General features: G+C 50.8%; 48 protein-coding genes and 3 pseudogenes (2 of these 51 cut by a window edge). 38 read left to right on the top strand and 13 right to left on the bottom strand.

Features of this window, described 5'->3' with window-relative positions:
• The 20 genes and pseudogenes from AK95_RS19190 to AK95_RS19095 all read left to right on the top strand — a co-directional run.
• Positions 1-137, top strand: partial view of a hypothetical protein gene (locus tag AK95_RS19190; protein WP_071221490.1) — the 3' end only. Its footprint begins 1933 nt before the window's first position; 137 of the gene's 2070 nt are visible here — the last part of the coding sequence; the start codon falls outside the window, past its left edge; the stop codon is at positions 135-137.
• 72 nt (positions 138-209) lie between these two features.
• Entirely contained in the window at positions 210-689 is a 480-nt protein-coding gene (locus AK95_RS19185; RefSeq protein ID WP_071221489.1) for an ABC transporter permease, read from the top strand.
• A 69-nt stretch (positions 690-758) separates the two neighbouring features.
• On the top strand, positions 759-1151 hold the full coding sequence (locus AK95_RS19180) for a hypothetical protein (RefSeq protein ID WP_071221488.1): 393 nt from the start codon (positions 759-761) through the stop codon (positions 1149-1151).
• Positions 1148-1696 (top strand): hypothetical protein, encoded by a 549-nt coding sequence (locus tag AK95_RS19175; protein ID WP_071221487.1) that lies wholly within the window; start codon positions 1148-1150, stop codon positions 1694-1696. Before AK95_RS19180 ends, AK95_RS19175 begins: the two co-directional genes overlap by 4 nt.
• Complete coding sequence (locus AK95_RS19170) at positions 1683-2657, top strand: hypothetical protein (protein ID WP_071221486.1); 975 nt, start codon at positions 1683-1685, stop codon at positions 2655-2657. Before AK95_RS19175 ends, AK95_RS19170 begins: the two co-directional genes overlap by 14 nt.
• Positions 2658-2829: 172 nt before the next feature.
• A complete protein-coding gene (locus tag AK95_RS19165; protein WP_071221485.1) occupies positions 2830-3942 on the top strand; it encodes a copper amine oxidase N-terminal domain-containing protein in 1113 nt (370 codons plus the stop codon).
• Positions 3943-7767 (top strand): DUF5704 domain-containing protein, encoded by a 3825-nt coding sequence (locus tag AK95_RS19160; RefSeq protein ID WP_235613157.1) that lies wholly within the window; start codon positions 3943-3945, stop codon positions 7765-7767.
• A 24-nt stretch (positions 7768-7791) separates the two neighbouring features.
• The gene (locus tag AK95_RS19155) at positions 7792-8274 is read left to right on the top strand and encodes a hypothetical protein (RefSeq protein ID WP_071221484.1); all 483 of its coding nucleotides are present in this window, start codon (positions 7792-7794) and stop codon (positions 8272-8274) included.
• Positions 8275-8288: 14 nt separating this feature from the next.
• Positions 8289-8555 carry a helix-turn-helix domain-containing protein gene (locus tag AK95_RS19150; protein ID WP_071221483.1) on the top strand — a complete coding sequence of 89 codons (267 nt, stop codon included), beginning with the start codon at positions 8289-8291 and terminating at the stop codon, positions 8553-8555.
• 13 nt (positions 8556-8568) lie between these two features.
• Positions 8569-15798, top strand: coding sequence for a helicase-related protein (locus AK95_RS35235; RefSeq protein WP_071221482.1), 7230 nt, complete (start codon positions 8569-8571; stop codon positions 15796-15798).
• Positions 15799-15918: 120 nt separating this feature from the next.
• Positions 15919-16667, top strand: a pseudogene (locus AK95_RS19140) (Rpn family recombination-promoting nuclease/putative transposase).
• A gap of 100 nt (positions 16668-16767) precedes the next feature.
• The gene (locus AK95_RS19135; protein WP_071221481.1) at positions 16768-17715 is read left to right on the top strand and encodes a DUF3991 and TOPRIM domain-containing protein; all 948 of its coding nucleotides are present in this window, start codon (positions 16768-16770) and stop codon (positions 17713-17715) included.
• 380 nt (positions 17716-18095) lie between these two features.
• The gene (locus AK95_RS19130; protein ID WP_235613156.1) at positions 18096-18461 is read left to right on the top strand and encodes a plasmid mobilization protein; all 366 of its coding nucleotides are present in this window, start codon (positions 18096-18098) and stop codon (positions 18459-18461) included.
• Positions 18462-18477: 16 nt separating this feature from the next.
• Positions 18478-19869: a relaxase/mobilization nuclease domain-containing protein gene (locus tag AK95_RS19125; RefSeq protein ID WP_038693797.1), complete on the top strand. Its 1392-nt coding sequence runs from the start codon at positions 18478-18480 to the stop codon at positions 19867-19869.
• Entirely contained in the window at positions 19811-20770 is a 960-nt protein-coding gene (locus AK95_RS19120; protein WP_071221480.1) for a PcfB family protein, read from the top strand. Before AK95_RS19125 ends, AK95_RS19120 begins: the two co-directional genes overlap by 59 nt.
• Positions 20767-21669, top strand: a complete 903-nt coding sequence (locus AK95_RS19115) for a hypothetical protein (RefSeq protein WP_038693800.1) — start codon at positions 20767-20769, stop codon at positions 21667-21669. Before AK95_RS19120 ends, AK95_RS19115 begins: the two co-directional genes overlap by 4 nt.
• A 43-nt stretch (positions 21670-21712) precedes the next feature.
• Entirely contained in the window at positions 21713-21904 is a 192-nt protein-coding gene (locus AK95_RS19110; protein WP_038693802.1) for a hypothetical protein, read from the top strand.
• Positions 21891-23660, top strand: coding sequence for a VirD4-like conjugal transfer protein, CD1115 family (locus tag AK95_RS19105; protein ID WP_071221479.1), 1770 nt, complete (start codon positions 21891-21893; stop codon positions 23658-23660). The genes AK95_RS19110 and AK95_RS19105 overlap by 14 nt, the downstream gene beginning before the upstream one ends.
• Positions 23660-23965 carry a hypothetical protein gene (locus AK95_RS19100; RefSeq protein WP_038693806.1) on the top strand — a complete coding sequence of 102 codons (306 nt, stop codon included), beginning with the start codon at positions 23660-23662 and terminating at the stop codon, positions 23963-23965. Before AK95_RS19105 ends, AK95_RS19100 begins: the two co-directional genes overlap by 1 nt.
• Before the next feature lie 65 nt (positions 23966-24030).
• Complete coding sequence (locus tag AK95_RS19095; RefSeq protein WP_038693807.1) at positions 24031-24870, top strand: VirB6/TrbL-like conjugal transfer protein, CD1112 family; 840 nt, start codon at positions 24031-24033, stop codon at positions 24868-24870.
• A 42-nt stretch (positions 24871-24912) separates the two neighbouring features.
• On the opposite strand, the gene AK95_RS19090 is transcribed toward AK95_RS19095, so the two are convergent.
• Complete coding sequence (locus tag AK95_RS19090) at positions 24913-25164, bottom strand: helix-turn-helix domain-containing protein (protein WP_038693809.1); 252 nt, start codon at positions 25162-25164, stop codon at positions 24913-24915.
• Between the two features lie 165 nt (positions 25165-25329).
• Between AK95_RS19090 and AK95_RS19085 the strand changes: the two genes are divergently transcribed.
• Genes AK95_RS19085 through AK95_RS19070 form a run of 4 tightly spaced genes read left to right on the top strand, consistent with a single transcriptional unit; the run spans position 25330 to position 28614 of the window.
• A complete protein-coding gene (locus tag AK95_RS19085) occupies positions 25330-25509 on the top strand; it encodes a hypothetical protein (RefSeq protein WP_038693811.1) in 180 nt (59 codons plus the stop codon).
• A 32-nt stretch (positions 25510-25541) separates the two neighbouring features.
• Positions 25542-25877 carry a hypothetical protein gene (locus AK95_RS34880; RefSeq protein ID WP_038693813.1) on the top strand — a complete coding sequence of 112 codons (336 nt, stop codon included), beginning with the start codon at positions 25542-25544 and terminating at the stop codon, positions 25875-25877.
• 48 nt (positions 25878-25925) lie between these two features.
• Positions 25926-26291 (top strand): PrgI family protein, encoded by a 366-nt coding sequence (locus tag AK95_RS19075; RefSeq protein ID WP_038693815.1) that lies wholly within the window; start codon positions 25926-25928, stop codon positions 26289-26291.
• Positions 26284-28614, top strand: coding sequence for a VirB4-like conjugal transfer ATPase, CD1110 family (locus tag AK95_RS19070; RefSeq protein ID WP_038693817.1), 2331 nt, complete (start codon positions 26284-26286; stop codon positions 28612-28614). The genes AK95_RS19075 and AK95_RS19070 overlap by 8 nt, the downstream gene beginning before the upstream one ends.
• Before the next feature lie 350 nt (positions 28615-28964).
• Here the strand turns inward: AK95_RS19070 and AK95_RS19065 are convergent, their stop codons facing one another.
• Positions 28965-29555 (bottom strand): cupin domain-containing protein, encoded by a 591-nt coding sequence (locus AK95_RS19065; RefSeq protein ID WP_038700137.1) that lies wholly within the window; start codon positions 29553-29555, stop codon positions 28965-28967.
• Positions 29556-29971: 416 nt separating this feature from the next.
• Here AK95_RS19065 and AK95_RS19060 point away from each other — a divergent pair, with 416 nt between their 5' ends.
• The 3 genes from AK95_RS19060 to AK95_RS19050 are packed head-to-tail and all read left to right on the top strand — an operon-like array spanning position 29972 to position 32052.
• On the top strand, positions 29972-31171 hold the full coding sequence (locus AK95_RS19060) for a chromate transporter (protein ID WP_038693819.1): 1200 nt from the start codon (positions 29972-29974) through the stop codon (positions 31169-31171).
• A 9-nt stretch (positions 31172-31180) separates the two neighbouring features.
• Positions 31181-31606, top strand: coding sequence for a Chromate resistance protein ChrB (locus tag AK95_RS19055; protein ID WP_038693821.1), 426 nt, complete (start codon positions 31181-31183; stop codon positions 31604-31606).
• Between the two features lie 2 nt (positions 31607-31608).
• A complete protein-coding gene (locus tag AK95_RS19050) occupies positions 31609-32052 on the top strand; it encodes a chromate resistance protein ChrB domain-containing protein (protein ID WP_071221478.1) in 444 nt (147 codons plus the stop codon).
• 66 nt (positions 32053-32118) lie between these two features.
• Here AK95_RS19050 and AK95_RS19045 read toward each other — a convergent pair whose 3' ends face one another.
• The 3 genes from AK95_RS19045 to AK95_RS19035 are packed head-to-tail and all read right to left on the bottom strand — an operon-like array spanning position 32119 to position 35917.
• The gene (locus tag AK95_RS19045) at positions 32119-33285 is read right to left on the bottom strand and encodes a Ger(x)C family spore germination protein (RefSeq protein WP_071221477.1); all 1167 of its coding nucleotides are present in this window, start codon (positions 33283-33285) and stop codon (positions 32119-32121) included.
• A complete protein-coding gene (locus AK95_RS19040; protein ID WP_235613155.1) occupies positions 33282-34847 on the bottom strand; it encodes a spore germination protein in 1566 nt (521 codons plus the stop codon). The genes AK95_RS19045 and AK95_RS19040 overlap by 4 nt, the downstream gene beginning before the upstream one ends.
• Positions 34844-35917, bottom strand: coding sequence for an endospore germination permease (locus AK95_RS19035; RefSeq protein ID WP_071221475.1), 1074 nt, complete (start codon positions 35915-35917; stop codon positions 34844-34846). The genes AK95_RS19040 and AK95_RS19035 overlap by 4 nt, the downstream gene beginning before the upstream one ends.
• Positions 35918-36244: 327 nt before the next feature.
• Here AK95_RS19035 and AK95_RS19030 point away from each other — a divergent pair, with 327 nt between their 5' ends.
• The 4 genes from AK95_RS19030 to mgtE all read left to right on the top strand — a co-directional run bounded on the left by AK95_RS19030 (position 36245) and on the right by mgtE (position 40047).
• Positions 36245-36619, top strand: a complete 375-nt coding sequence (locus AK95_RS19030) for a Na-translocating system protein MpsC family protein (RefSeq protein WP_201259402.1) — start codon at positions 36245-36247, stop codon at positions 36617-36619.
• 113 nt (positions 36620-36732) lie between these two features.
• Positions 36733-37728, top strand: a complete 996-nt coding sequence (locus tag AK95_RS19025) for a sodium-dependent bicarbonate transport family permease (RefSeq protein WP_071221473.1) — start codon at positions 36733-36735, stop codon at positions 37726-37728.
• A 132-nt stretch (positions 37729-37860) separates the two neighbouring features.
• Positions 37861-38532 carry a TerC family protein gene (locus tag AK95_RS19020; RefSeq protein ID WP_071221472.1) on the top strand — a complete coding sequence of 224 codons (672 nt, stop codon included), beginning with the start codon at positions 37861-37863 and terminating at the stop codon, positions 38530-38532.
• Positions 38533-38700: 168 nt separating this feature from the next.
• Entirely contained in the window at positions 38701-40047 is a 1347-nt protein-coding gene (gene mgtE / locus AK95_RS19015) for a magnesium transporter (protein ID WP_071221614.1), read from the top strand.
• A 94-nt stretch (positions 40048-40141) separates the two neighbouring features.
• Here the strand turns inward: mgtE and AK95_RS19010 are convergent, their stop codons facing one another.
• The 3 genes from AK95_RS19010 to cls form a co-directional block, all read right to left on the bottom strand.
• A complete protein-coding gene (locus AK95_RS19010) occupies positions 40142-40348 on the bottom strand; it encodes a DUF1657 domain-containing protein (protein WP_071221470.1) in 207 nt (68 codons plus the stop codon).
• Entirely contained in the window at positions 40332-40994 is a 663-nt protein-coding gene (locus tag AK95_RS19005) for a class I SAM-dependent methyltransferase (RefSeq protein WP_083397666.1), read from the bottom strand. Before AK95_RS19005 ends, AK95_RS19010 begins: the two co-directional genes overlap by 17 nt.
• Positions 40995-41181: 187 nt before the next feature.
• Complete coding sequence (cls, locus tag AK95_RS19000) at positions 41182-42594, bottom strand: cardiolipin synthase (RefSeq protein WP_071221467.1); 1413 nt, start codon at positions 42592-42594, stop codon at positions 41182-41184.
• Between the two features lie 111 nt (positions 42595-42705).
• Here cls and AK95_RS18995 point away from each other — a divergent pair, with 111 nt between their 5' ends.
• The 4 genes from AK95_RS18995 (at position 42706) to AK95_RS34220 (ending at position 48606) form a co-directional block, all read left to right on the top strand.
• A complete protein-coding gene (locus AK95_RS18995) occupies positions 42706-46149 on the top strand; it encodes a BadF/BadG/BcrA/BcrD ATPase family protein (RefSeq protein WP_071221465.1) in 3444 nt (1147 codons plus the stop codon).
• A gap of 42 nt (positions 46150-46191) precedes the next feature.
• Entirely contained in the window at positions 46192-47805 is a 1614-nt protein-coding gene (locus AK95_RS18990; protein WP_071221463.1) for a 2-hydroxyglutaryl-CoA dehydratase, read from the top strand.
• A 355-nt stretch (positions 47806-48160) separates the two neighbouring features.
• Positions 48161-48292 (top strand): hypothetical protein, encoded by a 132-nt coding sequence (locus tag AK95_RS35160; protein WP_268801969.1) that lies wholly within the window; start codon positions 48161-48163, stop codon positions 48290-48292.
• Positions 48289-48606 (top strand): hypothetical protein, encoded by a 318-nt coding sequence (locus AK95_RS34220; RefSeq protein WP_071221459.1) that lies wholly within the window; start codon positions 48289-48291, stop codon positions 48604-48606. The genes AK95_RS35160 and AK95_RS34220 overlap by 4 nt, the downstream gene beginning before the upstream one ends.
• A gap of 181 nt (positions 48607-48787) precedes the next feature.
• Here AK95_RS34220 and AK95_RS18975 read toward each other — a convergent pair.
• A pseudogene (locus AK95_RS18975) lies at positions 48788-49992 on the bottom strand (IS110 family RNA-guided transposase).
• 358 nt (positions 49993-50350) lie between these two features.
• Between AK95_RS18975 and AK95_RS18970 the strand changes: the two are divergent.
• Both AK95_RS18970 and AK95_RS18965 read left to right on the top strand, forming a co-directional pair.
• The gene (locus AK95_RS18970) at positions 50351-51505 is read left to right on the top strand and encodes a cation:proton antiporter (protein WP_071221458.1); all 1155 of its coding nucleotides are present in this window, start codon (positions 50351-50353) and stop codon (positions 51503-51505) included.
• Between the two features lie 170 nt (positions 51506-51675).
• Positions 51676-52881, top strand: a pseudogene (locus tag AK95_RS18965) (2-hydroxyglutaryl-CoA dehydratase); the annotation flags it as partial.
• A gap of 85 nt (positions 52882-52966) precedes the next feature.
• Here AK95_RS18965 and AK95_RS18960 read toward each other — a convergent pair.
• From AK95_RS18960 to AK95_RS18945, 4 genes are read right to left on the bottom strand one after another with little or no spacing between them, the layout of a single operon-like run.
• On the bottom strand, positions 52967-54055 hold the full coding sequence (locus tag AK95_RS18960; RefSeq protein ID WP_071221456.1) for a class II aldolase/adducin family protein: 1089 nt from the start codon (positions 54053-54055) through the stop codon (positions 52967-52969).
• 21 nt (positions 54056-54076) lie between these two features.
• Complete coding sequence (locus AK95_RS18955; protein WP_071221455.1) at positions 54077-55303, bottom strand: zinc-dependent alcohol dehydrogenase; 1227 nt, start codon at positions 55301-55303, stop codon at positions 54077-54079.
• A 34-nt stretch (positions 55304-55337) separates the two neighbouring features.
• Positions 55338-56192, bottom strand: coding sequence for an alpha/beta fold hydrolase (locus AK95_RS18950; protein ID WP_162487605.1), 855 nt, complete (start codon positions 56190-56192; stop codon positions 55338-55340).
• A 32-nt stretch (positions 56193-56224) separates the two neighbouring features.
• The gene (locus tag AK95_RS18945) at positions 56225-57397 is read right to left on the bottom strand and encodes an MGDG synthase family glycosyltransferase (RefSeq protein WP_083397664.1); all 1173 of its coding nucleotides are present in this window, start codon (positions 57395-57397) and stop codon (positions 56225-56227) included.
• 169 nt (positions 57398-57566) lie between these two features.
• Here AK95_RS18945 and AK95_RS18940 point away from each other — a divergent pair, with 169 nt between their 5' ends.
• Positions 57567-57671 carry the start of a diacylglycerol/lipid kinase family protein gene (locus tag AK95_RS18940; protein WP_071221451.1) on the top strand. 828 nt of this gene lie beyond the right edge of the window, so 105 of the gene's 933 nt are visible here — the first part of the coding sequence; it begins with the start codon at positions 57567-57569; the stop codon falls past the right edge of the window.

Raw genomic sequence — 57671 nt, 5'->3', positions numbered from 1 at the left:
AAAAGGCAGGCTGGGGCCGCTGGATTGGGTTTGCCCCCTTAATGACGCTGATATTCGGGTATTTGGTCATCCCGCTGGTCGTCGTCAGCTTGCAGCAGATGACAACCTACTACGATCAGCTTCAACGCATCCAGTAGTCGGTACGAACGCTTTCCCTTACCAACGGGAAGACGTTTTTTTATTCCCCATTTCAAAGGAGAGAATCGAATATGTCCAATGCCCAAAAAGCGCTAGTCATGGCGGCAGGTATCTTCCTCGCCATTGCGCTCATTACCCTCGCAGTCGTGCTGTTTATTTCTGCTCAGGATTCGACCAAGGCGGCGCAAAGCAATTTCAGCAACATTCAGACAGAGCTTTCGCAGACTGCGTTCACGGTATACGACAATACGACGCTTTCGGGCAGTCAGGTGGTCAATGCACTGCGCAAGTTCCGCGATCAGGACCAGTTCGGCATCCAGATCGTAACCGGCAAAAATCCGACTGGCCAATGGTACGGCAAGATCATCAATACCGGAGTTCCGCTGGATAGCGTCACCTATGGTACGGTCGAAGGAGCCGCCCCCGGCCAGATTAACCAGACTGTAGACGAGGCGGACATCAACTACGTGAATCCGAGCGGTAAATTTCGCGCTCATCTGGTGCTGGACAGCAGCAACGTCATTCGCGGGATCGTATTCCAGCAGCAATAAGGCGGAATGAGGCAAACGAAAGCGTCCGGGTTAAAGCCGGACGCTTTCGTCATGAAGGAGGTGTAACGCATGGACCATGCGCCAAGAACGATGCTGGAGATGAGCGCAGCCTTGCTCGTTTTCCTCATGGCCGCAAGCAGCGGTCTGATGCTGTTTCAGAACGGCGCTTCTCTCAATAGGCTTGCCTATGTGAACGGGCAAGCGCAGGATCGCAGCCTGCACCAGACCTATACGCCGATCTCGGGCGACGGTTCGGTATCCGGTGCAGAAGTGTTGCAAGCCATCGCTCGTTTGGGTGAAGGGGATGCGGAAATGGTTGTTGACGGCATTCGATTCGCGCCGCCGCTGGAACGGGAGCAGCTCTCGTCGGCAGGAATACGTCTCACAGGGCGTTATCGTCCCGCCTATGAACGGGACGCTTCCGGTTACCTACAGCGTCTGCTACTCAGGAGCCTGCCATGAACAGTTTGGTCAAAATTTTCGCCGTACTGATCGCTGTGCTGCTGCTCTATCTCTACCCGCTCTCTGCTGCCTTTGACCAGCAGGACGATATTTCGGAACTGGTCGCCTTGCGCGCGACGACAGCCTTCGTTGATGCGGTTCGGGACAAGGGCGGCATCACGCCAACGATGTACAACGATTTCGTGACCGCGCTTGCGGCGACCGGCAATAGCTTCGACGTTCAGATGGAACATGACAGCAAGAAGTACGTGCCGGTTTACGACGATCCGACACGGCCCGAAACCTTTAAGGGCAGTTACGAAGTACAGTACGATGCGTTTTTCAATGCGCAGATCCTGCCGGTGTTGTTCCCAGACAATCAGACAGCAAAGGATGACCCGAGCCGCCGTTACAAGATGCGCGCAGGTGACAGCTTCTCGGTGATCGTGCGCAATACGAACCGGACGGCAGGCACGTTGTTCTTCGATTTTCTGAACAATACCATCAGCCCGAATGAAAAAATCGTGATTCCGTATGGCGGGGTGGTACGCAATGAAATGGATTGAATGGGCCATCGTCGGCGCGCTGTTGTTCCTTCCCTTCGCGATCGTCAACCGGAATGAGACGGACACGCTGCGGCGGACGGTGCTGACGGAGATGAAATACAACGCTGCGCTGGATGCGGCGGTAGACGATGCCGCGAGCTTGCTCGTCGTTAACGCTAGCCAGCAGCAGGAAGCGCAATATGCTTCGGCCAAACGTGTCGCGCTGAACAAGGAAGAAGCGATAGCGGCCTTCTACCGGACGCTGGACGCGGGTTTCGGTATTGCGGATGATCCGGTGACGCAAGGCGCTTTGCATCGATACATTCCGGCTATCGTAATCGTCGGGTACGACGGATTTTACGTCTATTCCGAGCAAGAATGGACGGGGATTGACGGAAAAACCGTCTTGGAACCGGCGTGGGGAACGAAGAAGCCATATGCTTATTCCGATTCGGCTGGCAACAGTCTGTCTTTTACGCTCGACCAACAGGTGCTGGCCTACGATGCGGTCAGCCGAAGCTGGCATGAAGGCTTGCGGCAGGACATCCGGCAGCAAACGACGATTCCGCTGTTGCAGGATGCTGCGCTGTTCGAGCAGGTGCGACGAAGCACGATTGTTCGGTCCATACAGGACGAGCTGGCATACCAGATCAACCGGTATAACGAAGCCGTCTCTCGAAACGGCCTGACCTACACGTTCACCTTGCCGCTGATCTCCGATGAGGACTGGAACAATACGGTGGATGATGTGGGCGTGTTGGCCTTTGTACAAGGCATTCCGATGGGCGCGAAGGTGTACAACAGCTATGCGCTTGGCGGGAGCCGCATCGTGAAACGTCCAACGATCATTGGGGCCAAGAAAGGCAGCATGAAGGTGTATTACCGCAGTTCCTGCGGTTACACCTATCCGGCTGAAGAAACGTTTGCCAGCGAGCAAGCAGCCGCGCGCAAGGGATATATGCCCCTGCCTTGTCCCGGCTAAGCTTTCTAGCCGGGACGTATACGTAAGCCTTGGTTCAGGCGGTTGAGGACGACTCCATGTTTCCTGCGGAGGGCAGACTGCCGGATAGTGGACAGGCAGCAGAATCGGCACTATGATGAAGGCAACAGCAAGTTTTTCCAGTCCTGCACATTTTCTTTAAGGAGTGAGGCAATTGAAAAGAAAGTTAGTACCCCTACTCATTGTGACACTTTTCGGAAGTATATTCAGTTTGACGGCAAGCGCGGCCAGTAAACCGCCAGCCTTTGTCAGCGTCGTCATGGACGGCAAAAAAATCTGGTTTCCCGACGCGCAAGCGTTTATTGATGAGAACGGGCGGACGCTCGTCCCGGTGCGTTTTGTCGCCGAATCGCTCGGAGCCAAGGTCGGCTGGGAATCGAAAACGCAGACCGTTCCGATTACGAGAGACGATCAATCTATCGTTCTGACGATTAACCAGAACGTTGTACAGGTAGATGGCGAAGCGGTCACTTTGGATACGAAAGCCATCCTGAGCGGCGGTCGGACATTTGTACCGCTCCGTTTCGTCAGCGAAGTGCTGGGCGCTTTGGTGGATTGGGACGATCCGACAGACACCGTGGTTATCAAGACCAGCGAAGATAGCGCAGCGCAGACCGATCAATGGGGGCGCTTGATTCGCACGACCGACTTGCCGAAGAACGCGAGTGATTATCCATACATTCTTGCTGACGTTCCGAATGAGATGTACGAGATGGATTATCCGTACTCCCGTCCATCGAACAGTAAGGTATCATCTGTCCTTTATTCAACGATACCTGAATTCAACAAGCACAATGTAGACATTTGGATGGGGCGGCTAAAAACGTTCGGCGCACTCTGGCTCAATGTCGATTACAACACGATTGATGATGCGTGGGCGCAGGCGGTGTTTGCCACTAAAGTACAAAGCTCCGAAGCCGAGTTGAAATATATACGCCGCTACGTGGATTGGGTTAAGGAAAACAGAATTCAAATCGAAGGCTATCTTGACCCTGAACCATCTATGATTTATCGAAATGGATTCGGGGACAATTTTGTGCGCTCCAAGTTCAGGATTAAGTTTGTCTCCTACAAGGAAAGCAAAGATCTGCTTTACGACGAATGGTTCCCGAAAAAACAAACGTTTGAGAAAGGTGTTTGGTACGAAGGTTATACCGATATTTCTTTGTCAACCAACGTTGGAGGGGATTGGGGCAGCACGTTGAAGGTCAGTCCGAGTGGCAGTTTGTTTTATCATCATGTCATCCGAAAGGCGGCTTCGGAATAGATGCGTAAAAACAACTTCATGAAAATTGTGTTGAGCGTGCTGCTGGCATGCTCTTTTTTATTTGGCTCCCTGCCTACTTTTGCGGCGACACCTGATGTCAGGACGGAGAATGGCGCTATCACTTTCAAAATCACTAGCACGGCAGCAACCTCGTCCATCCGCTACAGAACGGTAGGTTGGACGGTGCGTCGTGACCAACTCTGCACGAATACGTCATCTAAGCAATGTGGCGATCCGCGTAGCGGCAGTCATGCTTCATTCTTAGATCAACAAGTGCGACAAGTCGGTCAAGAGCCGAACCAACCAATTCCCGGTGAACCACTTACGACTTTTTACGAAGTGAGCGAAGCGCTGGTAACAGAAGGCATGTGGCAAGCAGGGATGGGTGACATCAAGGACAACGACGACCTGTACTTGTACGCGATCATGGTATCCATCGACGGCAACGGAAATGTGCGGAAAGGCCCATTTTACACGCTGAACGAAATTAAATACGCTGAACCTTGGGCGCACCCGGATGATCTCGATGATTACTTCGGGATTCACGTCCCCTATCGCAGCGCTAATTTTCCTGTCGATGTCGTTGCGAAAACGGTAAGTGGAGAGGTCATTCAGCAGCCGGAGGTCACGTTCCATAAGGGCGACTACAAAGTCGGCGAAACGATCAATCACGAGTTTCCTGCGACGATTGAGGATAACGGGAAAACGTATAGTATTGTTCGTTCCTACCTATCGCCGAAGCAGGACTTAACGCAGAAAAATTGGTTGCAGGAAGATCCCGATACGAACCCGAAGGTGCGAACGCGAAGCTTTACGGTGGCGCTCGGGGGAACGGATGCGATTGCCGAATACGCTGAAAATAACCCGGTGAAGGCGATCTATCAGAAGGAAGATGGTACGAAGCTCAAGGAAGTCGATAAAGGCGTCTACGAGACTGGAGATGAAGCGAACCATACGTTCGAACCGCAACTCACATCTGGAGGCCAGATATATGAAATCATCCGGTCTTATATAACAAACAACAATAAGCCGGACGAGAAGCTGTTCATACAGGAAAAAGGAGACGCGAAGCTGCGCGAACGCTCCATCCTGGTCGGCGCTGGCGGCTCCAACTTCGTCGGCATCTATAAAATCCCCTCCCCGATCACGGTGACATCCCGTATCGACGCGCCAGACAACGTCGATGCTTCGATTACGACAGTGAATGGGGATTTTATATTTGAGGCAATGTCGTCAACGCCGCTCAAGTCGTATGAGATCACCAAAATAGAGAACGCAACATTCGTTACGCCGAGCGACAAGTCTGGCTCGCTCAGCGGACTGACAGCGAGTAAAACACTACCGATCAAAATCCCGTTCAACTCCGGCTCTAGTGTGACCGTCAAAATTACCGTCGTCGTGAAAGATGCGAACGGTAACAGCGGGGATTCCACGTCGGATCATACGATACACAAAGGCGACAGTGGCGGCGGTACTTCGCAACCCGGCACGAGCCAGCAAGCCGAAGCGATGGACGCAGGCGCTTCCGCCGTCATCAAAGCGGATACGCGCGGCGCGGAAAACTTCGATGTGCTGCAAGGCATTCCGACTTCGGAGAGCCTGTACGCGAATGTATTAGCCAAATCGTACCTGTACCGCAACACATTCACGGAAACGAAGGGCACGAAGCAATACCCCATTCAGGTAAGCAAAACATATACCCTTACGTGGACGGAACCACGACCTGGCCCACCGGATGACATGGGCAATTCGACTACGATCTTTGTTCCGCGTTCCGCGACGCAAACGGTCACGAAAAATTATGCGATTGAACGCAAGTACAGCTTCTGGACGATTCAAAATCTCGAAGTGTACGGTCTGCAAAAGGCGACGGTCGCCAATTACGCGTTGCCCTCTGGAACGGTAACGCTCCAGCCGAGCGGCTATTCGCCTCCAGCGGTATCCGCCGCACACGATGCAACTCTTAGCGCACATGTGACCGACCCGGTTTACTCGAACGTGACGCTCTCAGGTCAGACGATATCAGGCGGTTCCAGCCGCCCTTCCATTCCGAACGAGGATTGGAAGTCCAATGCGGAAAACGCCATCGGTAAAATCAAAGTGAAAAACGATTCGCTCGTGTTTAACGGCAGTACGGTGATGGATAATCGGACAGTCGAGGAAACGGCTCCAGCACCCGGAACGATTCCAGCTCCTACCGTGATCGGTCAGAATGTGCTGTACGGCTCGGGATATGTCATTGACGCTGGAAAAGCGAATAAAGCCAGTCAACCTAGCACAGGCATGATTTATTATACACTCATTAAAGGCATTGGCGGCGGTGACAACAAGAGCTACCCGATCAATGGCATCAACCCGGTGACGGTGCATACGCCCGTTGTCAATCAGGCATCCATATCCGACGATCAGGCGCATAACCAGAAGACAACGCCGACAGCCGGACGAGCCGCGCTTATTTTGGATAGACCGTTCACTATTACCATTCCAACCAGCGGCGCACACAAGGACATCAAGGGCTACGGCAACCGGGACTATGCCAAATATGTACGCGACAAGCAGGTGAGGTTCCCGTTCGATGTATACAAGGCTGACCATGCAACCTTGGTTCCGAAGGCCACCTGGACTTCGATTCCTGTCGGCCAGCTAACGACTACTTTTTACATGCCCGTTTGGGTGGATGAGGGAAACTATGATGTGTTGTTCCGCACGTTTGCCGAAAACAGTCCGGCTTCATTCACATCACAACCTAATGCCAATCTGGACTTAGCCCATCATGTGGCGACGCAGGTTGTGGCCGTCGAGGTTATAGGCCGTCTGTTCGACTTCCGTATTACCGATATCGCCGACTACCAGTGGGAAACGGTGTTCAGAACGGCGACAGGCAGCGCGACTCCGACCGGAAATAGCTTTTGGGTTGGCACAAAAGGGATCGACGGCGCGGCGCGCGGCAATACGGCCCCTTACGTGCTGCCGATCCGGCCGGGCAGTCACCCGGAGAGTGGCAAGAAGAACGTCGCTGTCAAAACGGGCTATCACTTCAAATTTGAAGTCAAAACGCTGGGCAACATGTTTGGCGCGGGCGACGGCGTGAAGGTTACGCCTACCTTTTACTTCGTTGACAAGCTGGGCAAAAACCGGCAACAGGTGGACTTGTACTATCATTCGGGCAACGAGCGGTTTATTCGGATTGGCTCCACGGAGGATACCGAGCAGCGGCTCGTGACCCTGGACACCCGTTTGCGCAATGTGCCGCAGCAAGAGCTAACGAATACGGCTAGCTCGCTCTGGAAGCTGAACGGTTCCTCGGGCAGTCAGGCGTCGTATATCCAGCAAGTTTTGAAGGACGCCGCTCAAAAACGGATTTACGTAGGCGGCTACGACGGTATGCTGTTGCCTCCGCAGATTCGGACGTTTATCGGCAGCTTGCAAGTGCCGTCCGGCATCGACACCACGCGGGCCAATGCCTCGGTGCAGCGCTGGTTTGGCGAGTATAGTCTTCCCGCTGCTCCCTATGCAGTGCCAGCAGGCATGAATCTAGCCGAGTACGGACGCACCCACCGGCTGGACGACAATGCGCCGATCTTCCTGCGCGACGGCTATATCGTGGTCAATTTCAACATCGAAACCATTCGCAATAAGGATGTCGGCCACCCGCATTTGCAGTACAAAAATGCGCCGCTTAATAATCAATGGCAGATGGAGGGTTATGGACGCAGCTTTGTCGATCCATATAGGGCGACGTTCTCGCTACTGGATGGCGATGTTGTGTTTTACCATGCCGATTTGTCCAGCTACGATGATTTCGGAACGGGAGGCACTCACTAAATTCACCAGCCGGGAGGAATAGAGATGGAGAAGCTTCAAAGCGCCGCACCCGAGGATGCGGCTTATTTTTATTCCGGTTCTGCCGAGGATAATATACAGCGTGGTTGCATCGGCCATCTGCGCGGCGATTTCGGCCGCTCGGGTGAGGAGTTTTGGGTGTCCTGGTTTACCCGGAGTTCTCCTTTGCAGACCCCTGCTTTTGAAGCGGAACTGGGGAAGGTCGTTCAAGCCATTGGAAAACAGGGTGTGCTTAAAAGCCGCAAGCAGATGCTCAGATTTTGCAGTAAGCACCCGGAGGCTCTCATCCCCGGTGGATGGAGTAAGGATGTGTACGGTTTTTGCATGCAAACACAGGAACATCGTTACTATTTGCGCTGTTTTCCCTTTGCCGGAGATTATAATTTTTACTTGTATTGCTATGCCCGCCCCGAGCGTCTGACGGAACAGCATCGGCAGCAGCCTTCAACTCCCGCCGCGCCAAAGAAAAAGCCGGAGCCGGAACGATAGGAGGACGTACTTCTATGAATGATCTCGCCCGTTACCGGCTGCTGGCCGGCGTATCGGTTCCGCCTGCTGCGAAGCTGCTGTACAGCTATTTGCTGGATCGCGCAGGCGGACGAAACGGCACGGTACTGCTTTCATCCAGACGGCTTGCGGCAGAGGTGGGTCTTTCCGCTTCTGCTGTCCGTCGCAATCTGCATCGGCTTCAGCAAAACGGACTTATCCGGCTCACGCCCCGATATTCCGAGGAAGGCATTCGCCTGACGAACCAAATTACCTTCGTATGAGGAGGTGCGACCTTTGACAGCCAAGTTGCAGCGAGTGGCCGAGCTTGCCGCCAGTACGGCCCATGCGGTTTCGGATCACCCCGAGCGCTGGGCCGATTTTCTGCGGACGGCGGCCTGGAACTATAAGTATCCGTTTCAGGATCAACTTTTGATCTACGCGCAGCGTCCCGATGCTACAGCCTGTGCTTCAATTGAAATATGGAACAAACGGTTAAACCGATGGGTAAAGCGCGGCGCAAAAGGCATCGCGCTGATCGAGGATCGGGGCAGTCATTTGGGGCTGCGTCATGTCTTCGATGTGTCGGACACGCAGAGCCGAAGCCGACAACCCGTCTCCCTGTGGCGCATGGAGGAGCCGGATACGGAGGCCGTCATCGAAACGCTGGAAAATGCGTTTGGTAGTGAACCGGGGCCGGGGATGGAACTGGTCGAAGTGCTGTTGACCGCTGCCCGAAACGCGGTGGAGGATCACAGCGCCGACTACGTGCGGATGCTGGTAGCCGAGCGCGACAACAGCTTACTGGAAGAACTGGATGAGCCGCATGTGGAACTGTTGTTCAGAGAAGCCGCTCAATACGCGGTCGCCTTTATGGCGCTGACACGCTGCGGATTGGAACCCTCCCATTACATCAGTGTTGACGATCTTTCCGGCGTCGGTTATTTCAATACACTCCCTGCACTGTCACATTTGGGCGCGGCGATCAGCGACGTGGCTGAAACGATGCTGCGCGAGATTGAATCCACCGTTCGGGCGATGCACCGCGACGAGCAGCGAAAAAAAGAGCGTCAGGCGAGCCGTACCGTTGCAAGGCCAGAATCCTTGCCGCACAATGAAGCTAAAACACGCGAAAGGATGATGGAGCATGGAACTGACCTACACGCCGAGCGGGGATTACCTGCTGCCCGACCTGACGCTGACCGAACCGATGAGCATCGGGAAATATGGGATGTTGCGCAAGACGTTTCTCAAGGAGGAGCGGAAGGGAACCTACGCTCACCTGATGCTGTCGGAGCAACTGACCCGGCATCTGGCGGACATCGATCGGACAGCGCGGGAGCAGATCGACCTGACGATGCAGGAACTGATCCGGCAGCATCCGGCCCCGGACAAGGCGACCGACCCGATGGGCTGGACGAGTCACATGAACAGCCTGAAACAACAGGCCGAGGAACTGATTCTCACGGAACTGATCTATCACTAAAATGGTACGACCGGGAAACGGAGGACAGAAGTCTTCCGTTTTTTCATGACCAAGCGATCATCAACGATATGCTTCGCGCCGCGCCGCTTTCCGAGAGCAAGGCGGCTATCGAAGCCTTTTTCGACGTGCATAAGGAAGATCGGGAACGAACGCTGTATATACGCAGTCTGTTCCCTCCGGGAATTACGGAGTTAACACTAGATGATGACATAAAGGCCGGTTTTGAGCCGTACCGCAACGTACTGCATCTTTGGACGGGATCGACAGAGCATCGGACGGCGCAGAGCTTTTACGATTGGTCGGTTATTGCCGGACATTTTTCCAGCATGATTCTCCTTAACGAGTTTGATCCTGCTCATAAATCGGTGCCTTCTATTCAGCAGCAAACATTATGGATGAAGCAAGCGGAGGACGAAAAAGCCTCCGCTTTTTCACTTCCTCAAGCGGCCATCGACGCTGTTCTGCAAGGTGGAAGTGGTTTTGAGAACGGAAAGCTTCGCATCGCGCTATTTTTTCAACAGTCGTTATCGACGCAGGAGAATGCTGTTTTTCTGAAACGGGAATATGGCACTGGCGGACGCCTCCCTGCTCTGATCGGCACCGATATTCATGAAAATCACGATAGTAAGGGAATTACGCTGACACGCGGTTCCATTATGAACCCGGATGTTCGGGTTGTGTTGCCGTGGATCAAGGTGCAAAAGCGCATTGGCGAGCTGCTGGTAGCGAACCGCTATCTAAACCGCCAGGAAGAAGAACGATTGCCTGCCTATGCCGAGCAGCAGGAGGAGAAGCGCAGGCAGCGCGCGGCGGAAAAGACGGAACACAATCTGCCGCTATCGGAATTGCAGCCGGATGAATCACAGCAAATGCCCAACCGGGTTCGGGCGCACTATGGGTATACCGAGGGCAGCAAAGTCTTTATCGGTGCGGACGAATACGAAATTGCGCAACTGGAGTCGCGAAAGGTTGTGCTGCAGGACGTTCAATTTCCGTTATTCATGCAGGAAATGAATCGCCGGGATTTCGAGCGCATGCTGCGCGAGAACTCGCTGAACGATCATCTGATTTCCGGCCAGCGGGAATCGGATTCGGAACAAACGGAATGGGACACGGAACTGGTGGACGAACCGGAGCAAGCGGCACATGATGAGGGGGACAGGATATCTCCCGTTGCTCCTTCCGCTGCCACGCCCGAGATCGAGATCCGGCGTGAATCGGCACCGGCCAACAACTACCGGATCACGGATAACGAATTGGGACATGGCGGCGCGAAAACCAAGTACAAATGGAATGTGGAATCGATTCGGCTGCTCGGGCAACTGGAGAAGGATAACCGTCAGGCAACTGCGGACGAACAGGCCGTGCTTGCCCGTTATGTGGGCTGGGGCGGGATTCCGCAAGCATTTGATGATGAGAATCCGCAATGGGGAACCGAATATGCGGAGCTGCGAGATTTACTGGACCAAGAGGAGTATGCGTCCGCCCGCGCTTCTACATTGAATGCCCATTACACATCTCCGGTCGTCATCAATGCAATGTACGAATGCCTGGAGAGTATGGGCTTTCGCAGCGGCAACGTTCTGGAGCCTTCATGCGGCATTGGAAACTTTTTCGGCTTAGTGCCGGAGTCGTTTGCCAACGTTCGGTTGTTTGGCGTTGAACTGGATAGCATCACCGGACGCATTGCGCGGCAGCTCTACCCGCAGGCGTCGATTGCCGTCAGCGGCTACGAGCAGACCAGCTTGCCGGATAGCTTTTTTGATCTCGCCATTGGCAACGTACCATTCGGCGGCTACGGCGTAGCGGATAAAAAATACGATAAGCACAAGTTTCTGATTCACGACTATTTCTTTGCGAAGACGCTGGATAAGGTTCGTCCAGGCGGCATTGTCGCCTTCATTACGTCGAAAGGGACGATGGACAAACAAAACCCAACTGTCCGAAAATACATCGCAGAACGGGCCGCGCTGCTTGGTGCGGTACGGTTGCCTAGCAATGCGTTTCTGGCCAATGCTGGAACTGAAGTGACCGCCGACATTTTGTTTTTACAAAAAAGGGACCGTATGGTGGCGGTAAGCGAGCAAACCGAGGAATGGCTTGCGCTAGGTGAGACAGCAGACGGTGTTCCAGTTAATGCTTACTTTGCAGCTCGCCCCGATATGGTGCTTGGCACGATGGCCTTTGACGACCGGATGTACGGCAATCAGCAGGAAACGACCTGCCGGCCATACCCAGACGCTCCTATGGGCGAGTTGTTGCGCGAGGCGCTGGCAAACATCCATGCGGAGTGGGTCGAGTTGGAACGGGACGAACAGCCGGAGGAGGAGGAAACCTCCTTGCCTGCCGACCCGTCCGTTCGTAATTTCAGCTTTGCGCTGGTCGAGAGACGTATCTATTTTCGGGAAAACAGCCGAATGCGTCCGGTTGAAACATCGGCAACCGCGTCCGGCCGCATCAAGGGCATGATTCAGCTTCGGGACACGGTGCGCGAACTGATCGAATACCAAACCGAGGATTACAGCGACGAAGCGATAAGGGAGCAGCAGCGCAAGCTGGATACGCAATATGAACGGTTCACAGCGCAATACGGCCTGATTAACAGTCGCGCCAATAGCCTTGCCTTTTCGGATGACAGCTCGTACTTCCTTCTCTGTTCGTTGGAAGTCATAGATGAAGAAGGACGATTGCTACGCAAGGCGGACATGTTCACGAAGCGTACCATAAGGCAACGCGCCAACATCAAACAGGTGGATACGGCTTCGGAGGCGCTGGCGGTTTCCATCGGTACGAAAGCTCGCGTCGATCTGCCGTATATGGCAGAGTTGACCGGACTCGCGCAGGAACGGCTTGTGCAGGAGCTTCGCGGCGTGATCTTCCCGAATCCTGAAAATCTGGACGAAGAAGGACAACCGATATACGAAACAGCGGATGCGTATCTATCGGGCAATGTGCGTGAAAAGCTGCGTGCTGCCAAACATTTTGCGGCCTATGATGCCGAGCAGTACGCTGAAAATGTTAGAGCGCTGGAAGCCGTGCAGCCGAAGGACTTGGACGCTTCCGAGATTGATGTACGACTGGGCGCAACCTGGCTACCGCCGGAAGTTATTCGGGCATTCATTTTCGAACTGGTGGATACGCCGTACATGTACCAGTCCGCTATCAACGTGATGTATTCTGGCTACACAGCAGCCTGGAACGTCAAAGGCAAAAGCGATGATCGCAGTAACAATATTAAGGCAAATGTCACCTACGGTACGAATCGCATCAATGCGTACAAAATTCTCGAAGATACGCTGAATCTGCGGGATGTTCGGATATTCGATACGGCCGTTGAAAACGGTGTGGAAAAGCGGGTGCTGAACAAGCAGGAAACGGCTATCGCACAGCAAAAGCAGGAAGCCATGAAGGAAGCGTTTCGGGACTGGATATGGCAAGATCCGCAGCGCCGGGAGCGGCTCACGCGACTGTACAATGATCGGTTCAATTCCATCCGTCCGCGCGAATATGATGGAAGTCATATTCGCTTCACCGGAATGAACCCGGAAATCCGGTTGCGGCAGCATCAGGTCAATGCGGTTGCCCGAACGCTCTATGGCGGCAATTCCCTGTTTGCCCATTGCGTCGGCGCGGGCAAAACCTTTGCGATGACCGCCGCAGCCATGGAAAGCAAGCATTTGGGCCTGTGCAATAAAAGCATGCTGGTTGTCCCTAACCATCTGACCGAGCAATGGGCGGCGGAATTTTTGATGCTCTATCCGTCCGCGAACGCGCTGGTCGCCACCAAGAAGGATTTTGAAACGAAGAACCGGAAGACGTTCTGCGCACGGATTGCCACCGGCGATTACGACGCGATTATTATCGGCCACTCGCAATTTGAAAAAATTCCGATCTCGGCGGAGCGCCAGCGGCAGCAGCTTTACGAGCAAATATCCGAAATCACAAGCGGCATCCGCGAGCTAAAGGAAGCCAAGGGCGAGCGGTACGCCATCAAGCAGCTTGAGCGGACAAAGAAGACGCTGCAGGTCAAGCTGGAGAAGTTGAGCGACGCGAGCCGTAAGGATGATGTGGTCACCTTCGAGGAACTCGGCATCGATCGATTATTCGTCGACGAAGCAGACTCGTATAAAAATCTGTTCCTTTATACGAAAATGCGCAACGTCGCCGGGCTGTCGCAAACCGAAGCGCAAAAGTCATCGGACATGTTTGCCAAGTGCCGCTATTTGGATGAATTGACCGAAGGACGGGGCATTATTTTTGCCACGGGTACGCCGATCTCCAACTCCATCACCGAAATGTACACGATGCAGCGCTACTTGCAATACGAGCGACTGCGCGGGCAAGGCTTGCAGCACTTTGATTCGTGGGCTTCGACATTTGGCGAAACAGTTACCGCCATCGAATTGGCACCGGAAGGAACGGGCTATCGCGCGAAAACGCGGTTTGCCCGTTTTTATAATTTGCCGGAGCTGATGAATGTCTTTAAGGAAGTGGCGGACATTCAGACAGCGGATATGCTCCAGCTTCCGGTTCCCAAAGCCCACTTTCACAACGTCGCTGTTCCGCCGAGCGATTTTCAGCGTGAGATGGTCGCGGATCTCGCCAGCCGCGCCGAACTGGTGCGAGCGAAGCGAGTAGAGCCGCATGAAGACAACATGCTCAAGATCACCAACGACGGACGCAAGCTGGCCCTCGATCAACGGCTGGCAAACGCCATGCTGCCCGATGACGAAGGCAGCAAAGTAAGCGCCTGCGCGGATAACGTCTATCTGCAATGGGCCGACAGTCGGGAGCAGCGGCTCGCTCAGCTGGTCTTTTGCGACCTTTCCATTCCTAAGCAGGACGGAACCTTTAATGTGTATGACGAGCTGCGGCGAAAACTGACGGAGAAAGGCGTTCCGGCAGAGGAGATCGCCTTCATTCACGACGCCAACACGGAGATAAAGAAAAAGGAACTGTTTGCGAAAGTACGAACGGGGCAGGTTCGGGTGCTGCTTGGATCGACGTTTAAGATGGGCGCGGGAACGAACGTCCAGACCAAGTTGATCGCGCTTCATGACCTAGATTGTCCGTGGCGTCCGCGCGACCTGGAGCAGCGCAGCGGGCGGATTATTCGGCAAGGCAACCAGAACAGCGAGGTTCACATCTTCCGCTATGTCACAGAGAACACGTTTGACGCTTACCTTTATCAAACGCTGGAAAACAAGCAACGGTTTATCTCGCAGATCATGACCAGTAAATCGCCGGTTCGGTCTGCCGAGGACATTGATGAAACGGCTTTGTCCTATGCCGAAGTCAAGGCGCTGGCGACCGGCAATCCGTACATCAAGGAGAAGATGGACCTCGACATCCAAGTGTCGAAACTCAAGCTGCTCAAGGCGAATCATTTAAGCCAGCGTTATGCGCTTGAGGATCGGCTGCTCAAAATGCTGCCGCAGCAAATCAAGTCAACGGAGGAACGTATTGCTGGGTATGAGCAGGACGTGGCCTTGTTCATGCGCGCCCAAGCGTCGGAAAAGGCTAGCAACGACGATTCCCGTTTTCCCGGTATGACCATCAAGGATTACACGTACTCGGAACGTGCTACGGCGGGCGCTGCCCTGCTGGAAGCCTGTAAGGGCATGACCTCTCCCGATCCGCAGGAAGCAGGCAGTTACATGGGCTTTTCTTTATGGCTATCGTTTGATAGCTTTGCAAAGGAATACAAGGTGACGCTGCGCGGCGCATTGGGTCATACGATTACGTTAGGACCGGACGCAGGCGGCAATATGAGTCGAATAAACAATACCTTGTCGGATTTGCCGAATAAGCTCGCCTATTGCCGTGAGCAGTTAGCAACACTCAAGCAACAGATGGTAACGGCGAAGGAGCAGATCGAGGCACCGTTCAAACAAGAACAGGAACTGCAAACGAAGTCCGCGCGGCTCGCGGAGTTAAATGTGCTGCTGAACATGGACAAACGGGAAAACGAAGCCGTGGACAGCGTGTCGGATGAAGAACTCGAGCAGCAGGAACGAAAGACTGTCAATCGTGATCGCTGATCGCTTCATACGTTTACAGAATACGAGCGAGCGTTGGAATGTTCGTTGTTCCGTTTGGAAATGAACATCATTTATGGAATGAATCGAAAATGGTATACTGATAAAGAAGGGGGATTGCCGATGCAGGACTTGCTTGATCCGAGAGTGGATATTATTTTTAAGCGTATTTTTGGAAGCGAGCACAACAGGGATGTACTCCTTGCTTTTTTAAATAGTACATTCCGTGAGGCAGGAGAGCCTCCGCTGACGGAAATTATCTTGCTGAACCCTTATACGGAGCCGGACAGTCCTGACGATAAGCAGTCGATCATGGACATTAAGGCCCGCACCGCCAAAGGTGAGCTGCTGAATATCGAAATGCAATTGTTCAACCCTTATCATATGGAAAAACGAACGTTATTTTATTGGTCTGAGATGTACTATCATCAAATCCCTCGTGGCGGCAATTACAATATGCTTCAGAAATGCGTAACCATTAATATACTGAATTATGACAGTTTGCCGAATGATCGCTACCACAATGTGTTTCATTTGCGTGAGGATCATACGGGAATCTCCTTACTCGATGATATTGAGATCCGTGTGATTGAATTGGCAAAATTGGATAAGAAAAGCATTCAGCTGGATGACGGTGGTCTTGTGAATTGGTTGATGTTTTTAAAAAGTAAGGACAAATCAAATTGGGAGGTGTTGACGATGAAGGAGCCGATGTTGAAAAAAGCCATGGATACGCTGGAATTTTTAAGTCAGGATGCAGCGGCTCGACAGCAATCAAGCTTTTGGAAATGGGGCTGGATGTGAGTGCGGTTTCCGAGGCGACAGGACTGACAGAGGAGTCCGTTCGTGCGCTTCGTCCTCTCCAACAATAAGCGAATTGCCTAATCGAACATGAAAGTACAGGAAGACAGACGGCTCGTTGCGAATCATGCAACGGGCCTTTTCTTTTGTACGCAAGGAGGAGTGGCGACCGTGAGCTATGTGAGCAAAGAGCAAATTGAACGTGCCAAGCAATGGGATCTGCTCAGCTATTTACAATGTTTTGAACCATACGAACTGGTTCGCTGCTCACGCAACGCCTATTCGACCCGAACCCATGACAGCCTAAAAATCTCCAACGGTAAATGGTTCTGGTGGTCTAGGGGGATCGGCGGTCGTTCTGCACTAGACTACCTTATTAAAGTAAGAGGCATGTCGTTTTCCGATGCGGTGCTGCAAATTGACGATAATCCACCTGTTCGCATGGCTCCAGCTACTCCTGCCCTCCAGCAAGATTCTTCAAATGCGCGGCTGGAGCTACCCGAACCGTATGAGACTTCGAATCGCGTCGTCGCTTATCTCTCCAATCGCGGCATTGCTCGCGATGTAATCGATTTTTGTCTCAAAACGGGACGACTGTACGAAAGCCGAATGTACCACAACGCGATTTTTGTTGGGTTTGATTTGCAAGGCACTCCGCGCTATGCGGCGATACGCGGGACAACCAAAACCCGATATATGGGCGAAGCGCAAGGCAGCGATAAACGGTATTCGTTCGCTATACCGGCCGATGACAACGGCATCGAGCTGCATTTGTTCGAAAGTGCAATTGACCTTTTATCCTACTGCACCCTTGAGACAATTGCAGGGAAAGACTGGAGACAATCGCATCAACTGTCGTTGGCCGGGATATACAGCCCAAAAGAAAATAAGGATGAGGGCATTGCCCCGGCAGCACTCACCCACTATCTGCAAAGCTACCCGGAAGTGGAGCGCTTAGTGCTTCATTTGGACAACGATGAGCCGGGCCATTCTGCGGCAGCGATGATTCAACAATTACTCGGCCCAACTTACGCGATTTCCGACGAGCCGCCCATCGGGAAAGACATTAATGAAGACTTGAAGGTTTATCGAAAAAAACGCGAAGAAGCATTTCGATAATTGGATCATCAATCGGTGATGGAAGATGTATGCCGGAAAATCGACAAAAGGAGTATTGACAGTCGGCTCGGAGGTTAACCACCTTAATGTTTCGCGTGAAGACGCTGAGCGATCAGCGTCTTTTGTCGTCTCGATGCCTCTCCCCTTTTTCCCGGCAGGTGCCTTGAAGGGCGACGCGAGACGAATGTCTCGTGTTGCAGCAAGCACTGAATTTGGTCTCCCAAATTCGCTTGTTAGGGGCAAGCCCCTAATACCCCTACCTCAACAACACGCTGTTTTATCAAGAATATAGGTTCCAACAATGACCGGTATTTTTCAGAAACGGCAGAAGCCATTTTGCATTTTCATTCGGGCCATTTCTTTTGAAGAAAGAAGTGAAAATGATGAGAAGACGAGCGGTTCGCATTCAGGTATGGGTGAACAATGATGAAAACGCAAGACTCCAAGCGAGTGCGAAAAAATCCGGACTTTCACAGGAAGGTTATATTCGATCTCTGATTAATGGCTATGTCCCGAAGGCGATGCCGCCACCGGACTATTTCGCGCTGATGCGTGAGCTGCACGCTATTGGCAATAACCTTAATCAATTGGCCGCGAAGGCCCATGCGACCGGTCATCTGGATCGAACAGCATTTCAGCAGGAAGCAGACCACTTGCGCCGCGCTGTCCAGCAGATTCAGCAGGCCGTGACAGCACCGGAACCAAGAACCGAGCCGCAAGGAAATCCTAACGTACATCCACCGTGAAGGGGACACAGCACACATGGCGACAACCGCAATATGGGACGTTACCGACCGCCTCAAGCGCGTGCTGGATTACGCGACTAATCCTGAAAAGACTGATGAAAGGCGCGTCGAGAATGAGGGTTTGCAGCAGGTGCTCGCCTATACCAGCGCGGATGCCAAAACGGAAAGGCAGCTTTACGTGAGCGGGATCAATTGCGATCCTCTTACCGCTTATGAGCAAATGCAGCGAACCAAACGACAATTTCAAAAGACCGATGGCATTGTGGCTTTTCACGGGTATCAGGCGTTTGCACCGGGCGAAACGACGCCGGAAATGGCGCATGCCATTGGCGTCAAGCTGGCGCGGGAGCTATGGGGAGAGCGCTTTGAGGTCATTGTATCGACCCATTTGGACAAGGAGCATTTGCACAATCATTTCGTACTTAATGCGGTGTCGTTTCTGGACGGTAAGCGCTACTACGATAACAAAGCCTCTTACGCTCTTATGCGGCAAACATCCGATCGACTGTGCCGGGAGCATGCCTTATCGGTGATCGAGCAGCCGGAACCGGGCAAGACCAAGCATTATGGCGAGTGGCGAGCGGAACAGGAAAACAAGCCGACCTGGCGCGGCTTGATTCGCGAGGACATCGACGCCGCTATCGTCGCTGCCATGACGATGACGCAATTCTTCGCGATCCTTCAAAAGCAGGGTTATGAAATGAAGTCGACCGTAAAGCATTTGGCTGTACGCCCGCCGGGCAAAGAGCGGTTTGTTCGATTGCGCAGTCTTGGCGACGAATACACGGAGCATGCGATAAAGCAACGCATTCTGCAAAACCAGTTACCGCAGCGTCAGCCACCAGTGCCGTTGCCGCGGCGCAGGCGAGCCGTCATCGTTCGCAGCACCCTACACATCGGACGTAGATTTAGTGGTCTGCAAGCCTTGTATCTGCGTTACTTATTCAAGATGGGTATTCTACCCCGTTCCCGCGTGTCCCTCAAACGGACGTCTTTTTTATTGCGTGAAGACTTGCGACACCTGACGGCCATCACGGAGCAAACCAAGCTGTTATGTCGCCATCGCATTTCCAGTACGGCGCAATTGACAGCTTATCATGCTGGGCTGCAAGCGGAGTTGAAACAAGGATACGGCTCCCGCAAAATACTGTACAACCGGCTTCGCCGCTGCCAACATCCCGAGCAAATCGAGTCGTATAAATCGCAAATCGCCGAGCTTTCCCGTCAGCTTGCGAAGCTCCGAAAGGAGGTGAGGCTTTGTACGGGCATTCTTGCCCGATCCGACGAACTGGTAAACAAGCTGCAACGTAACGAGGAAGACCAATCGACACGAAGGGAGGCAAATGTCCATGAGCAGCGGAACCGAGGCGGCCGATCAGGTCGTCAGCATGAGTCTCCGTGGCATTGAAGTCATGGCGAAAATTTCCGGCGAAGGCGCGAAGCATCTGGCCGTTTATTTGTTCGCCGCCCTGCAAGGGCAAAAGCGAACAAGAGGCCGCATTCGTCTGGAAAGCTTGCTGCGCAGCGGCAAGGAACTGAAGGTGTTTGCAGTACGAAATGAAGACTTGCCGACTTTTTGCAAAGAAGCTAAGCGGTATGGTGTCCTCTATTGCGCGCTGCGTGACAAGAAAAATGTGGACGGGCTGTGCGACGTAATGGTGCGGGCCGAGGATGCGTCCAAGATCAACCGGATCGTTGAGCGCTTCAAGCTGGCGACCGTAGATACGGCCAGTATCAAGCAGGAGATTGTGAAGTCCCGCAGCGAGAAGCAGTCGGACGAGAGTAAAGGGGCGGTGCAAGAGCTGGAGCAAGTCTTGGCAGGGCCCGAGGGTGGGACCAGCGAATCTCCGGCATCAAACGAGGGGGCAGTGAACGAAGATTTTTTGGACGAACTGCTGGGAAAGCCCGAACCGCCGGAGGGGGTTCCTCCGGTAAACGAGCAGCAGGGAACCGATCATCCGGCGGCCGAGGAGCGGGAGGCCGAGCGAACGGAACCGGATCGTCCGCTTCCCCTCCCGCCGACACAGGAGGAGAGGACAACGGAACAGTCCTCTCCGTCCGCGCCTACCTCCGGGCGCAGCGCGGCATACGAAAAGGTTACGATTAACCCCGAAAAGCCAAAGGAAAAAGTGTCCGTCCGCCAATTGCTGCGTGAAATTCGGGAGGAAAACCGGGCAGCAGAGACAAGACGGCGGCAACGGGAGCAGGAGCCGCCGTTGCCTAAGCGCAGAGATCGCGGGAAGGCGGCGTCCAGCAGTAAAGCGTCCGTCCCGACGACAGGGAGTCGAAAGCGAGGGAAATCGAAATGAGCGAACTGGACGAGTTATTCCAGCCTCAAGTCACTACTACCTCCGCTCAGCGTGAGCAGCCGTTCGACAAAGAAGCGTGGGCGCAAAAAAAGCAAGAACTGCGGCAGTGGACGTATGAGACGATTGACGCTACCACAGCCGCCATTGCGCAAAACGGCGAACAATTTCAGCATTATCTGGACGTACAAAGCCGTTTTGATCTCTACAGCGTCGCTAATGCGCTGCTTATTCTGGTGCAGCGCCCGGATGCCACCCGCATTGCCGATTTTGATAGCTGGAAGGAACAAGGCGTCTATATCCGTCGCAAGGAAACCGGCTTTTACATCATGGAGCCAGGTGAGGAATACAAGCGGGAAGATGGGAGTACCGCGATCAGCTACAACCCCAAGAAGATGTTCGACGTTGCGCAAACAACCGCGCAGAAAAAGGAGCCGCCAATCTACCCGGATGATCGCACACGCATAAAGGCGTTGATGGACCGCTCACCTGTGCCGATTACGATTGGAGATGCCCTGCCTGCGGAAGTACATGCGCTTTATCAGCCGGATACGCGAAACATCGTGATACGCCGTGGACTTGGGGCCGGTGATATTTTTCGAGCACTCGCACAGGAACTGGTGCATGCGGAAATCGATCGCGGCCATAACAACTACAGCCGTTCTGATACTAACTTTCAAGCTTACTGCGCCGCGTATATGCTTAGCAAAAAGTTTGGCGTCGAGACGGCTTCCTTTCGCTTTGGCCGGGTGTCCGAACGGCTCAAGGATATGGAGCCGCAGCAAATCCGCGCCGAGCTGACGGTGATGAAGGATGCGGCGCACGACATTTCCCGTCGTATGCACCGTATGCTGGCCCAGCAGCGGCAGCAGCAACCGAGTCGAAGCGATTCGGCCCGTTAATGGCGCATGGAGCTACCTTCATTTTTTCTTGGGAGGAAGGACGATGAAAGAGGAAGAACGTATTCTGAGCATGGATCATTACGAGCATGGCATTGTCATCAACGCCTTGAATGCGCTGCGCAACGATTTGATCGGCAAGCAGCGGTCGACCGATCCTGTTGACGATTTACTGCTGAAAGCGATTGACGCCCCATATCGAAAGATAAAGCGCCGGAGTCATCATGCGGCGCGCTGAAACCGCAAGGAGTAATCTTTTACTCTTTGTGGTTTTTTATATTCCGGTCGTATGGGCGGCGCTGCTTGCCGCTCCTGCTTTGTCCAAGGGATTACCCGTACTTCTGCTGTATCTCAGCGAAGCGATCTATCATCCCTTTCAGATTCAATGGGCCGATGATACGCCACGAAGCTTGTTGCTGTTTACGCTCATTTACGCCGTTTCGGTCGGCATCTATTTGGCGTCGCCGCGCAACTATCGGCGGCGCGAAGAGCACGGCAGCGCGCGATGGGGCAAAGCCAGACAGATTCATTCAAAATACCGAAGCAAACAGCCGGAGCAAAACAAAATATTGACACAGCAGGTTCGCATCGGCTTGGACGGCCGCAAGCACCGCCGAAACCTGAACGTTCTCGTCGTGGGCGGCTCCGGGTCCGGCAAAACGCGGTTTTACGCCAAGCCGAACGTGATGCAGGCGCATACGTCCTTTGTCGTGCTCGATCCCAAGGGCGAGATTTTGCGCGATACCGGGCATCTGCTCAAGTCCAAAGGCTACGATATCAAGGTGCTGGACCTAATCAATCCGCACCGTTCGCATGGCTACAATCCCTTTGCCTATTTGCAAGACGACAAGGACGTTCTCAAACTGGTCACCAATCTAATTCGCAATACGACACCGAAGGGCAGTAATACAAACGACCCCTTTTGGGAGCGTTCCGAGACAGCTTTGCTGGAAGCGCTTGTGCTGTACCTTCTATATGAAGCGCCGCCCGAGGAGCAAAATTTCCCAATGGTCATGGAAATGATTGCTGCTGCGGAGGTGCGGGAGGAGGACGAAACGTACCAAAGCCCGCTCGACGAGTTGTTTGAAAGGCTGGCCATGCGCGACCCGGAGCATTTGGCCGTCAAGCAGTACAACATTTTTAAGTTGGCGGCGGGGAAAACGGCTAAATCGATATTGATTGGTCTCGGCGTTCGGTTAGAGAAGTTCAACCTGCATACGATTGTGGGGATAAGCATGGTCGACGAAATGGAATTGTCCGTTATGGGTGAGAAGAAGACGGCGATGTTTGCCGTCATTCCCGATAACGACAGTAGTTTCAACTTCATTGTCGGCATGCTGTATACGCAGCTTTTTCAATGCCTGATGTACGAGGCGGACTATCGGCATGGCGGACGTCTCCCGATTCATGTTCACTTTGTCATGGACGAGTTCGCCAATGTGGCGCTTCCCGACGAATTTGATAAGCTGCTCTCCACGATGCGCAGCCGGGAAATTTCCGTCTCCATCATTTTGCAAAATTTAGCGCAGCTCAAGGCGCTGTACAAGGACGCATGGGAATCGATTGTGGGCAACTGCGATGAATTTTTGTACTTGGGCGGCAACGAACAGTCCACCCACAAATACGTCTCCGAGTTGCTCGGCAAGGAAACGATTGACACCAATACCTACGGCCAGAGCAAGGGGCGAAGCGGCAGTTATTCGATCAATTACCAGCAGTCAGGCCGTGAATTGCTCACGCCTGATGAGGTGAGGTTGCTGGATAACCGCTATGCCCTGCTCTTTATCCGTGGCGAACGTCCAGTCCAGGACGACAAATATGATTTGCTAAGGCATCCCCACGTCTCGCTCACGACAGATGGCAACGGTCTTCCCTACCAGCATGGCGGAACGGAACAGGCTCTGGATTGGCGATCCGTGTTCCTCCATGAAAACGGGGATTACGAGCTTCTGTCGGAAGAAGAAGTGGAGGCGCTATTTTTACGAGGGGAATGATGAACTTGAAATTCAAAATGAAACGGCTGCTGGCCCTGTACGTCATGCTGATCTTAACGGGAACCGTATTCATCTCTACCGCTTATGCAGAGGGCGATCCGATGACGACAATCAACAACCTATCCACCTTCATATTCGGTTTAATCCGTGCGATCGGCATGATTATTCTCGGTTTTGGCATTGTTCAGATTGGGTTGTCGCTAAAGTCTCATGACCCGTCCCAGCGTGCAAACGGGTTTCTGACGCTCGCTGGAGGGGTCATTATTACGTTTACGAAGGAAATTCTTACCCTGATTGCCGGATGAGCTTGAAGCTTTGCATAAGGGGGCGGACGATTCGTCTGTTCCCCGTTTACGGAAGGGGTGAGAATATGGCAAAAAACAGTTGGGTTATCGACAATCTCGAAAATGCCTTGGATACCTGGAACGATAAGATGAATGAAATCTGGCACCTTGTTACCCAATCGCCAGTGGATTTCAAGGGCGGCGGCGTATGGCGTGTGATTATCGATATTCACGGTGCGCTGCAAGCTACGGGACTGGCGCTTTTGGTCTTGTTTTTTGTGATTGGCGTTGTGAAGATGACCGGCAGTTTTGCGGAAGTGAAAAAGCCGGAGATGGCCGTAAAGCTGTTTATCCGCTTTGTGCTAGCGAAAGCGGTCGTAACCTATGGGCTGGAGTTGATGATGGCTCTATTTACGATTGTACAGGGGATCATCTCGACGATGATGGGACGTTCCGGGTTCGGAACGTCAGAGGCAATGGCCTTGCCGGATACGATTGCGCAAGCGATTGAAGACGTTGGCTTCTGGCAAAGCATTCCGCTGTGGATCGTCACCATTCTTGGTAGTCTGTTCATTACAGTACTATCCTTTGTGATGATCCTTTCGGTGTATGGGCGCTTTTTCCGTATCTATTTATATACGGCAATTGCCCCCGTTCCGCTGTCCGCATTCGCGGGGGAGCCAAGCCAAAACATCGGCAAGTCGTTCCTGAAAGGATACGCGGCAGCTTGTCTGGAAGGCGCGATTATTGTACTGGCGTGCATCATCTACTCCGCCTTCGCCACCGCTCCCCCGGCTGTCGATGAGGGGGCAGGTGCGGTCACAATGGTATGGACCTATATCGGGGAACTCATTTTCAACATGCTCGTTCTCGTCGGTACGGTGAAAATGGCGGATCGCATCGTGCGCGAAATGATGGGACTGTAACGCCGCAACACCTTCGCGCATCTTCTTCATTCGTTGATTGGCTTATTCCGACGCTTCGCCCAGCAGTTCTCGCACAGACACGTCCAGCGCTTTGGCGATCGCCACGACTTCGTAATCTTGGACAAGTCGGTATTGCCCTTCCAGCCGTGACAGACTGGTCGGGCTGATATCGAGCCCCACCGTTTGCAATCTGGCGAGAAATTCTTTCTGTTTCATCTTCTTCGCTTTGCGAAGGGCGACGACACGGGTTCCGATTATATTTTTGTCGCCCGGCGGTTCTTTACGATGCTTCATGGACATGCACCCACCTTACAAGCCAAATTGTACGTGAGTGCATCGTTGTTTTAATGCGAAACTCGAATTAAAATAAAATAAACCGATTTTCGCATTAAAATGGAGGGCATTCAACTTGTCAGTCATCGTAAGACACCACTCCACGCAGACATGGAGGGCTAACCGATGAATCGATTACTGGCGCAATTGGAAGCGGAACGCCGAAGATTAAACGAACTTGGGATCGAATCGTTAGAAAAAGGAATCCCTCTGGCTGAAAATGAGGCGGTTCAGGCGCAAAGCCGAACGATCGATCAATTGATCGTCCGACTGCATGAAAAGAACGCTGGACGCGGGCAGCATTAGCGATAACGCAGAGGCGAAGGAGGAAGAAGGCGATGGTATTCCCGTCTTGGTTTCAACAAGCGATTCAGCGGAGATTGGATCATGTCGCGGCTCAACTTGAAAGAGACCCCGAACTGAACATGTATCGCAAGGAAGAGAGTAGGGCTAATCAAGCGATGGTCGATTGTAGCGGCAACATGCCCCACCCGGTGTTTCTGGAATGGGAGGACAAGGCTCATTTAACACGGGCGATGGAAAATGAACGCATGTATTTGCAAGGCATGCGGGATGGCGCGCAACTGGTCATGGCGCTGCTGACCGATCCTCTTCCCGCCGATGAATCGCTCTCAACATCGAAAAAGTCGGCATCATGCAAATCGGAGGGCTAAGACAAGCGGCAGCCGAATCGGAACACCTCAAACGGAGGATGTGGTTAAATGGAAGTGAAAATTAACCGGGAAATCCGGGACTATACGGAAAGCTTGTTCTTCGGACTGTCCTTGCGGCAGTTCTTTTTTTCTGTTCTGGCGGTCGCCGCGGCGATTGGACTGTACTTCGGGCTGCGCAGTCATTTCGGGCTGGAAACGCTCAGTTGGATGTGCATTTTGGGAGCGGCCCCTTGTGCCGCGCTCGGATTTATCCGCTATCACGGTATGACGGCGGAGCAACTATTGTGGGCATATGTGAAGTCGGAGTTCCTGATGCCAAGGCGGCTCGTTTTCCGCTCGACCAACATGTACTACGAAGCGCTGAAAGGAAGACTGCACAAGCACGAGCAAGAAAGGATGAAGCGCAATGATTAAGACGCTCAAGCGCACCATGAAGCAGGACAAGGAACGATTCGTTATCCCGAAAAGCGTGCAACAAGCGATCCCGATTCGCGTCATCTGGCTGGACGGGATTTTTGCTGTCGGTAACAAATTCTCGAAGTCGTTCCGTTTCGCGGACATCAACTACGCTGTCGCATCGCGAGAGGACAAGGAGACGATGTTCCTCTCCTACTCCGAACTGCTCAATTCGTTTGACAGCGGCGCGACGACGAAGATTACGATTCACAATCGTCGGCTTAATCAGGCAGATGTGGAACGTTCTGTTTTCATTCCGCTCCAGCACGACGAGCTGGATGCGTATCGGCAAGAGTACAACGATATGTTACTGGGCAAAGCGACAGGCGGCAACACCAATGGAACGATTCAAGAGAAATACATCACCATTTCCGTCTTTAAAAAGAACGTGGATGAAGCCCGCCATTACTTCGCGCGGGTCGGCACGGAGTTGACTGCGCATTTCTCCCGTCTCGGTTCGAAATGTACCGAACTTGATGCGACTGACCGCCTGCGTATTCTGCATGACTTCTTTCGGATTGGCGAGGAAGCCGATTTTCGATTTGACATGCAGGAGATGATGCGCAAAGGGCACGACTTCAAAGATTATATTTGCCCGGACACGTTCGAGTTTGCAAAAGATCATTTTCGGATGGGCCATTACTACGGTCGGGTCATCTTTCTCCGCGATTACGCCAGCTACATCAAGGACAGCATGGTAGCCGAACTGTGCGACTTGAACCGCAACTTGCTGCTGTCGCTTGATGTCATCCCGATCCCGACTGATGAAGCTGTCCGCGAGGTGGAAAACCGCCTGCTCGGCGTGGAGACGAACATTACAAATTGGCAGCGGCGGCAAAATCGCAACAACAACTTTTCTGCTGTCGTCCCTTACGACATGGAGCAGCAGCGCAAAGAGAGCAAAGAATTTCTCAGCGACCTGACCACGCGCGACCAGCGGATGATGTTCGGACTACTTACGATGGTGCATGTCGCGGACAGTAAAGAACAACTCGATAGCGATACGGAGACATTGCTCACTACGGCCCGCAAGCATTTGTGCCAGTTTTCCACGCTCTCTTATCAGCAAATGGAAGGTCTGAATACGGTGCTGCCGTATGGGTTGCGAAAGGTTCATGCTTTGCGGACGCTCACGACCGAAAGTACGGCTGTCTTTATCCCGTTTCGGGCGCAGGAGATCATGCATCCAGACGGCATTTATTACGGGCAAAACGTCATCAGCAAAAATATGATCGTCGCCAATCGAAAGCAACTGCTGAACGGAAATAGTTTTATCCTTGGCGTATCCGGTTCCGGCAAGAGCTTCACCGCGAAGCGAGAAATCGTCAACCAGATACTGGCGAGCGATGACGACATCATCCTGATCGATCCGGAACGCGAGTATTCGGCGCTGGTGAATGCGCTGGGCGGCGAGACGATTCATATCTCAGCGACTTCGCCGAACCATATCAATGCGATGGATATGAACCGGGATTATGGCGACGGAGCCAATCCAATCATTCTTAAATCGGAATTCGTCCTATCGTTGTGCGAGCAGTTGATCGGAGGACATCAGCTTGGAGCCAAGGAGAAGTCGCTCATCGACCGCTGTACCGCTGCTGTGTACCGCAAGTATTTGCAGAGCAACTATAAGGGACAGCCGCCGACATTGCAGGATTTTCGCGCGGAACTGCTCAAGCAAGCAGAACCGGAGTCGCAGGACATCGCGCTAGCCATCGAACTGTTTACCTCTGGCAGTTTGAATACGTTCGCCAAGCCGACTAACGTCAATGTTCATAATCGGCTCATTTGCTACGATATTCTTGATCTTGGCAAACAGCTTCTTCCGATGGGCATGCTGGTGGTACTGGATAACATCCTGAATCGGATTTCGCAAAATCGTGCGAGAGGCAAAAATACGTTCATTTTCATCGACGAAATTTATCTATTGTTTCAACATGAATACAGCGCCAACTTTCTGTTCACGCTCTGGAAGCGAGTCCGAAAATATGGCGCTTTTTGTACGGGGATTACACAAAATGTGGACGACCTGCTGCAAAGTCATACGGCCCGCACCATGCTTGCGAATAGTGAATTTATTGTCATGCTGAATCAGGCCAGCACCGACCGGATGGAACTTGCAGAGCTTCTCAATATTTCCGACCCGCAACTCTCCTATATCACTAATGTTGACGCCGGGAATGGTCTGATGAAGGTCGGCAGTTCCCTTGTGCCATTTACTGACAAGTTTCCGCCACACACAAAATTGTATAGCTTAATGACAACGAAGCCTGGGGAGTAATCACAGCAGAAGGAGGCTGATTGCTGCAACAAGATCAGCCGCTTCTGCACTAAACCTTCTTCTCCGTCAGCAATAGGAGGAACGTCACGCTGAGTGGGCCTCAGCCCTTGATGTATAAGGGTTTCTGTGATAAAATTACCGCACTAATCTTTGACCAGTAACATCAAACCTTGACTTTTTCAACCCAACTTTCTTTACCTCACTAAACCTAAGATTAGCGCGGTAAATAGATTGACGCGGCTCGTGTTGGTGTGTCGACACTGAATGAATTAGGTTTACACGGATCTCAGCACATAGTGTTGATCGACGCTAGGAAGGACAATAAACCATCTGCGTCGACAGCTTAATTACTAACGTAGATGATCATGGGACGCCATTGCGTCCGCTTTCGCTGCATGAATGGTACCAAACGGATGCTCCGGGGGCGCATAAATGACGTAAACTTTTAACGACTTATCTCCGGTATTAGTTAGATTATGCCACTTTCCGGCAGGGATCATAATTGCATAATCATCAAAAGCAGTTGCTACGAAATCTAAACTATCTTTGGAATCCCCCATTTGAACGAGTGCTTGCCCCTCTTCGATTCGAATGAATTGGTCCGTAGCAGGATGTACCTCTAAACCTATGTCTCCCCCAACTGGAATGCTCATCACGGTGACTTGGAAATGTTCCCCTGTCCACAAAGCGGTACGGTACGTGTTGTTCTGTTTCGTTACTTGATCGATGTTGACTACAAACGGCTCTCTTCCGTGGTCCTTAATTACCTGACCATGCAACGAACCAAACCGCTCATAGCTATAGTAGGACGGATACAATGGCGGGTAACCCATAACGTAATATGTGTGAAATCGATAAGGCTGATAGGGTTGCCAAGGGTAATAAGGATACGATGGGCTTACGAAGGCTTGAGGCAAAGGTAAAGCATTCATCTTTTTCATTCCCTCCATAATTAAGTACTCCATCGTATGCCTAGTTCTAGGAGGCGGTACCTTGACCTAGGGGGAATGTACTTTGTTGTTGCCGCTCAGTTTCCCTGTCGGGGAACGAGCGGGTTGTTCTTACCAAGATTGGACGGTGACAGGAGACAATGAATGGCGAAAGCGAAAATAAAAGGAAGACGTTATGGGTTGCCGCCTCGTCTTCCTTCCACACAAAGCTTTCGCTCACAACAAGCGTGGTGGAAAAGCATACAAATGAATTCGACAGGATGAGCTCAAATCCATTGTTTCTATGCGGTTTTTTTGCGAGTATTCGAGCGCTCAGCAAACCCTAAATATCCAAGAAACTATTGCTCAAACACGCATTTCCATGTACAATGTAACCATTGTTACATTGATGCGGGGAGGCAAACTTCATGTCAGAATCGTCTTTGGAGAAAGGAGTACCACAAGAGGAAACAACCCCGTATACGCTTTGGCAGTTGGTATTGTATTTTCTGAAGCTGGGAACCATCGGTTTTGGCGGACCGGTTGCGCTCGTCGGGTATATGTTTCGCGATCTCGTTGAAAGGCGAAAATGGATATCGAACAATGATTATAAAGATGGACTCGCTCTTTCACAGCTTGCTCCCGGTCCTCTGGCCGCACAACTCGGGTTTTATCTTGGGTACGTTCATTACGGGGTATTAGGTGCGACTTTGGTCGGGCTCGCGTTTGTGCTGCCGTCTTTTCTGATGGTTGTCGCTCTTGGCTGGGCGTATCAGGCTTTTGGGGGATTGGCCTGGATGCAGGCTGTATTTTATGCGGTAGGCTCCAGCGTCATTGGGATTATTGCTTTTAGTGCGTATAAACTTACGAACAAGTCAGTCGGCAAGGATAAGCTGTTGTGGGCGATCTTTGTTATTGTGGCCGCATACACGGTTTGGACGGAATCGGAAGAGATTCTCATGTTCATCGGTGCCGGGTTGCTCTATTGGTTCATAAAATCGCCTCCGAAATGGGTCAACAAAACGAACGCATCCATTGCAGCCTTAGCATCAGATCCGGTTGGTCAAGTCGCCGCAGCAGCCGTGGCATCGGACTCGAGCACGCTATGGAATATACTCTTCTTCTTTGCGAAGGCGGGTGCATTCGTATTCGGCAGTGGACTGGCGATCGTGCCGTTCTTGTATTCCGGTGTCGTGAAGGAGCATCAATGGCTTACCGATAATCAGTTCCTTGATGCGGTGGCTGTGGCCATGATCACCCCGGGACCGGTTGTCATTACGACGGGTTTTATCGGTTATCTCATTGCAGGTTTCTCAGGCGCGTCTATCGCCGCGCTAGCAACGTTCCTTCCGGCGTACTTGCTGACGATCATCCCGGCTCCATTTTTCAAAAAATACGGAAAACGACCGGGAATCGCCCATTTTGTCACCGGCGTAACGGCAGCAGCGACTGGGGCCATTACGGGTGCTGTCATCGTACTTGGCAAACGTTCTATTGTAGACATTCCCACATTATTTTTCGCTGTGGCAGCGTTACTCCTTTTATGGCGGGTGAAAAAGGTATCCGAACCGGTCATTGTCCTAGGCGCGGCGATTCTTGGTTTAATCGTGTATCCACTTATGCATTGAGGTGATCGGATGAAGCAATGGGTGCTGCTAATTTATAAGATTCCGTCAAAACCTACATCCAGCCGTGTGTATATATGGCGAAAGTTAAAACGATTGGGCGCTGTTTTATGGCATGATGCTGTCTGGATTCTTCCAGCAACCCCTAAGACAATGGAACATCTTCAATGGCTTGCGGCGGAAATCATGGAGCTAAAAGGCGAAGCCCAAGTTTGGAAGGCCGATACTCTCTTATTTGGACAAGAAGAATCACTGATCCATCAGTTTAAAGAGCAAGCGGATGAAACTTACAAGGGTATTTTAGAGGAATTATCAAAGCCGGGAGCGGATTTTGCCGTTTTATCGCGAATGTATCAGCACGCAGTACAACAAGATTTTTTTCAATCCGAGGCAGGCAAGCAGGTTCGTGAATTACTACTGCAGGTACGAGGTGGTTAAGTATGAAATGGGTAACATGGGAAAATGTTGGTGTCGACCGTATGGCCTGCGCTTGGCTGATCAGGCGGTTTATTGATGAAAATGCTCAATTTCTCTTCGTTCCTGCGGGTTCCGACCAACTTCCGCAAGATGCTGAAGGGTTTGATATTCCCGGCACCCCATACAGTCATTACCGTGGCCATTGCAGCTTTCATACGTTGCTGCATTCGTTTGGTTTGAAAGATCCGGTCTTGCACCGACTCTCCCGAATTGTCGACGAAGCAGATACACTCCAAGAGATCATGCTAGAGCCGATTGCTGCCGGATTAGATGCAATATGCCAGGGATTAAGGATGACAAGTGACAATGATCATGAGGCGTTAGAGAAAGGATATATGATCTGCGAGGCCCTCTATGTACAACTGGCTGTTGAAGAACTTGACAACGAGGTAATGATCAAAGCCTAGCCTTTGTCTCTGCATCCTGGTAAAACGCTCCATGTGCTGCCGCTTTTGTTAGAAGCTGACTTCTGGTTATTTATCCTCATCTTTGCGTTTTTGCGGCACAAACTTATATTCACCCGTATCTTGGAAATGAATATTGATTTTCAAATGACGAATTGCGTCATTATGAAGCACGAACGCATGGTTATCGGCCATCTGTTGCCATACACGCGGATTGGATCGATACAAGGTATCTCCTAGGTTCAACACGTCGGTATGGATGCGGATACCTTCGCGAAGAACATGGAGGATTTGACCTTCCAAAAGTTTTGTATACCGTTCCATCAACTCATTTTCCGTCATTGCTTCGCGCAGTTCGACAAGATTCGCGTCCAATGTAATCGTCATGTCAAAGTAGGCTTTGTCCCTTTTCGCCTGAGGTCGAATATGGATGCGCGGTTTCTGAAACAGCATGACGGCGGAAATATCATCGTCGGACAGTAAAGCGACGGGATAGCTTTGCGTCTTTGGATTCACCCATTGCCAGCCCGTCAGATCGGTTCGACTGAGCCAGCCGTTCCATCGTTTCGTTTGGAACAGATCCGCGCCATCAATTTCCAAAACCTTCATGTTCTTATCGTTCTCTCTCCAGAGAGCGTTGTTTAATGTCAATGTCGGCAAATAACTTGACCTGGCCTTATCTTTTAATGAACGTATAAATTGATACAAGCGGACGGGGGAAATCGAGGAGCTTTGGCGATACTGTTCTTTCGGTTCATGCAACAGGGTGTAAAGCGGAGAAAATTTGAAAAAGGTTTGGGCTTTGAAGATATCTTCGATATTTTCTTTTGTGCTGAATATCCATGAATTGTACCGTATTTCTTTCTCGCGATTTGTAAACTCCAGAAATTCCAGATGTTTGTCTGCCTTCAATACATTGTCGGTAACAATGATCGTCGATACCTGTTCCCAAAAAAGCTGTTGTTGAGCTGCAGCTTGCAGTTTGTTGGCCGCATCCCAAGCGCTTTTCCCCGCCGCTTTCCCTACATATACGGTTGGTTTTTTTGTTTTTGCCTGCCCTTCCAATTTGGCTGCATCCGAAAAGTCTAACATCTGAGCATAAAGAACATACTCTCCATCCTTGTAGTCGGCTCCAATAGCCGTAACATAATGGATCGTTTGGATTTCTAACGAGCCCCAGCATCCTGTCGTCAGAAGCAAGCTCGCTCCCGCGACCAAGATTAAAATCGCCTTCATGATGAGTCCTCCTCTGCTTTCCGGGTTGAATCTTGCGTATTCACGGCATTCGGACGTTTCCGCCGCCAAGCCCATGGAAGATTGAACAGGGCTTGAGACAAGTCTGCCCTGTCCAGCGGCGACAAAGGAGATAAATAAGGCAATCCGAAAGACTGCAGGGTGGAAAGATAGGAAAGCAGCAATACCACTCCACAAAAAAAACCGTATAAACCGAAGGCGGCAGAAACAAAGAAAAGGCCAAACCGCAGTATACTGACCGTAGCATTCAACGAATGATTTGGCACCATAGAGCCGAACACATGGGTAACCGCGCCAATAACCAGAACACTGGGCGACATAAACCCTGCCCGAATCGCGGCGTCGCCAATAATCAATCCTCCTACGACAGTCATCGTTTGTCCTAACGAAGCAGGCAACCGCGCTCCCGCCTCACGAAAAGCTTCCAGGAAAATCAGCGTCAGAAACATTTCTTGAGCGACAGAGAATGGGAGGCCCAGCCGCTGCACCGCAATGGTAGCCAATAGCAACACAGGTATTTGTTCGATGTGAAAGCTTAGCAGCGCAGTCCACAGCGCGGGCAATAACAGAGCTATCAAAAGTCCGACGATTCTGAGCCCTCTTGCTACGGCAACGCTCAGTGCGGGGAAATGGATATCTTCCGCGGTCTTCAACAGTAAGAAGACGTCGGCCGGCGCAATCAGGGCGCTGGGCGTACCCTCCGTCAGAACGACGCAACGACCGCTAAGCAGCGAGACTACGGCGAAATCGGGCCGTCCTGTATAGGCCATCATCGGGAATATGGATTTCGGAGTCGAAAGCATTTCTTGCAGCTGCCCGGCGCTGTATATCCCATCATATTTGATACCCTGTAGTTTCGTTCGAAGGTTGTCAACCAGCGCCGCGTTCGCAACATCTTGCAAATAAAGCAATCCGATTCGGGTTTGCGTGCGCTGTCCGACTGTTACCTGTTCATAACATAAGGAGCCTGTTCTCATCCGCTTGCGAATTAAAGCGACATTGGTTGCAACCTCTTCCACAAAACCGTCTCTAGGACCTTTGACCGACACCTCGATACTGGATTCTTCCGGTTTTCGCTGAGGCGCCTTGGCCATATCCCATGCATACACGCGCTGTTGAACGGGCGTAAAAATAATGAGTTTTCCATCCAGCACATGCTGTACGATTTGCCGTCTCAACATCAGCCCGTCGCCCGTTACTTTCTCTAGCGGCAGCTCATCATTGCGGGTCATGGAGTCGTCATTGAAGCCTGTTGTTCTAAAGAGCCGCCTTAAACGCGGCAGAACGATGTCTTTCCATTCCTTTGGATCCGTCAACCCCTCGCAATAAAGCAACAAAACAGAGGAGCTCGGATTCTGCCTGTCACACAGGCAAGAAACAGATTTGACATCGGCGGAATGTTGAAATAAACCGGTGATCTCCTGTTCGGTCAAGCCTTGGTCATTTGCGCAAGCATCGTTGGAATGCCCGATTTGCTGTTCCGCAGGCAACGAAGCAGATGGATAAGACCGCTTTCGGAACCATTGCATCAACCAGTTCTTCATGAACCCCTCATCCTCCATCTTGAAATCCATGTTTTTCCCGCGAACAAGAAGGTGAGTCCGATCACCAGGACGAAGGTGGATGGGAAATACATCGTTTTTAGAAATTGCAAAAACCGCACGTCGCTTATCGGCGCCATTATGGCAATAAGCAGAGTTCCGGTCGCAAGCAGCAGAAGCGGCGTTCTGTTTTTCGGTTTCCACACATCCGCAATGATGAAGAGGGAAAGCGAAAGGCGAATGAATTCTCCGGATATCCACTGATAGATTGCAAAAACATCCAAATGCTCTATGTACTTTCCCAGTTCGAGAACACGCCACTGTTCAAATGCCGGATATCTCTGCAAAGCAGCTTCCTCTGCCCCATAAATCGAAATCGCTCCCATTAAAGGGCCTATTGTCAATCCGGCGAGCGAGAAAATCATGAACAGCACGCCGGCGAATGAAGGGCGATGGATCAGACGATGTTGCAAAAAAAGAAGAAGCACAAGCTCGAAAATTCCGCTCGCCGCATACAGGCTGCCCCGCCAAACGGGAGCGAATCCATCGGCAAGGAGGGGGAGAACCAGACTGTAGTCTTTATGCTTGAAGTTGAAGGACATCACAAAAAATCCGAGAATCACCACAAATGGCAGCAAAATACCCGACGTAATCGCGATGGAACGAAGGCCCCCGGTTGCAAGAAAGAAGCAGCAGGCTAATGCGAGAAGAGCAAGCACGTATCTGGGTGTATGCGGCATATAGGTCGAATGGGTCCATACAACGGAATAAAAGAAGGAAATATAACCCTGCAGCCATATGTAGATGCTGACTGCCACAAGGATAATGACGGATAAGGCTTTGCCGAAATGGTGCTGCAACCAATCACGGAACGGCTGTTGACCCTTGTGTTTCATGATATAGACTAGGCACGCCCCCCAAACAGGCAACAATGCCAATACCATCCCAACGGAGACTACAGCATCTCTTCCCGCTGCGTCCAACAATATGGGAATCAAGATCACATGATTGAGAAGGCCAATCGAAAGTAAAAGAATGGAGTAAACTTGCAACGCAGAAATATTATTTTGCATTTAATCGTCACCTCCCGATCATCGCCTGACATTTTGTCCATGAAATATGTAATTTTAATTTAACCATTCGAATCGAAAAAAATACAAAAAAAATGAATTGCCATTGACAGAGAGGAACGGAGTTACGTATACTAAATGTAAGGTTCAATCATAAAACGAACGATCTTCAAACCATTTTGCCGACTCGTTGCTTTCGCATGCTGTTATGTGCAATGAACAGGATGAAAAAGTAATTTCATTTTGCTAAATAAGTTGAAGATAAATCGGTATGTTCATTGGGATTACATTCGCCCATATGAAGTACCGTTTTTTATTGGAGGGATTGGAATGCTCCGTTCCATGTCAAAAGGGGAATTGGAAGACAAGATAAGCAGAATTTTAACGCAATGGGAGAAGGAATATTTGGGACGGGGGTCGGTATTGGTCAAAACGGACATCATGCGCAATATGATTATTGTGGGACTGAAAGGGATATTGACTCCCGCTGAGCAAAAATTGGCCGAGACCTCGGAGGGCATGCTGTCGGTGAAGCGAATCAGGGCGGATTTGGTTGAATCGGGAAGAGATCAGCTTGGAAAGATGATCCTTGAGTTGACAGGGGAACAAGTCGTCAGCTTCCACACCGATATCAGCACGCGTACGGGGGAAAGAGTAATGGTGTTCGTGCTCTCCGATAATCTGGAGAAGAAAATAATTGGATAATGCGTATTGGCAGATGAATCGAAAGATCCGAGAGGATCCGTTGAAGATAAGCCGGTAATTCAGGACACCCTGAAGTTACCGGTTATTTTCTTGTGAGGAGTTGAATTTGCATCATGTTCGATATTGTTGTCGGGAATTTATTGTCCCCCATTGTACTTTTTTTCGTATTGGGGCTGACCGCCGCATTTTTCAAGACCGATTTGAAATTTCCAAACGATCTAAGCGAAGCCCTCAGCATCTATTTGCTCATTGCCATCGGCGTCAAAGGGGGAATGGAATTGTCGCATTACTCGTTGGCGGTATTGGTGCGCCCCATTATGGGGGGAGTCATGCTTGGGATACTCATTCCTGTTGTAACCCTGTTGATTTTGTCAAGCAGATTTATGAAATTGGATTTAAAAAATTCTGTCGCCCTGGCAGCTACATACGGCTCCGTCAGCATTGTGACTTTTGGGGCGGCCCTTGCGTTTTTGGAAGAGAAAAGTATCGGGTATGACGGATTCATGAGCGCGCTGGTCGTCATCATGGAGAGCCCTGCTATCATTGTTTCGTTAATGCTCCTCAGGATTGCGGAGAGAAACACGTCACAAAAGGCATTGTCCTTGTATACCATCAAATCGCTGTTCGATAAATCAGTCTTGAAGGAAGGTCTCCTCGGAAAGAGTGTGTTCCTTCTGCTCGGGAGTTTGCTCATCGGGTTGGTCGTTGGGGAATCAGGCCAACCGCTGATCGAGTCCCTTTTTGTTGATTTATACCCCGGTATTTTAATGCTTTTTTTGTTGAACATGGGCATAATTGCCGGACACCGTCTCCCGGAAATAGGAAAACAGGGAGTCAGGCTGTTTCTTTTCGCTGTCATGATGCCCATTCTGTGGGGAAGCTTAGGAGTTTTGGCAGGTTCGCAAATCGGGTTGTCCGTCGGGAGCGCCACACTCATGGGAGTTTTGGCCGGAAGTTCATCGTATATAGCCGCGCCTGCGGCGATGAGAGGCGCCGTACCGGAAGCCAATCCGTCCATTTATTTGGGACTATCCCTTGGAGTTACGTTTCCTTTCAATTTAATTGCCGGGATACCCTTATATTATTATCTTGCTCAATGGATAAACTAAGCGGGGATCAAATCCATTTTTGTCAACGTCGCATGGTGCAGGCATACTGAATAAGGTTGGTGTCATTGGTAAACGTTAAGTAGCAGCCTAATTGTTGGTTGACAAGTATATCTTAAAGGGAGTTGGCGGAAAATGGATTTCTTTACTGCGGAATTTTGGACGGCATTATTAGCCATTGTCATTATCGATCTGGTTTTAGCTGGTGATAATGCGATTGTCATCGGCTTGTCTGCAAGGAACCTGCCTAAAGACCAACAGAAAAAAGTTGTTTTTTGGGGAACATTCGGGGCAATAGCGATTCGTTCGCTGCTAACTTTGATTGCCGTCTGGCTGCTAAAAATTCCTGGCCTCCTCCTGATCGGCGGAGTGCTTCTGATTTGGATAGCCTATAAACTTCTTGTGGAAGAGAAGAAACACGATGTAAAATCCGCTGGCAATTTGTTGTCGGCAATAAAAACAATTGTCATTGCAGATACGGTAATGGGAATGGATAATGTTCTTGCCGTAGCGGGGGCAGCGCACGGTAACTTTATTTTGGTTGTATTAGGGTTGCTGATTAGTGTTCCAATCATTGTTTGGGGAAGCACCCTCATTATAAAGTGGGTTGAACGTTTCCCGATTATTATTTACATCGGTTCGGCTGTATTGGCTTGGACTGCATCGAAGATGATTGTCGATGAGCCGATTATTAAGGAATTTTTTGCAGGAAATCCATGGATGCAGTGGGGACTGAGTGTCGTTATTGTCATTGGGGTTTTATTACTAGGGAGAAAGAAATTACAAAAACAAAAAAATGCAAACTGAAAAAGCCGCGCCGGCGGCGTACCCAAGCGCCCAAGGGCAAGAGGGAAATGGGTAGTAAGGGTGACTGTACCAACTTATCTTATTCAGGACGGGTTGCCCGCGTTCCCTCTCCAAATAGGGCCTTGAGGGGTGGAATGGAAATGGAGGTGCGAGGCCATATTGCATACGATGTCACAAGAACAAATTCTGCTTTCCGCCATCAGATGCGTAAAAGAACAAAAACGGGAGGAGCTTCAAAAGATTGTCGCAGAATTGCAGCCTTACGATATAGCGACATTGTATATCACCCTGCCCGACAAACATCGCCTTAAATTACTCGGGATGCTGCAGCCCAAACAAGTTGCCATTCTCCTTCAAGAACTTGATTCTCCGATGCAAATTGATATTTTGCACAAGCTTGGCGTCCAGCAATCATCCAATATCATGGATTTAATGGAGAATGACGATTTGGCGGATTTGCTGAACCAATTATCCGCCGGCAAGATTGAAGAGTTCTTGGCGGCCATGCGAACCGAAGAGTCGAACAGCGTGAAGGATCTCATGCGGTATCCCCCTGACACCGCGGGGGGGATCATGGCGAACCGGTATGTTTGGATCCGGCAAACCTATTCGGTCAGGGAAGCAGTGGACAAGCTGAAATTGTTTGCGGAAATCGCAGAAAATATTTACTACCTTTATGTGCTCGATGAAGATAAAAAGCTGGTGGGGGTTGTCTCTTATCGCGATTTGATATTGGCGGACGCAACCGATAAGATCGAAGACATTATGTTTACCCGCGTCATCTCCGTTCCGGTCGACATGGACCAGGAGAAAGTGGCCCAGGTTATCCAACAGTATGATTTTATTGCCGTCCCGGTTGTGGACGGACAGCATCGCCTGGTCGGGATCGTTACGGTTGACGATGTGTTGGATGTCATCATCGAAGAAGCCAATGAAGACATCGCCAAATTATCGGCCTCGGGAAAAACCATCGATTGGAATACAAGGCCGTTCACGGCTGCCTTCCGCCGGTTACCATGGCTTATTTTATTGTTAGGGCTCGGGGTCTTGACGGGCAGCATCCTCAGCGGCTTTGAGGACACGCTAACCCAAGTGGTGGCGCTGACTTATTTTATGCCGATGATCGCAGGAATGACGGGAAATACGGGGACACAGTCGCTTGTGGTCGTGGTTCGCGGGATGGCGTCCACCGGGAAAAACCTCAAAAGCGCCATTCGCCTCATCTTCCGTGAACTGGGAGTAGGCCTAATTATCGGTATCGTTTGCGGTGCATTAATCACCATAGTGGCTTCGATCTGGCAAGCAGATCCCATGCTTGGATTGGTGATCGGCAGCACTTTGTTTGCGACGCTGGTCATCGGCACCGTGGCCGGGACGGTCATTCCCTTGCTGCTCTATTATTTTAAGGTCGATCCGGCTGTCGCTTCCGGCCCGTTGATTACGACATTAAACGATATCTTTTCGCTAACGGTATATTTCAGCATTGCCTCCCTGTTTATTTCGCATTTGATGTAGGTGTAATGAACTTACTACTGATCAAAATCCCTTCGGCTGCATAAAAAAACAGCCATGAGTGATCGCATTCCATCATGGCTGTTCATCGTATGTTTTATAATCCTTTATATTGAGGCTCTTCGTTTTCTAATTGTTGGACGCGGCCTTCCACTTGTTGCACGATGGATTGGGTTTGCTGCGCGGCATTCGTGAAAAGGGTTTTGGCCTCTTGATTTTGGGTTGCTAGTGCAAATTGTTCGAGACTCGCTTGTGCGCTTTTCAGTGAAGCGACACATGTTTTAACATCAGACGCGACTGTCACAGAAATCACCTCCTTCCAGTGGAGGATTGAAGAACTCGGCCGAATAACTTATGGATTCGAGTTCGTCTTTCAGCGTGGCGGAAAAAAAGATTTCATTGTAAACGAAGCATTTGGTGAACTTCTTTAATATTTGACATTCAAACTGTCCGGCTTGAAATAAGCTCAAATAGCTGTCCTCGTTTCGTATATATTCACCGTCATCGTACCACTGCATAAACCGGTTATTCCACTTTGTACGATCGCATAGGCAGGGCTCCATCACAATAACTTTCCCGCCCGGTTTCAAGACCCTTTTGAATTCCAGCAAATAGTCTTTAATTTGGTCGTCCGCTATATGGTGAAGAACCGCAATGATGAAAATATAATCGAACGTTTCATCTTGCGCGGAAATCTGTTTACCGTCAAAAATCATAAAATTATGGTTAGGGTAAAGCCGTTTGGCAAGTGTAACCCGACTGACATCCGGTTCGATGCCAAGATAAAAGCCGGGTTTGCAAATAGAACAATTTGCCCCGGTGCCGGAACCAAAATCGAGAATCAGTTTATTATCCAAACAGACATGGCTATCGATGTGGTCATGGATATATTTTTTCGTAAACCATCGCGGTCGGACAAACCAATGGTACATTCGTGGGGACAGAGGCATGATCGTACAGTGTCACCGCCTTTTTTTAATGTAACGAACTCTAATTTAACTCGTTACTGGCATAATGATGCAAGGGAAAAATTGTTAATCCGTTCGAAGCTACTCGATCCCTCCCAATTTATCAAGCTTTAATCAAATTCTTTTGACAACCAAACCAAATGATATGTTGAACAATGTGCTGACTGCTCTAGAATAAAGGCGATAGTAACCGGGCAAAAACCTCTTTCATCTTTTGCATGGTGGACCTTTTTTCGAATTCCGACAGCAGCATTTCATTGCTTACACGAAGATCCCGATAAAAATCTTGCACCATGCGGTTAACGACCTTCCCGTCAAAAAAGACTGCATTGAGTTCAAATTGCCCGTAAAAGCTGCGCATATCCATATTTGCGCTGCCTGAGCACGCCAAGTCATCGGAAATAATCACATTGGCATGGATGAACCCTTTTTGATAGCAATAAAACCGGATGCCCGCCTGCAGCAATTCCTTGACATAAGACAAAGAAGCAAAATAAACAAGCTTTTTATCGGGAACGGACGGTATGATGATGCGAACATCGATTCCGCTGATAACGGCTGTTTTTAGAGCCAATAAGATACCGGGGTCGGGAACGAAATAAGGCGTCTCAATAAAGATCCGCTTCTTTGCCGATACGATGAAGGAGAAAATAAGCTCCAGGATCGTCTCGTCCGGACCGCTTTTTACGATTTGGACCCATTCTCTCCCTTGACTTTCCTGAACGGGGTAATAAGCGGAATCGGCTATGATTTGTTCTTTCACCAGGTACCAATCGGTCAAAAAAGTATATTGGATCCACAGCACCGCATCACCTTTAAGGCTGAAATGGGTATCCCGCCAGTAACCAAATTTCGGAGCTTTCCCCAAGTATTCATCCCCTATATTCAAACCTCCGAAAAAACCGATTTTTCCGTCGACAACCACGATTTTGCGGTGATTGCGGTAATTGAGCCGTTTGTCGAAGAAGGTGGTCAACAGAGGAGAAAAACACCCTGTTTCCACACCGGCATCCTGCAGCCGTTTCAAATAGGCTTTTCCCAATCGACGGCTGCCGATGCCGTCATATAAAAACCGTACCTTTATCCCTTCTTGTGCTTTCCGGATCAACAACCGCTCAAATCGGGTACCGAGACGATCGTCGCGGATAATGTAGAACTCGATATGGATATGGTGCTCGCCCCCGGCAATCGACTCCAACATCGCCTCAAAGGCCTGTTCCCCCTCAGTATAGACCGTCGTTTCATTGCAAGCGGTAATGGGGACGGACGGTATGTTTTTGAGCGATGCATGCATGTTGTTCTCTCGCCAAATCGCTGCCTCGTGCATATCTTTCGTTCGCTGTTTGCACCGGGCAATGAGGCCTGCCTTGAGTTGTTCCCAGTGCTTGTTCTTCTTTCGCCGAAGCGTACGGCAGCATGAATATTCTTTCGCTACATAATAATAGAAGAGGAAACCGAGCAGCGGAAAGATGAACAAGATGATCAGCCATGCAATTGCTTTGTTCGATCGGCGATATTCAATAATGATTACGGATGCAATTTGGATGATAAACAACAATAGAGCCAATATGATCCAAAGCAATGGTTCAGTCTCGCCTCCTCCCAAGATGCCCGATCGAGCTTCTTTTGTATAGAGTGACCAATTTATACACAGAATACTTATTATGATTTTATGTATAAAGGAGCAGGATGGATGGGAAACAAAACACAACGATCAGACACGTTAATCATCGGCATTGACGTCGGTTCGACCACCGTTAAAGCAACCGTTGTAGATCCGGCAACCAATGAAATATTGTGGTCGGATTATCAGCGTCACCACACCAAACAGGCGGAAAATGTGCTGGAATTTCTGGTTACGATCGGAAACGAATTTCCGGACGTCAAGCAGGAAAACATTCGCGTGTTTACGACGGGCTCCGGTAGTGGACCGATCGCCCCGCATATCGGAGCGAAGTTCGTTCAAGAAGTGAATGCCGTTACGATGGCTGTCGAGCATCTTCATCCCGACGTGGGGAGCGTCATTGAACTCGGCGGACAGGATGCCAAGATCATCATTTTCAAGGTGAATGAGGAAACGGGAAACAAACAGGCAATAACCTCCATGAACGATAAGTGCGCTTCCGGCACCGGCGCCACGATCGACAAGTGCATGATTAAAGTGGGAATGCCCATGGAAGAAGTGGGCAAGCTGATCTTCGACGATTCGAAATTGCACCATGTGGCCGCCAAATGCGGCGTGTTTGCCGAAACGGATATCGTCAATCTAGTGAAAAGCGGGATCCCTTCCGCCGAAATCATGTGTTCCTTGGCCGACGCGATCGTTATGCAGAACCTTTCCGTGCTCACTCGCGGAAACACGCTGCGGCATCGCGTGTTGCTGCTTGGAGGACCCAACACTTACCTGCCGTTTATGCAGGAATGTTGGCGGTTGCGCATTCCTCAAACGTGGCGGGACAGGGGATACGAATATCCCCAAGACACGCCGATCGAGGAATTGATTTTCGTGCCCGACAATTCCCAGTACTATGCCGCCTTCGGAGCCGTCATGTACGGCATGCATGAACCGGCCGGCGTGGGCAATTACAAGGGCTTGGAAGATTTGAAACAATTTATCGCGCATGGCCGGAAAGCGAAACTGGGTGAAAACGCCGGCCCGCCGCTGGTAAAAGACGAAGCAGAACTGGAACAGTTCCGCCGGATGTACAGTATTCCCCGCTTTACGCCGGCTGCATTTGCACCCGGGCAAAAGGTGAGGGCGACGATCGGCCTGGACGGCGGCTCCACATCGTCCAAAGCCGTTGTTGTCGATGAAAGCGGTGAAATTCTGCTAAAGGAATACCAGCTTTCCAAAGGCAATCCGCTCGAGGATACGAGAGAAATGCTGAAACGGATTCGCGACAAGGTGAGGGAGCAGGGAGCCGAATTAGAGATCATCGGTTTCGGCGCCACCGGTTATGCGGCGGATGTTCTGGAAAAAACGCTGAAAGCCGACGTCAACATTGTCGAGACGGTTGCCCATATGATGAGCGCCGTAAACGAATTCGGCGATATCGATGTCATTTGTGATATCGGCGGTCAGGACATTAAAGTGCTCTTTCTGAAAAACGGAGATTTCCGGGATTTCAGGCTGTCCAATCAATGCTCTGCCGGGAACGGGATGCTGCTGCAGGCCATGGCGGATCAGTTCGGCATTCCGATTCAGGAATACGCGGATACCGCGTTCGCGGCGGATCTCTCTCCGAAATATTCATACGGTTGCGCCGTATTTCTCGATGCGGATCGGGTTAATTTTCAGAAGGAGGGGTATTCCAAACAGGAACTGCTGGCCGGGCTCGCCCTCGTCCTGCCGAAAAACGTATGGCAGTATGTCGTGCAGATTCCGCGCATGGCGGAACTGGGCCGCAAATTCGTCCTGCAGGGAGGGACGCAATACAACTTGGCCGCCGTCAAGGCACAAGTGGATTATATTAAACAGCGGGTTCCCGATGCGGAAGTATACGTTCATCCTCACCCGGGGGAAGCCGGAGCGATCGGGGCGGCGAGGGAAACGCTGCGTGTCGTGAAACGGCGGGGATATTCCACGTTTTTGGGATTGGAAGCGGCGATTATGCTTAGCTATGTGTCGCGAAACGACGAATCCACCCGATGCAACTTCTGTCCCAACAATTGCAGCCGGACCTTTATCGATTCCGAGACGCCGGACGGACAAACCGCCCGTTACATCTCCGGCTTCAGCTGCGAGAAGGGGACCGTCGAAGACCAGGATGCCGTCGTCAAACTGACCAGGCAGCGGCAGGACCTGAAAAAACATTACCCGAATCTGGTGGAATATGAAGCTCGCCGTATGTACCAGCATTTTTACGAGCCGGAGCTGCTGCCCGAATCCGATCGTCAGGTCCAAGACGTTCGGCTGCAGCGAAGCTGGATCGGAATGCGAAAAACGTCGTACCTGCGGGATATTGCACGTTCCTCCGCTGAAGCGGCAGAGCTCAGAAGCCGCATTCGTATCGGCATTCCGAAGGTGCTTAACATTTGGTCGACGGCGCCATTTTGGCGGACCTACTTCGAAACGCTTGGCATCGACCAGAAGAACATCGTGTTCAGCGACAACACGAGCGAGGAAATGTGGCAGCAAGGCGGCAAATACGGATCGATCGATCCTTGTTATCCGTCGAAGGTCGCTCAGGCGCATGTTCACAATTTGTTGTTTAAACATCATGAGAAAAAACCGCTCGATTACATTTTCTTTCCGTGTATCACGCACATTCCGACCCATCTCCATAACGTGATGGATTCGGCAAGCTGTCCCATCGTTGCCGGCGCACCGAATGTGATCAAGGCGGCCTTCACGAAAGAAGTCAACTTCTTTGAAACCAAAGGGGTTGTCTATCTCGATCCGGCGGTGACCTTTACGGAACCAAACCTGCTCAAGAAGCAGTTGTTTGAGGCTTTCAGGGAGAATCTATCGATCACGGAGGACGAGAGCGATTATGCCGCCGATCAGGCTTGGAAGGCGATGGACCTGTTCGATACGGAGATGCAAGAGAAAGGCCGTGCGATTCTGGAGCAGGTGGAACAAGACAACCGTCTCGCCATTCTGTTGATCGGCCGCCCCTATCACTCCGATCCGGGCATGAATCACGGCATATTGGAGGAATTTCAGGTACTGGGTTATCCTGTCTTGTCCATGCGCTCCATCCCCAAGGACGAAGCATGGCTTCACCGCTTTTTCAAGGCCGACCTGCAGAACGGGCGGGTGGAATATGCGCTCGAAGTGACCGACGTGTGGCCCGAAAACTTCAGTTCCAATAGCGTGCAGAAGGTATGGGCTGCCAAATTCGCCGCGCGGCACCCGAATGTGGCCGTCCTGGACTTGTCCAGCTTCAAGTGCGGGCATGACGCCCCCACCTACGGGTTGATCGACTCGATCATCTCCACCGCGGGTACTCCGTATTCGGCTTTGCACGATATCGATGCGAACAAACCGAGCGGCTCGATTAAAATCCGCGTCAAGACGTATGCCCACAGCCTGGGACTTCATGAAGAACGCTTGCAGGATTTGGCCAGGAGAAAGGCGGAATTGCAGCAGCTTATCGAGCGGAAGCGTTCCGAGCTGTTGAAAAAAACCATCTGACAACAACCCCGCAAAACCTATCGAACAAGGAGTGAACAAGTTATGGCAATGGAGAAGAAAACGATTGAGGACGAGCTCCGATTGTTTCAGGAAGAACAGGAAAAGGCGCTCGGTCTGGCAGCAAAGCATCAGTGGTTTGATCCCGTTCCCCGCCGTTTTTTGGCCAAAGACAAAGCGACCACAACCATTCTGTTCGGCGGGCTGACGATGGCTCATGATTATTTGGTGGCAGGCGCTTTGGCGGGACTGGGCTACCGGGTGAAGCATATGGACTGCCCGGATAGTGATTCGCTTCGATTCGGCAAGGAGTTCGGGAACCGCGGACAATGTAATCCGACTTATTTTACGGTTGGAAATTTGATCAAGTACCTGCACCATCTCCGCGACGTGGAAGGGAAATCCAAGGAAGAGATCATCGGCAATTACCTGTTCGTGACCAGCGGATCATGTGGCCCCTGCCGTTTCGGCACGTATGTCACGGAGTACCGGAAAGCTTTGCGCGATGCGGGGTTTGACGGTTTCCGCGTCCTCTTGTTTCAACAGACGGACGGTTTGAAACAAGCCACCGGCGGCGAATCGGCGCTTAAATTGGATACTTCGTTTTTTGTCAGCTTCCTGAAGGCCGTCCTGCTTGGGGACATCCTGAACGCCCTCGGTTACCGCATCCGTCCCTATGAAGTGGAGCCGGGTTCAACCGACGCCGCCTTGGCGCGTTGCAAGCAATATTTGCATGATGCCTTAAGCCGGAGAAAAAACTTGATTCCGGCGCTCATCCGATGCCGCAAGGATCTGCAAGCCGTTGGGGTGGACCGGACGAGGGTGCGGCCGAAGGTAAGCATTATCGGCGAGTTTTGGGCCATGACGACGGAAGGGGACGGTAACTATCAATTGCAGCGGTTTCTGGAAAATGAAGGGGCCGAGGTTGAAGTCCAATCGGTTACCGCGTGGATCCTGTTCCTTATCTGGGCAGGACGCTATGATACCCGAAAACGGATGAGCTTGCGGGAGGCGGATTCCGGACGTCACGGATTAAAAGGGAAAAATCCAGCTTTAACGCTGCGCATGTTAACTCTTGCCGATTGGGGGATTCGGGCGATTTTCCAGACGTATGCCAGAATGATCGGCCTGCGCGGATATCATTTGCCCGATATGGAGGAAATCGCCAAGGTTGCGCATGAACATTACAACAATCAGCTGCGCGGCGGAGAAGGACATATGGAAGTGGGCAAGTTGATTCTTAACGTGGTCAAACGGAAAGTCAACATGACCATTTCCGTCAAGCCTTTCGGATGCATGCCGTCTTCCGGCGTGTCGGACGGCGTTCAATCCCTGATCACGGAGAGATACCCCGACGCGATCTTCCTCCCGATCGAAACGACCGGCGACGGAGCGATCAACGTTTACAGCAGGGTGCAGATGATGCTGTTCAAGGCCAAACAGGCGGCAAAGAAAGAACTCGATGAAGCGCTAACGAAGAAAGGTTTTACGGAGGAGACGCTGCCGAAAGGATCAAAGTTTACCAATCCGCTGCGGGCAACTCGTCACTTCGTGGCTTGTACGGCTGCAAACGCAGTATACGACATGCCTATGGGATTGTTCAACCGTTTTTCCCTCCGAACCAAGAAGAGGGAACCGGGGAATGTAAAGCATAGTTGATCATTTGGGAGGAAATAGGGAAGAGTCATGTATAGGGCATTCGATGCGGGCTCTTCCCTCCAATTCAAAGCTTTTAAAAGGGGTATTTCTATAATTGCAAGAGGGAAAATGGCCATTATTCTAGCGTTAAGTCTATGTTTACTTGTTACCTGCTGCAGGGCTGAAACCGGCGAACGGACCAATCAACTGAACGCCAAGTCAAATATCAAGGTAAATCAAACCGCCAAACCTGTGTGGATATGATCCAGGCATATCCGCATGGATTGCTGTCTGGCTACCTAGATGGGATTTTACATAATTACGGGAAGAATGGATATTTTAATTGCTGTAAATTTTCATTAGAGGAGAACGTAACATGAAACAATTGATTCCCCCAATGGAAGCTCAGAAACCGAAGCAACCGATGAAATGCCAACACTGCATATGGGGGCGCTGGGACGGTCTCAAACAATTTTGCTCTAAAATTAACTGCATTAAAGAGCAATGAATGAGCATGTGCCTTACATGCTGGTCCCTGCGGCTCCCAGGGCTCCGCATATGATGTCCGCCATCGTATCGGTCAGGCTGTCATTCTGCGAGAAGAACCCGAACAACCGATCGATGGTGAACTCGTATATTTCCCAACAGCCTGCCATAGCGACGGAAAAGAACAAAGCGAACCAGATCGCAATAGGCTCCCGCCATCCCAATGTGGCGGTGCTGGACTTGTCCAGCTTCAAGTGCGGGCATGACGCGCCAACCTACGGGCTGATCGACTCGATCATCAGCAGCGTCTGGAGCAGAAACGCGCCGAACTGCTGAATGCGCAGCAAAACGAGCAAGCAGGGGTTATTTAACCCATAGGCTTGATTTTTTATTAAACCAGCTAATATCTTGTCAAGATTTTTTGATAGAATCTTGGTAAGAAGGTGCTATACTTGTTTTTAAGCATGCCAAATAACCCTCCATTGAGGCGATGGAAGGTTCTTCATGTATTGGTCCCCTAGGCCATATCTAGGAAGGTTTCTTTGCTTCTAAGCAGGGCAAATATCCAATGAAGCATCTTATTCACGCACGCGATCATTGCGACTTTGTGAGGCTTTCCTTCAGCAATTTTCTTATCATAAAAAGCCTTCATTTTCTTGCTCCCGGAACGTCGTAAGCTACAGAGTACGGCCAAGAACAAGGAGTGGCGGAGCCTGCTGGATCCTCGTTTCGTGATCCGGTTAATAGTAGCCGTAAACTTCCCTGAGATATGGACACTCGGGTCCACGCCGGCGAAGGCAACCAGCTTTTTTGGGTGATTAAACCGGTCGATCTCGCCGATTTCGGAAATAATCGTTGCCGCGATTTTTTCTCCGATACCGGGGATCGACTGGATAATCTGATATTCTTCAATTTCACTAGCGAGGGCATCGATTTGCTTTTCCAGGGCAGCTAGATGTTCTCGGTAATGAAGTAACATGCTGACGTACATTTCCAGGCTGATCAGATGGCTTTGGAACGGCGCCTTACGGAAGGGATTCCGCTCGGCTGCAGCCAGTAAGGTTTCGGCTTATTCACTGCCCAAAGTTCTGACCGTCGCATACATAAAGACGCGATCCTCTCCGATATTTTCGCCTTACCGGCTCTCAGCACAGCATCGGAAGTCGGAAACTCCAACAAGATCTTTAACGACACCGCAGAGTGAAGATCCCCAAAAACACCCTTGTATTCAGGAAACACCTGATCCAACACGGCTTGAAACTGCAGCTTAATTTGAATGTATAGACCCGTAACCGCGTCGTGCTGTCTCGTTAAGTTCCGGAGGTTCAGCAACTGAACCCCTCGAGTCTTGTGATGCTGAAAGTCCTCTTTATAGAACAGTTCGCAGAGGGCATAGGCATCAATCGCGTCGGTCTTGACCTTACGCAGGCTCGAGGACTTCTTCGCCTGATATGACAGGATTGGGTTAACCACAATAAACAGGAAGTTATGGTCCTCCAGGAACCGGGTGACAGGGAGATGGTAGTGCCCCGTAGACTCCAAGATCACCATCGGCTGCTGGTTGCTTTCCTCCTCGACGAGCTTTAAGAACGAGAGGAAAGCCCCCAATCCTTCTTGAGTGTGATGAACAGTGAAGCTTTTGCCATAAGGCCGGCCTTTGTCTAAGAAGGCCTGGCCCTGACTTTCTCCTTTTGCAATATCCAGGCCAATAACAGGGTTCATTTTGATCGTATCACCTTCGCTTTAATGTATTTGCCGGTAGCCCCTAATCCTTCTTGCAGTGTCATAGCTTCGCTTGTTATTCGAGATCGATGTCTCAACCAGCCTCAAACATGTTTCTACAAGTAGGGGGTGAACAGTTTAGCACACGGGGTCAAGGCCCCACGGGCAGAGACGTTCTACCCCGGCTACCCGTAATAAACTCCTTAATGAAAAAGAGTTCAACCAGTAAAAACTGGCTGAGCTCATAATACGAAACGGGCAGGATAGCACAATGGTTTCGCGAATACTTAAAATATGGAAAGTTCGCGAAGTTCGTAAATTAGACGTTGAACTAAACCGCTAGCGCGGGTCGGAGGGTATGATGTTCTTCCTAACAATTCTTATTATTCTACTTGCAACAAAACTTGCGGGCGATCTCTCCGTCCGCTTTGGGCAACCAGCTGTTGTTGGAAAATTGATCATCGGTGTCATAATCGGACCTGCAATATTCGGCTGGGTAGAAGACTCGGAGATTATTGACGAATTGAGTGAAATTGGAGTTCTTCTTCTGATGTTTATCGCTGGCCTGGAAACGAATATTGATGAGTTAAAGCGTTCATTCAAATCTTCAACAGCTGTTGCCTTAGGGGGACTTATCCTTCCCTTCTTGGGGGGGTACTGGCTTGGTGCGGCGGTCGGGATGGAGACCTCGCATGCCATCTTTCTAGGCGTGCTGCTGTCTGCAACATCGGTGAGTATTTCGGTTCAATCCTTAAAGGAACTAAACATGATGAAGAGTCGAGAGTCCACCACAATATTAGGTGCAGCCATACTCGATGACATAATTGTAGTAATCCTACTTGCCTTTGTCATGAGTATCTTTGGCGGAGTGGAAGTCAATTTAGCTCTTGTAATCAGCAAAAAATTCATCTTCTTCGTCGTTGCGGGTTTCATGATCTGGAAAGGCGCAAAATGGATAATGAAATGGCTAGCTTCACTTCGTGTTTCTGAGTCTGTTATCGGTGCAGCGTTAATCGTCTGTTTCCTCTTGGCATTTATAGCGGAAGAGTTCGGTGTTGCAGGTATTATCGGTGCTTTTGTAGCCGGATTAGCTGTTTCACAAACAACCTATAAAGAAGAAGTGGAACATAAGCTAGAGCCAATCGCATATGCCATATTCGTACCCATTTTTTTTGTGAGTGTGGGTTTCTCCGTGTCCTTCCAGGGGTTTGGGGAACAATTGGGGTTAATCTTAATATTAACTATCGTAGCTATCTTAACGAAGTTAATAGGAGGAGGCATTGGTGCAAGGCTCACAGGGTTTTCTAACCGCTCCGCACTTGGGATCGGTTCAGGGATGGTATCCCGAGGAGAAGTAGCTTTAATAATTGCGACTATCGGTCTTGAAAGCGGACTTTTGGTGCAGAAATACTTTACTGTACTGGTCATTGTCGTCATTCTGACAACGCTTGTGACGCCGTTCTTGCTTAAGTTAATTTTAAGTGAGAAAAATAAAGTTCCAGAAAACGGCTGAGGATTGAACTGTAAACAGTGTTTGGGACTTATTTCGGACGGTTTAGTGTCTATTTTCTAGGGCTATGACAGCTCCATTTTGTAATTTAATCTAAACGGATACAATATTAAGAGCCGCCGTTAACGGCGACGATAGTTCAGAATTAACCGCCTAATGATGATATGGCAGTTTCCTGCGGTCCGTGCCGTTCGGCACCTATGTCACGGAATACCGGAAAGCTCTGCGCGATGCGAAATTTGACGGCTTTCGCGTTCTCCTGTTCCAGCAGACGGACGGCTTGAAACAGGCGACCGGCGGGGAGAAGCCCTGAAATTGGATACGTCGTTCTTCATCAGCTTTCTTAAAGCCGTTCTTTTAGGTGACATCTTGAACGCGTTGGCTTATCGCATCCGTCCCTATGAAGTGGAAGCCGGTTCAACGGATGCCGCTCTGGAACGCTGCAAGCAGTATTTGCATAACGCCTTGATTGGGGAAAGTTCCTCATGCCCGTGCTGCGGAAATGCCGCAAAGAGCTGCTTGCCGTCAAGGTGGACCGTACCCGCGTGAAGCCCAAGGTAAGCGTCATCGGCGAGTTTTGGGCGATGACGACCGAAGGGGACGGCAACTATCAGCTGCAGCGTTTTTTGGAAAACGAAGGTGCGGAAGTGGAAGTGCAGTCGGTTACGGCTTGGATTCTTTACCTCATTTGGGCGGGGCGGTACGATACCATGAAGCGAATGAACCTTCGCCAAGCCGATTCCGGCAAAAACGGCTTGCAGGGAAAAAATCCGCAAATTCGCCTGCGCATGCTAGGGATCGCCGACCGCGTCCTTCGCGTCATGTTCCAAGCGTACGCCAATATCATCGGCCTGCGTCATTATCACCTGCCCGACATGGAAGGAATCGCGCGGGTAGCTAAAGAACATTATGACAACCAACTCCGCGGCGGAGAGGGCCATATGGAAGTAGGGAAACTTATCCTGAACGTGAGAAAGCGGAAAGTCAACATGACCATCTCCGTCAAGCCGTTCGGATGTATGCCTTCTTCCGGCGTATCGGACGGGGTGCAATCGTTGATTACCGAGAAATACCCCGACGCGATCTTTCTCCCCATCGAAACGACCGGCGACGGGGCGATCAACGTATATAGCAGGGTGCAGATCATGCTGTTTAAAGCGAAGCAGGCCGCGCAAAAAGAGTTTGAAGAGGCTTTGATCAATAAAGGTATTACGGCCGAGGATCTTCAGAAAATAAGAAGCTGTTCGAAGTTCACCCAGCCGTTGCGGACGAGCCGGCACTTTGTCGCTTGCACGGCTGCAAATTTAGTATATGACGCACGCGGCTTTCTGAACAGATTTTTTGTTCGGAGGAACAAAGAGGTGTTTCAAGGAGTATAAGCAGCATATAAAAACCCATCCTTTGTTCTTACAATGGATGGGGGGCAGACTGTCGAGAAAGTCTCTCGACAGTCTCTTTTTGTATTCAAGCCATAGGCACCTGAGGGATGACACGGCCTCCGATCCGCTCGAATATGTCGTCCAGATCCCGCCCGGTGATGGTGAGCCCGTGATTTTTTAATCCGATAATCGCTCTGGACGGCTCCTCTTCCTGCTTAATCAAGTCCGCGACGGTTTGAGCCAGTTGAATGGTGCCGCAGGGATAATTGATTTCCGTTGCCTTGACGCCGTCGATCCAAGCGTGAATGTGAATGATCGCGCCGACTTCGGGATGCGCCGAATAAATCATCCAATGCTCGATGGCATCAACGGATGCCCGTTTCGAGGATACATTCGAAGGCACACTGATCTGCATCGCTTTCGAATCGGCATCGTAACCTTTGACCAGGAGAATGTCCTGACCGATTTTTTTCAAATCCGCTTTATCGGCTCCCGCGGCACTCATCCAGAAGCGTTCCCCATCGTGCCGGCTGCTCAAATTTCCATAGCTCAGCCCGCCGATACCGTAAAGCTTCTTCAAATGGCGCAAATCGCGGGGACTTAAATATTCCTGAATCGGAAAGGGGGCAGGCAGCAGATTCATTTCATCCAATCTTTTTCCCGCCAATCTGAGTTTCTCGGTAATGTCGTCGCCTTCCCGCAGCGGTTCGGGCAAATCATCATAGAAATCATTATCGATGATCAATTGTGAAGACGCCAGCGGTTCCAATCGCTCAAACATGCTTTGGAAGAAGGAAGTTTCATGCTCAGGTCGATAGGTAAGTTTATAGCATCCTTGTTCCGGTGTTATAAAGAAAACATCTGTTTCCCCCCTATGGTGGCATATATATACCAGATGGTTGGACAGTGACCGGATCAAATAGGGGTAAGCCGACTTTAAGATCATCTCCGGTCTCTCGTGCGCTTCAAGAACAGAGACCACAAAAGTCGCTTGAGCTTTCCTGCGAAATGGCCGGGGATCTTCCGGATCAATGAAATTGAAGACAACCCGGATGTGATCTGTCGGCTCTTCCCAATACCGGTAACCTTCCGATATGAACTTTTTCCTTATACCGTCCGCGAACCAGGAAAGGAAAGGGCTCTTGAATGTTTCTGCGATAGTAAAACTCTTCATAACGATGTCCTCCTTGTTTAGTTAAGGTTCGAATACGACTTTCATGCAAGCTTGTTTCCCTTTATTGACTACCGAAGCAAACGCCTCCCGGTACCTCTCGAGGGGAAATCGGTGAGTAACCATCGGTGACAGATCCACTTTCCCGGATTTCATTAATTCGATGGCGATGGCTAAGGTTCTCATTTGTTTTCCTTGAAAGTCCTCCAACCCATAAGCGAAGCTCCCCTTGATGTCCAACTCATTGAGCCAAACCGAGGTCCAGTCGATTTGATCGAGAATACTGGCCAATCCCAGCAACACGACCTTGCCGCCGCTTCGGGCGAAACGAAGTGCGTCATTCATACTGCTCCTTCTGCCGACACATTCGAAAACGAGATCCGCTCCTCCCTGGAGGATCGGAGGACCAATCACCGGTTTCAGCACCCTTGCGTCCATGAGCCTGGCTGCTTCGTCAATATACTGATATCCCCGCGTAATGCGAATCACTTCATCCGCACCGTAGTGAACGGCTAATTGCGTTTGGTAATCATATTTGGCTAATACCATGATTCTGCACGGGATATCCAAAGCGCGAATCGCAGCCACCACACAGATTCCGATCGTACCCGCGCCGATGACGAGAACAGTATCATGATTCGCCGGCGGATTGCGCATGACGCTATGCAGGGCGCAGCTGAAAGGCTCGACCATGACTCCGTTCAGATCATCGACGTTTTCCGGCAGTTGAAGAATTTGACTTTGGTGCGCCACAAGATACGGACTCCAGCTTCCTCCCGTATCCCTGCAGGCGCCGATGAGCAGGCCGGGGGCGATCGCGCCGTCCGTCATACGGCTGCAGAGACTGTAATCCCCCCGCCGGCATGCCGCGCACGGATCCGATATTCCTCTCGCTGCGCAGGACAAAATCGGATCCACCACAACCCGGTCGCCCGGATGGAGATGCTTCACATGCTGTCCCGCTTCAATAACGGTTCCCACCGCTTCATGGCCGATGGTGAACGGAAACGATGTGAATGGCGAGGCGGAAGGGCTGTCGTGCAGATAAATCAGATTCATGTCGCTGCCGCAAATCCCGCCGTAAGTCACTTTGATCTTGACCCATTCTTCGTTAGGCAGCACCGGCTCCGGCGCTTCCTTGTAACGCAGGCAGGACAATCCGGAACTCCAATGCAGCGGCGGATACATTCTTCCCAGAAATTTGCCGAATGCATAACGGGGGTAACTGAAATCGAATTGTAAGGTTTGCAATGGAATCACCTTCTTCTCAATGATGGAGAAAGGGTTACAGGCGCGGGCATAACCATCCGAAGACGTATTCCAGAGCCTGGTCCCTATGGTACCCGTGCAAAGGGCGATGATCCCGTTCATCGAACACGACAATTGCTTTATCCCTGGAGTTGATGGTTTCAAGAAATTCCGCGATAAATCCGGCATCGACGATTGGATCGTGCACATCATAAAGGCATAGTGCCGGAAAAAGAAATCGGTTCGCTTCCGACAAGGCCCTTGCTCCGTTATGCAGCAATTCGGTGAACCAGCGCGGCGTGTACCGGATTGTGTTCAAGGGATCCTGAAGCAGTTCCGACGTCCAACTTGGCAGTTTGGACCGAAACCATCCGAGTTTTCGCAAAGATTCGTTCCACTTGATGAGTTCAAGAGGAAGCGCGGGAGTCAGCCATGAGATAGTCTCTATACATTTTCTGATGCCATACGGCATTTTCAGGCGAAGCCTCAATGCAGGAGACGACAGGATGACTCCGTCGGCCCGGTCGGGGAATCGCTGCATATACCGGATGACAATCAAGCCGCCCAAACTGTGGCCGAACAGATAAACCGGTTTTCCCGGATATTGCTTCCTGAATTGCCCGACCAATGAATCCAAATCATTCAAATAATCCTGAAACCGAAAAATATGGCCGCGCGATCCGCCAGACCTCCCGAAGCCCCGCAGGTCGGGAGCGATGAAGCCGATCCCCTGGTTGAGACACTCCATGCCTACATGCGAATAATGTCCGGAATGTTCTCCGGCGCCATGAATAAAAATCACGAGCCCTTGCGGATTCGACGGTACCCAAGTACGGCAATGCAGTTGGATCTCGTTTCCATTTATGCAAATTGTCAAATCTTTATGCATCATGCATGCTCCTTTGAAAGCTCCCCTCATCAAAGTTATGTTGCTTCAACAACGGATTCGATCGGAAATGGCTCGACCACATCCGAATAATTGAGAAGCTTCAATACCGATTCGACACCGGCATAAGAGTTCATGGACTGTTGAAACTGTTTCATATTCTCATGCAGACTCGCAAAGGATTCGGGAGAATACAACAGCTTTCCGATCCAGCCGTCCACTTCCAGCACGTCATTAGTCCTGATGGCCAATTGGCATTCCACCAGATAACGGCAATTGTATTCTTCATGCCCCGGAATGGGTTGGTAAATCAGCATGGGGACGCCTTTGCTCAATGCCTCGAAACATGTCAAGCCCCCCGGTTTCGTGATCAACAAATCTGCCGCATCCAGAAGTTGATCGATAATATCCACAAAACCCATCACCCTGATATGGGGATGCTGAAAAAGTTCATTATGCTGAAGGGAAAGCCTGAGGGCATCGTTATACCCTGCGCAAATCAATAGTTGGACCGAATCCTTCCATTTCAACAGCGAATGAGCCAGTTCATGGAGCCCTCCCAAGCCTAGACCCCCTCCCATGACCAAAACGGTAGGCAGATTTTGCAATTTTAATTTTGTTCTCGCTTCCTGCTTGCTCGTTTTCTCGGAAAAATCGGATTTGACCGGAATGCCTGCCGCCGCGATGCGATTCCGGGGAATTCCCATATGCATTAACTGCCGGCTCACTTCATCGCCTGAGACGATATAGAGATCCACTTCCCGCTGCACCCAGACCCTGTGCGCGTGGAAATCGGTAATCACCGTGCAAAGACGTACCGGATACCCGTTTTTTTTTGTTTTTTTTAACCGGGACACCGTAGAACTGCTGAACGGATGCGTGCAGATCACCAGATGAGGCTTTATTTGTTCCAGAACTTGTTCTATATTGCGATGAAACAGTTGATAAATAATAAACTGCAGCCAACATGGAATCGGCCGGTCTTGTTTCGATTGATATAACTTTTTCCATACATTCGGATATTTCGTGATGAGTTTCTGATAAGAGCGCAGGATCAAAGAAGTTGTGGTGGGATGCAGTATTTTTCCGATTTCAACAATTTGTATATGTATGGACGGTTCCTCATGTAAAATACCTTCAGCAAGCGCTTCCGCCGCTTTGGTGTGGCCGCTGCCGAATGCCTCGGAAAGAATCAGTATTTTCTTTTTCATAACTCCCTCCATTTCTGCATTGATGGCTAGTATGTGCGATTTCTCCTTCAGTTATACGTTCCGCCGAAGAATGCCGCATTCATAACCAATCCGTGCGAAAAAATGTGGTATACCCTGCAAATTCGGTGGAAATAATTAGGGATAAGGAATTAGGCCAGGAGGAGAAGATATGTATTTTTTTATCGTGAATAGACGATCCGGAAACGGAAAAGGAATGAAGGTCTGGAAACATGTGCATCCGGTCTTGCACGGCCGTCGTATCAGCTATCGTGTG

Origin of the sequence: Paenibacillus sp. LC231 (assembly GCF_001860525.1) — a bacterium.
In the GTDB taxonomy this organism is placed as follows: domain Bacteria; phylum Bacillota; class Bacilli; order Paenibacillales; family Paenibacillaceae; genus Paenibacillus_AQ.
This window is presented reverse-complemented; position numbering and strand designations above follow the sequence as displayed.

Bases quoted from the DNA above. Each gene is read 5' to 3' on its own strand.
- AK95_RS19185 (WP_071221489.1), top strand. From the start codon at position 210: ATGTCCAATGCCCAAAAAGCGCTAGTCATGGCGGCAGGTATCTTCCTC.
- AK95_RS19180 (WP_071221488.1), top strand. From the start codon at position 759: ATGGACCATGCGCCAAGAACGATGCTGGAGATGAGCGCAGCCTTGCTC.
- AK95_RS19175 (WP_071221487.1), top strand. From the start codon at position 1,148: ATGAACAGTTTGGTCAAAATTTTCGCCGTACTGATCGCTGTGCTGCTG.
- AK95_RS19170 (WP_071221486.1), top strand. From the start codon at position 1,683: ATGAAATGGATTGAATGGGCCATCGTCGGCGCGCTGTTGTTCCTTCCC.
- AK95_RS19160 (WP_235613157.1), top strand. From the start codon at position 3,943: ATGCGTAAAAACAACTTCATGAAAATTGTGTTGAGCGTGCTGCTGGCA.
- AK95_RS19155 (WP_071221484.1), top strand. From the start codon at position 7,792: ATGGAGAAGCTTCAAAGCGCCGCACCCGAGGATGCGGCTTATTTTTAT.
- AK95_RS19150 (WP_071221483.1), top strand. From the start codon at position 8,289: ATGAATGATCTCGCCCGTTACCGGCTGCTGGCCGGCGTATCGGTTCCG.
- AK95_RS19130 (WP_235613156.1), top strand. From the start codon at position 18,096: ATGATGAGAAGACGAGCGGTTCGCATTCAGGTATGGGTGAACAATGAT.
- AK95_RS19125 (WP_038693797.1), top strand. From the start codon at position 18,478: ATGGCGACAACCGCAATATGGGACGTTACCGACCGCCTCAAGCGCGTG.
- AK95_RS19120 (WP_071221480.1), top strand. From the start codon at position 19,811: ATGAGCAGCGGAACCGAGGCGGCCGATCAGGTCGTCAGCATGAGTCTC.
- AK95_RS19115 (WP_038693800.1), top strand. From the start codon at position 20,767: ATGAGCGAACTGGACGAGTTATTCCAGCCTCAAGTCACTACTACCTCC.
- AK95_RS19110 (WP_038693802.1), top strand. From the start codon at position 21,713: ATGAAAGAGGAAGAACGTATTCTGAGCATGGATCATTACGAGCATGGC.
- AK95_RS19105 (WP_071221479.1), top strand. From the start codon at position 21,891: ATGCGGCGCGCTGAAACCGCAAGGAGTAATCTTTTACTCTTTGTGGTT.
- AK95_RS19100 (WP_038693806.1), top strand. From the start codon at position 23,660: ATGAACTTGAAATTCAAAATGAAACGGCTGCTGGCCCTGTACGTCATG.
- AK95_RS19095 (WP_038693807.1), top strand. From the start codon at position 24,031: ATGGCAAAAAACAGTTGGGTTATCGACAATCTCGAAAATGCCTTGGAT.
- AK95_RS19090 (WP_038693809.1), bottom strand. From the start codon at position 25,164: ATGAAGCATCGTAAAGAACCGCCGGGCGACAAAAATATAATCGGAACC.
- AK95_RS19085 (WP_038693811.1), top strand. From the start codon at position 25,330: ATGAATCGATTACTGGCGCAATTGGAAGCGGAACGCCGAAGATTAAAC.
- AK95_RS34880 (WP_038693813.1), top strand. From the start codon at position 25,542: ATGGTATTCCCGTCTTGGTTTCAACAAGCGATTCAGCGGAGATTGGAT.
- AK95_RS19075 (WP_038693815.1), top strand. From the start codon at position 25,926: ATGGAAGTGAAAATTAACCGGGAAATCCGGGACTATACGGAAAGCTTG.
- AK95_RS19070 (WP_038693817.1), top strand. From the start codon at position 26,284: ATGATTAAGACGCTCAAGCGCACCATGAAGCAGGACAAGGAACGATTC.
- AK95_RS19065 (WP_038700137.1), bottom strand. From the start codon at position 29,555: ATGAAAAAGATGAATGCTTTACCTTTGCCTCAAGCCTTCGTAAGCCCA.
- AK95_RS19060 (WP_038693819.1), top strand. From the start codon at position 29,972: ATGTCAGAATCGTCTTTGGAGAAAGGAGTACCACAAGAGGAAACAACC.
- AK95_RS19055 (WP_038693821.1), top strand. From the start codon at position 31,181: ATGAAGCAATGGGTGCTGCTAATTTATAAGATTCCGTCAAAACCTACA.
- AK95_RS19050 (WP_071221478.1), top strand. From the start codon at position 31,609: ATGAAATGGGTAACATGGGAAAATGTTGGTGTCGACCGTATGGCCTGC.
- AK95_RS19045 (WP_071221477.1), bottom strand. From the start codon at position 33,285: ATGAAGGCGATTTTAATCTTGGTCGCGGGAGCGAGCTTGCTTCTGACG.
- AK95_RS19040 (WP_235613155.1), bottom strand. From the start codon at position 34,847: ATGAAGAACTGGTTGATGCAATGGTTCCGAAAGCGGTCTTATCCATCT.
- AK95_RS19035 (WP_071221475.1), bottom strand. From the start codon at position 35,917: ATGCAAAATAATATTTCTGCGTTGCAAGTTTACTCCATTCTTTTACTT.
- AK95_RS19030 (WP_201259402.1), top strand. From the start codon at position 36,245: ATGCTCCGTTCCATGTCAAAAGGGGAATTGGAAGACAAGATAAGCAGA.
- AK95_RS19025 (WP_071221473.1), top strand. From the start codon at position 36,733: ATGTTCGATATTGTTGTCGGGAATTTATTGTCCCCCATTGTACTTTTT.
- AK95_RS19020 (WP_071221472.1), top strand. From the start codon at position 37,861: ATGGATTTCTTTACTGCGGAATTTTGGACGGCATTATTAGCCATTGTC.
- mgtE (WP_071221614.1), top strand. From the start codon at position 38,701: ATGTCACAAGAACAAATTCTGCTTTCCGCCATCAGATGCGTAAAAGAA.
- AK95_RS19005 (WP_083397666.1), bottom strand. From the start codon at position 40,994: ATGCCTCTGTCCCCACGAATGTACCATTGGTTTGTCCGACCGCGATGG.
- AK95_RS18995 (WP_071221465.1), top strand. From the start codon at position 42,706: ATGGGAAACAAAACACAACGATCAGACACGTTAATCATCGGCATTGAC.
- AK95_RS18990 (WP_071221463.1), top strand. From the start codon at position 46,192: ATGGCAATGGAGAAGAAAACGATTGAGGACGAGCTCCGATTGTTTCAG.
- AK95_RS35160 (WP_268801969.1), top strand. From the start codon at position 48,161: ATGAAACAATTGATTCCCCCAATGGAAGCTCAGAAACCGAAGCAACCG.
- AK95_RS34220 (WP_071221459.1), top strand. From the start codon at position 48,289: ATGAATGAGCATGTGCCTTACATGCTGGTCCCTGCGGCTCCCAGGGCT.
- AK95_RS18970 (WP_071221458.1), top strand. From the start codon at position 50,351: ATGATGTTCTTCCTAACAATTCTTATTATTCTACTTGCAACAAAACTT.
- AK95_RS18960 (WP_071221456.1), bottom strand. From the start codon at position 54,055: ATGAAGAGTTTTACTATCGCAGAAACATTCAAGAGCCCTTTCCTTTCC.
- AK95_RS18950 (WP_162487605.1), bottom strand. From the start codon at position 56,192: ATGATGCATAAAGATTTGACAATTTGCATAAATGGAAACGAGATCCAA.
- AK95_RS18945 (WP_083397664.1), bottom strand. From the start codon at position 57,397: ATGAAAAAGAAAATACTGATTCTTTCCGAGGCATTCGGCAGCGGCCAC.